The 54,066-nt window shown below is 68.6% G+C and carries 53 protein-coding genes (2 of these 53 running past the window's edge); 29 read left to right on the top strand and 24 right to left on the bottom strand.

All coding sequences use genetic code 11. From position 1 onward, the window contains the following. The 5 genes from AC1DQJ_RS08165 to AC1DQJ_RS08145 all read left to right on the top strand — a co-directional run. On the top strand, positions 1 to 920 hold the 3' portion of the coding sequence (locus AC1DQJ_RS08165; RefSeq protein WP_477602063.1) for a CobD/CbiB family cobalamin biosynthesis protein. 103 nt of this gene lie to the left of the window's left edge; the window shows 920 of its 1,023 coding nt (coding positions 104-1,023); its start codon lies off the left edge, out of view; its stop codon occupies positions 918 to 920. Further along, on the top strand, positions 908 to 2,374 hold the full coding sequence (locus AC1DQJ_RS08160) for a cobyric acid synthase (RefSeq protein ID WP_477602061.1): 1,467 nt from the start codon (positions 908 to 910) through the stop codon (positions 2,372 to 2,374). The genes AC1DQJ_RS08165 and AC1DQJ_RS08160 overlap by 13 nt, the downstream gene beginning before the upstream one ends. Then, positions 2,371 to 3,399: a nicotinate-nucleotide--dimethylbenzimidazole phosphoribosyltransferase gene (cobT, locus tag AC1DQJ_RS08155; protein ID WP_477602059.1), complete on the top strand. Its 1,029-nt coding sequence runs from the start codon at positions 2,371 to 2,373 to the stop codon at positions 3,397 to 3,399. Before AC1DQJ_RS08160 ends, cobT begins: the two co-directional genes overlap by 4 nt. Beyond that, entirely contained in the window at positions 3,396 to 4,184 is a 789-nt protein-coding gene (cobS, locus tag AC1DQJ_RS08150; protein ID WP_477602057.1) for an adenosylcobinamide-GDP ribazoletransferase, read from the top strand. The genes cobT and cobS overlap by 4 nt, the downstream gene beginning before the upstream one ends. 155 nt (positions 4,185 to 4,339) lie before the next feature. Further along, positions 4,340 to 4,936, top strand: coding sequence for a sensor histidine kinase (locus tag AC1DQJ_RS08145; protein ID WP_477602055.1), 597 nt, complete (start codon positions 4,340 to 4,342; stop codon positions 4,934 to 4,936). Here AC1DQJ_RS08145 and AC1DQJ_RS08140 read toward each other — a convergent pair. Together AC1DQJ_RS08140 and AC1DQJ_RS08135 are read right to left on the bottom strand one after the other, a co-directional pair. Then, positions 4,933 to 5,652 (bottom strand): Crp/Fnr family transcriptional regulator, encoded by a 720-nt coding sequence (locus AC1DQJ_RS08140; protein WP_477602053.1) that lies wholly within the window; start codon positions 5,650 to 5,652, stop codon positions 4,933 to 4,935. The genes AC1DQJ_RS08145 and AC1DQJ_RS08140 overlap by 4 nt on opposite strands. Before the next feature lie 198 nt (positions 5,653 to 5,850). After that, positions 5,851 to 6,348: a pyridoxamine 5'-phosphate oxidase family protein gene (locus tag AC1DQJ_RS08135; RefSeq protein WP_477602051.1), complete on the bottom strand. Its 498-nt coding sequence runs from the start codon at positions 6,346 to 6,348 to the stop codon at positions 5,851 to 5,853. A 163-nt stretch (positions 6,349 to 6,511) separates the two neighbouring features. Here AC1DQJ_RS08135 and AC1DQJ_RS08130 point away from each other — a divergent pair, with 163 nt between their 5' ends. The 3 genes from AC1DQJ_RS08130 (at position 6,512) to AC1DQJ_RS08120 (ending at position 8,973) form a co-directional block, all read left to right on the top strand. After that, positions 6,512 to 7,276: a hypothetical protein gene (locus tag AC1DQJ_RS08130; RefSeq protein WP_477602049.1), complete on the top strand. Its 765-nt coding sequence runs from the start codon at positions 6,512 to 6,514 to the stop codon at positions 7,274 to 7,276. Positions 7,277 to 7,551: 275 nt separating this feature from the next. Further along, positions 7,552 to 7,743 carry a hypothetical protein gene (locus AC1DQJ_RS08125; protein ID WP_477602047.1) on the top strand — a complete coding sequence of 64 codons (192 nt, stop codon included), beginning with the start codon at positions 7,552 to 7,554 and terminating at the stop codon, positions 7,741 to 7,743. A gap of 114 nt (positions 7,744 to 7,857) precedes the next feature. After that, the gene (locus AC1DQJ_RS08120) at positions 7,858 to 8,973 is read left to right on the top strand and encodes a hypothetical protein (RefSeq protein WP_477602045.1); all 1,116 of its coding nucleotides are present in this window, start codon (positions 7,858 to 7,860) and stop codon (positions 8,971 to 8,973) included. A gap of 64 nt (positions 8,974 to 9,037) precedes the next feature. Here the strand turns inward: AC1DQJ_RS08120 and AC1DQJ_RS08115 are convergent, their stop codons facing one another. Beyond that, complete coding sequence (locus AC1DQJ_RS08115) at positions 9,038 to 9,841, bottom strand: porin (RefSeq protein ID WP_477602043.1); 804 nt, start codon at positions 9,839 to 9,841, stop codon at positions 9,038 to 9,040. 296 nt (positions 9,842 to 10,137) lie between these two features. Further along, entirely contained in the window at positions 10,138 to 10,806 is a 669-nt protein-coding gene (locus AC1DQJ_RS08110; protein WP_477602041.1) for a response regulator transcription factor, read from the bottom strand. A gap of 308 nt (positions 10,807 to 11,114) precedes the next feature. Between AC1DQJ_RS08110 and AC1DQJ_RS08105 the strand changes: the two genes are divergently transcribed. The 3 genes from AC1DQJ_RS08105 to AC1DQJ_RS08095 are packed head-to-tail and all read left to right on the top strand — an operon-like array spanning position 11,115 to position 15,039. Then, entirely contained in the window at positions 11,115 to 12,650 is a 1,536-nt protein-coding gene (locus AC1DQJ_RS08105) for a globin-coupled sensor protein (protein ID WP_477602039.1), read from the top strand. Continuing rightward, a complete protein-coding gene (locus AC1DQJ_RS08100; protein ID WP_477602037.1) occupies positions 12,647 to 14,602 on the top strand; it encodes a hybrid sensor histidine kinase/response regulator in 1,956 nt (651 codons plus the stop codon). The genes AC1DQJ_RS08105 and AC1DQJ_RS08100 overlap by 4 nt, the downstream gene beginning before the upstream one ends. Before the next feature lie 53 nt (positions 14,603 to 14,655). After that, the gene (locus AC1DQJ_RS08095) at positions 14,656 to 15,039 is read left to right on the top strand and encodes a group III truncated hemoglobin (RefSeq protein ID WP_477602035.1); all 384 of its coding nucleotides are present in this window, start codon (positions 14,656 to 14,658) and stop codon (positions 15,037 to 15,039) included. Here the strand turns inward: AC1DQJ_RS08095 and AC1DQJ_RS08090 are convergent. Further along, a complete protein-coding gene (locus AC1DQJ_RS08090; RefSeq protein ID WP_477602033.1) occupies positions 15,018 to 15,815 on the bottom strand; it encodes an SDR family oxidoreductase in 798 nt (265 codons plus the stop codon). The genes AC1DQJ_RS08095 and AC1DQJ_RS08090 overlap by 22 nt on opposite strands. A 187-nt stretch (positions 15,816 to 16,002) precedes the next feature. Between AC1DQJ_RS08090 and AC1DQJ_RS08085 the strand changes: the two genes are divergently transcribed. Next, positions 16,003 to 17,505, top strand: coding sequence for a flavin-containing monooxygenase (locus AC1DQJ_RS08085; RefSeq protein WP_477602031.1), 1,503 nt, complete (start codon positions 16,003 to 16,005; stop codon positions 17,503 to 17,505). Positions 17,506 to 17,618: 113 nt separating this feature from the next. On the opposite strand, the gene AC1DQJ_RS08080 is transcribed toward AC1DQJ_RS08085, so the two are convergent. Together AC1DQJ_RS08080 and AC1DQJ_RS08075 are read right to left on the bottom strand one after the other, a co-directional pair. Further along, positions 17,619 to 18,095 (bottom strand): nuclear transport factor 2 family protein, encoded by a 477-nt coding sequence (locus AC1DQJ_RS08080; RefSeq protein ID WP_477602029.1) that lies wholly within the window; start codon positions 18,093 to 18,095, stop codon positions 17,619 to 17,621. Continuing rightward, the gene (locus AC1DQJ_RS08075) at positions 18,092 to 19,045 is read right to left on the bottom strand and encodes an amidohydrolase family protein (protein WP_477602027.1); all 954 of its coding nucleotides are present in this window, start codon (positions 19,043 to 19,045) and stop codon (positions 18,092 to 18,094) included. The genes AC1DQJ_RS08080 and AC1DQJ_RS08075 overlap by 4 nt, the downstream gene beginning before the upstream one ends. Positions 19,046 to 19,163: 118 nt before the next feature. On the opposite strand from AC1DQJ_RS08075, the gene AC1DQJ_RS08070 reads away from it, so the two are divergent. The 5 genes from AC1DQJ_RS08070 (at position 19,164) to AC1DQJ_RS08050 (ending at position 22,487) form a co-directional block, all read left to right on the top strand. Beyond that, positions 19,164 to 19,820 carry a Type 1 glutamine amidotransferase-like domain-containing protein gene (locus AC1DQJ_RS08070; RefSeq protein WP_477602025.1) on the top strand — a complete coding sequence of 219 codons (657 nt, stop codon included), beginning with the start codon at positions 19,164 to 19,166 and terminating at the stop codon, positions 19,818 to 19,820. Positions 19,821 to 19,840: 20 nt separating this feature from the next. Next, complete coding sequence (locus AC1DQJ_RS08065; protein ID WP_477602023.1) at positions 19,841 to 20,098, top strand: hypothetical protein; 258 nt, start codon at positions 19,841 to 19,843, stop codon at positions 20,096 to 20,098. A 49-nt stretch (positions 20,099 to 20,147) separates the two neighbouring features. Next, positions 20,148 to 20,807, top strand: a complete 660-nt coding sequence (locus AC1DQJ_RS08060) for a lysoplasmalogenase (RefSeq protein ID WP_477602021.1) — start codon at positions 20,148 to 20,150, stop codon at positions 20,805 to 20,807. A gap of 227 nt (positions 20,808 to 21,034) precedes the next feature. Further along, a complete protein-coding gene (locus tag AC1DQJ_RS08055; protein ID WP_477602019.1) occupies positions 21,035 to 21,604 on the top strand; it encodes an OmpA family protein in 570 nt (189 codons plus the stop codon). Positions 21,605 to 21,632: 28 nt separating this feature from the next. Continuing rightward, a complete protein-coding gene (locus tag AC1DQJ_RS08050) occupies positions 21,633 to 22,487 on the top strand; it encodes a hypothetical protein (protein ID WP_477602017.1) in 855 nt (284 codons plus the stop codon). Here the strand turns inward: AC1DQJ_RS08050 and AC1DQJ_RS08045 are convergent. Continuing rightward, the gene (locus AC1DQJ_RS08045) at positions 22,484 to 22,954 is read right to left on the bottom strand and encodes a VOC family protein (protein WP_477602015.1); all 471 of its coding nucleotides are present in this window, start codon (positions 22,952 to 22,954) and stop codon (positions 22,484 to 22,486) included. The genes AC1DQJ_RS08050 and AC1DQJ_RS08045 overlap by 4 nt on opposite strands. Before the next feature lie 384 nt (positions 22,955 to 23,338). On the opposite strand from AC1DQJ_RS08045, the gene AC1DQJ_RS08040 reads away from it, so the two are divergent. After that, positions 23,339 to 24,103 (top strand): outer membrane protein, encoded by a 765-nt coding sequence (locus AC1DQJ_RS08040; RefSeq protein WP_477602013.1) that lies wholly within the window; start codon positions 23,339 to 23,341, stop codon positions 24,101 to 24,103. Between the two features lie 24 nt (positions 24,104 to 24,127). Here AC1DQJ_RS08040 and AC1DQJ_RS08035 read toward each other — a convergent pair whose 3' ends face one another. Beyond that, on the bottom strand, positions 24,128 to 24,523 hold the full coding sequence (locus tag AC1DQJ_RS08035) for a DUF1801 domain-containing protein (protein ID WP_477602011.1): 396 nt from the start codon (positions 24,521 to 24,523) through the stop codon (positions 24,128 to 24,130). Positions 24,524 to 24,654: 131 nt separating this feature from the next. Between AC1DQJ_RS08035 and AC1DQJ_RS08030 the strand changes: the two genes are divergently transcribed. Both AC1DQJ_RS08030 and AC1DQJ_RS08025 read left to right on the top strand, forming a co-directional pair. Further along, the gene (locus tag AC1DQJ_RS08030; RefSeq protein WP_477602009.1) at positions 24,655 to 25,407 is read left to right on the top strand and encodes a siderophore-interacting protein; all 753 of its coding nucleotides are present in this window, start codon (positions 24,655 to 24,657) and stop codon (positions 25,405 to 25,407) included. Between the two features lie 127 nt (positions 25,408 to 25,534). Further along, positions 25,535 to 26,455, top strand: coding sequence for an alpha/beta hydrolase (locus AC1DQJ_RS08025; protein ID WP_477602007.1), 921 nt, complete (start codon positions 25,535 to 25,537; stop codon positions 26,453 to 26,455). Positions 26,456 to 26,457: 2 nt separating this feature from the next. Here AC1DQJ_RS08025 and AC1DQJ_RS08020 read toward each other — a convergent pair whose 3' ends face one another. Next, a complete protein-coding gene (locus AC1DQJ_RS08020) occupies positions 26,458 to 27,234 on the bottom strand; it encodes a terminase small subunit-like protein (protein WP_477602005.1) in 777 nt (258 codons plus the stop codon). Between the two features lie 117 nt (positions 27,235 to 27,351). Between AC1DQJ_RS08020 and AC1DQJ_RS08015 the strand changes: the two genes are divergently transcribed. Next, complete coding sequence (locus AC1DQJ_RS08015; protein WP_477602003.1) at positions 27,352 to 28,137, top strand: SDR family oxidoreductase; 786 nt, start codon at positions 27,352 to 27,354, stop codon at positions 28,135 to 28,137. Positions 28,138 to 28,390: 253 nt separating this feature from the next. Here AC1DQJ_RS08015 and AC1DQJ_RS08010 read toward each other — a convergent pair whose 3' ends face one another. Then, positions 28,391 to 28,648, bottom strand: coding sequence for a terminase small subunit-like protein (locus AC1DQJ_RS08010; RefSeq protein WP_477602001.1), 258 nt, complete (start codon positions 28,646 to 28,648; stop codon positions 28,391 to 28,393). Between the two features lie 628 nt (positions 28,649 to 29,276). Between AC1DQJ_RS08010 and AC1DQJ_RS08005 the strand changes: the two genes are divergently transcribed. Continuing rightward, complete coding sequence (locus AC1DQJ_RS08005) at positions 29,277 to 30,077, top strand: TIR domain-containing protein (protein WP_477601999.1); 801 nt, start codon at positions 29,277 to 29,279, stop codon at positions 30,075 to 30,077. A 254-nt stretch (positions 30,078 to 30,331) separates the two neighbouring features. Here AC1DQJ_RS08005 and AC1DQJ_RS08000 read toward each other — a convergent pair whose 3' ends face one another. From AC1DQJ_RS08000 to AC1DQJ_RS07980, 5 genes are all read right to left on the bottom strand, one after another. Beyond that, complete coding sequence (locus AC1DQJ_RS08000; RefSeq protein WP_477601997.1) at positions 30,332 to 31,468, bottom strand: acyl-CoA dehydrogenase family protein; 1,137 nt, start codon at positions 31,466 to 31,468, stop codon at positions 30,332 to 30,334. A gap of 42 nt (positions 31,469 to 31,510) precedes the next feature. After that, on the bottom strand, positions 31,511 to 32,716 hold the full coding sequence (locus tag AC1DQJ_RS07995) for an acyl-CoA dehydrogenase family protein (RefSeq protein ID WP_477601995.1): 1,206 nt from the start codon (positions 32,714 to 32,716) through the stop codon (positions 31,511 to 31,513). A gap of 96 nt (positions 32,717 to 32,812) precedes the next feature. Continuing rightward, positions 32,813 to 34,024 carry an acyl-CoA dehydrogenase family protein gene (locus tag AC1DQJ_RS07990; RefSeq protein ID WP_477601993.1) on the bottom strand — a complete coding sequence of 404 codons (1,212 nt, stop codon included), beginning with the start codon at positions 34,022 to 34,024 and terminating at the stop codon, positions 32,813 to 32,815. Between the two features lie 77 nt (positions 34,025 to 34,101). After that, positions 34,102 to 35,313: an acyl-CoA dehydrogenase family protein gene (locus tag AC1DQJ_RS07985; RefSeq protein WP_477601991.1), complete on the bottom strand. Its 1,212-nt coding sequence runs from the start codon at positions 35,311 to 35,313 to the stop codon at positions 34,102 to 34,104. Positions 35,314 to 35,388: 75 nt separating this feature from the next. Further along, positions 35,389 to 36,612 (bottom strand): acyl-CoA dehydrogenase family protein, encoded by a 1,224-nt coding sequence (locus AC1DQJ_RS07980; protein ID WP_477601989.1) that lies wholly within the window; start codon positions 36,610 to 36,612, stop codon positions 35,389 to 35,391. A 163-nt stretch (positions 36,613 to 36,775) separates the two neighbouring features. Between AC1DQJ_RS07980 and AC1DQJ_RS07975 the strand changes: the two genes are divergently transcribed. Next, the gene (locus AC1DQJ_RS07975; protein WP_477601987.1) at positions 36,776 to 38,449 is read left to right on the top strand and encodes a phosphatidylglycerol lysyltransferase domain-containing protein; all 1,674 of its coding nucleotides are present in this window, start codon (positions 36,776 to 36,778) and stop codon (positions 38,447 to 38,449) included. 12 nt (positions 38,450 to 38,461) lie between these two features. Here AC1DQJ_RS07975 and AC1DQJ_RS07970 read toward each other — a convergent pair whose 3' ends face one another. Continuing rightward, positions 38,462 to 38,665 (bottom strand): hypothetical protein, encoded by a 204-nt coding sequence (locus tag AC1DQJ_RS07970; protein ID WP_477601985.1) that lies wholly within the window; start codon positions 38,663 to 38,665, stop codon positions 38,462 to 38,464. A gap of 213 nt (positions 38,666 to 38,878) precedes the next feature. On the opposite strand from AC1DQJ_RS07970, the gene AC1DQJ_RS07965 reads away from it, so the two are divergent. From AC1DQJ_RS07965 to AC1DQJ_RS07950, 4 genes are read left to right on the top strand one after another with little or no spacing between them, the layout of a single operon-like run. Next, a complete protein-coding gene (locus AC1DQJ_RS07965) occupies positions 38,879 to 42,001 on the top strand; it encodes an SEL1-like repeat protein (RefSeq protein WP_477601983.1) in 3,123 nt (1,040 codons plus the stop codon). A 49-nt stretch (positions 42,002 to 42,050) separates the two neighbouring features. Continuing rightward, entirely contained in the window at positions 42,051 to 42,971 is a 921-nt protein-coding gene (locus AC1DQJ_RS07960; RefSeq protein ID WP_477601981.1) for a sulfite exporter TauE/SafE family protein, read from the top strand. Beyond that, entirely contained in the window at positions 42,971 to 43,741 is a 771-nt protein-coding gene (locus tag AC1DQJ_RS07955) for a TIGR02186 family protein (protein WP_477601979.1), read from the top strand. Before AC1DQJ_RS07960 ends, AC1DQJ_RS07955 begins: the two co-directional genes overlap by 1 nt. Before the next feature lie 4 nt (positions 43,742 to 43,745). Further along, positions 43,746 to 44,219, top strand: coding sequence for a DUF3429 domain-containing protein (locus tag AC1DQJ_RS07950; RefSeq protein ID WP_477601977.1), 474 nt, complete (start codon positions 43,746 to 43,748; stop codon positions 44,217 to 44,219). 10 nt (positions 44,220 to 44,229) lie between these two features. On the opposite strand, the gene pdeM is transcribed toward AC1DQJ_RS07950, so the two are convergent. The 3 genes from pdeM to AC1DQJ_RS07935 are packed head-to-tail and all read right to left on the bottom strand — an operon-like array spanning position 44,230 to position 48,074. Continuing rightward, positions 44,230 to 44,958 (bottom strand): ligase-associated DNA damage response endonuclease PdeM, encoded by a 729-nt coding sequence (gene pdeM, locus AC1DQJ_RS07945; RefSeq protein ID WP_477601975.1) that lies wholly within the window; start codon positions 44,956 to 44,958, stop codon positions 44,230 to 44,232. Continuing rightward, a complete protein-coding gene (locus AC1DQJ_RS07940) occupies positions 44,955 to 47,426 on the bottom strand; it encodes a ligase-associated DNA damage response DEXH box helicase (RefSeq protein WP_477601973.1) in 2,472 nt (823 codons plus the stop codon). Before AC1DQJ_RS07940 ends, pdeM begins: the two co-directional genes overlap by 4 nt. A gap of 42 nt (positions 47,427 to 47,468) precedes the next feature. Next, on the bottom strand, positions 47,469 to 48,074 hold the full coding sequence (locus tag AC1DQJ_RS07935) for a hypothetical protein (RefSeq protein ID WP_477601971.1): 606 nt from the start codon (positions 48,072 to 48,074) through the stop codon (positions 47,469 to 47,471). A 152-nt stretch (positions 48,075 to 48,226) separates the two neighbouring features. Between AC1DQJ_RS07935 and AC1DQJ_RS07930 the strand changes: the two genes are divergently transcribed. After that, complete coding sequence (locus AC1DQJ_RS07930) at positions 48,227 to 48,649, top strand: GFA family protein (protein ID WP_477601969.1); 423 nt, start codon at positions 48,227 to 48,229, stop codon at positions 48,647 to 48,649. 68 nt (positions 48,650 to 48,717) lie between these two features. After that, positions 48,718 to 51,519, top strand: coding sequence for an ATP-dependent DNA helicase (locus AC1DQJ_RS07925; RefSeq protein WP_477601967.1), 2,802 nt, complete (start codon positions 48,718 to 48,720; stop codon positions 51,517 to 51,519). Here the strand turns inward: AC1DQJ_RS07925 and AC1DQJ_RS07920 are convergent. The 4 genes from AC1DQJ_RS07920 to AC1DQJ_RS07905 form a co-directional block, all read right to left on the bottom strand. Continuing rightward, positions 51,516 to 52,499: a calcium-binding protein gene (locus tag AC1DQJ_RS07920; RefSeq protein ID WP_477601965.1), complete on the bottom strand. Its 984-nt coding sequence runs from the start codon at positions 52,497 to 52,499 to the stop codon at positions 51,516 to 51,518. The genes AC1DQJ_RS07925 and AC1DQJ_RS07920 overlap by 4 nt on opposite strands. A gap of 54 nt (positions 52,500 to 52,553) precedes the next feature. Beyond that, on the bottom strand, positions 52,554 to 53,033 hold the full coding sequence (locus AC1DQJ_RS07915) for a threonine/serine exporter family protein (RefSeq protein WP_477601963.1): 480 nt from the start codon (positions 53,031 to 53,033) through the stop codon (positions 52,554 to 52,556). Between the two features lie 13 nt (positions 53,034 to 53,046). Next, positions 53,047 to 53,787 carry a threonine/serine exporter family protein gene (locus tag AC1DQJ_RS07910; protein WP_477601961.1) on the bottom strand — a complete coding sequence of 247 codons (741 nt, stop codon included), beginning with the start codon at positions 53,785 to 53,787 and terminating at the stop codon, positions 53,047 to 53,049. Positions 53,788 to 53,899: 112 nt separating this feature from the next. Continuing rightward, positions 53,900 to 54,066, bottom strand: the 3' portion of a protein-coding gene (locus AC1DQJ_RS07905) for a DMT family transporter (RefSeq protein WP_477601959.1). 166 nt of this gene lie beyond the right edge of the window; 167 of the gene's 333 nt are visible here — the last part of the coding sequence; the start codon falls outside the window, past its right edge; its stop codon occupies positions 53,900 to 53,902.

Below are 54,066 nucleotides of genomic sequence, written 5' to 3'. Positions count from 1 at the left end.
TCGGCAGGGCGCTGCGCGGGCTGGAGGCCCTCAACCGCGGCGGCGATCTGCGCCGTCGCTTGGCCGGGATCGCGGCCCTGCTGCTGGTCGCCGGGGCGGCCGGCGGCGCCGGCTGGGCGCTCGACAGGTTGCTGCAAGGCTGGGCGGAAATCCTGATGATAGGACTGGGCTCCCTCGGCCTCGCCGCTCGCAGTCTCTACGACCACGTCGCCGCCGTGAGTGCGGCGCTTGATCCCCCTCCGTCTCGCCTTCGGCGAGCCACCTCCCCCAGCGGGGGAGGATCTGGGTTTCTAGGTGCTCCCCCGCTGGGGGAGCTGTCGGCGACTGAGGGGGAACGCCTCCCCGCGGCCCGCACCGCGGTGGCCATGATCGTCGGCCGCGACACCGCCCAGCTCGACCGCGACGGCGTCGCCGCTGCCGCCCTGGAGAGCCTGGCCGAGAGCTTCAACGACGGCGTTGTCGCCCCGCTGTTCTGGTTTCTGGTCGGGGGCCTCGCGGGCCTGTTCGCCTACAAGGCGGTCAACACCGCCGACAGCGTCATCGGCCACAAGGAAGAGCCTTACCGCTGCTTCGGCTGGGCCGCGGCGCGCGCCGATGATCTGATGAACCTGATCCCCGCCCGCCTGGCCGGTGCGCTGATCGCCCTGGTCGCCGGACGTGGCTGGCGGATCATGTGGCATGACGCCGGCAAGCACGCCTCGCCCAACTCCGGCTGGCCCGAGGCAGCGATGGCCGGCGCGCTCGGCGTCGAGCTCGGCGGCCCGGCCAGTTACGACGGCGTCCCGCACGAACGGCCCGCGTTTGGCGAGGGCCCGCGGCCGTCGCCCCTGGACCTTCGTCGTGGGCTTGGGCTCTATCTGCGCGCCTGCGCGGTACTCGCCGCCGCCCTGGCGCTTGGAGGGTTCGTTTGGCCGCGTTGATGATCCAGGGATGCGGCTCGGACGTCGGCAAGTCGGTGCTGGTCGCCGGGCTCTGCCGGGTGTTCGCCAACCAGGGCCTGACCGTGCGGCCGTTCAAGCCGCAGAACATGTCGAATAACGCCGCGGTCACTATCGACGGCGGCGAGATCGGCCGCGCCCAGGCCCTCCAGGCCATCGCCTGCCGCACCCCGCCGACCGTCGACATGAACCCGGTGCTACTCAAGCCGCAGAGCGATGTCGGCGCGCAACTGATCGTGCGCGGCCAGATGGCCGGGACCTGGCAGGCCCGCGCCTATCAGGACCGCAAGGCCGGCCTGCTCGACGTGGTGCTGAAGAGCTTCCGCAAGCTGCAGGACGAGAGCGACCTGGTCATCGTGGAAGGCGCCGGCAGTCCGGCTGAGACCAACCTGCGGGCCGGCGACATCGCCAATATGGGCTTCGCCCGCTCCGCCGGCGTGCCGGTGGTCCTGGTCGGCGACATCGACCGCGGCCACGTGATCGCCGCCCTGGTCGGCGCCTATGCGGTGCTGGATCCGGAAGATCGCGCGATGATCGCCGGCTTCCTGATCAACAAGTTCCGCGGCGACCCGGCCCTGTTCGACGACGGACGCGCCGAAATCGTGGCCCGCACCGGCTGGGCCGATCTCGGCATGGCGCCCTGGCTGGCCGCAGCGCGCAGGCTGCCGGCCGAGGACGCGGTGGTGCTCGACAAGGTCGCGTCCAGCGCCGCGCGGCGGGTGAAGATCGTCGCGCCGATGTTCTCGCGTATCGCCAACTTCGACGACTTCGACCCGCTGCGTCAGGAACCGGAGATCGACTTCGGCTTCGTCCCGCCTGGCTCGCCGCTGCCGGGGGACGCCGACCTGGTGATCCTGCCGGGGACCAAGGCCACCCTCGCCGACCTCGCCTTCCTACGCGCCCAGGGCTGGGACATCGACCTGACCGCTCATGTCCGCCGCGGCGGCCGGGTGTTGGGGATTTGCGGCGGCTTCCAGATGCTGGGCCGGGCCGTCGCTGACCCCGACGGTGTCGAAGGCCCGCCGGGCCGCGCCGAGGGCCTGGGGCTGCTCGACGTCGAGACGGTGCTGACCGGCGACAAGGTGCTGCGCCCGACGCACGGACGCCTGACCTCCGGCGAAGCGTTCGAAGGCTATGAGATCCATGTCGGTCGCACTGACGGCCCGGCCCTGCAGCGTCCATTCCTGAACCGCGCGGATGGTTCGGGGGAAGGCGCAGTCTCCCCCGACGGCCGCATCGCCGGGGCCTATGTGCATGGCCTGTTCGACAAGGCCCCGGCCCGGGCCGCCCTGCTGGACGGTCTCGGCGCGGCGTCCGACGGCCTCGACCAGCACGACCGGGTCGACGCCGCCCTGGACGAGATCGCCGCCGTGCTCCAGCAGTCCTTCGACATTCCCCGCCTGGCCGCCATCGCCGGCCTGGAGTTTCGCCCATGACGCCCATCGTTCCCCTCGACCGCAGCCAGGAAGCCGCCTACCGCGCCCTGGTCGACGGCAAGGCCAAGCCGCTCGGCGCGCTGGGCCGCATCGAGGACCTGGCCGTGCGCCTGGCCCTGATCGCCGGCCGCCCGAACCCCAGCTTCGACCGTGCGCTGCTGCTGGTCTTCGCAGGCGATCACGGGCTCAACGAGGCCGGCGTCTCGGCCTATCCGTCGGCGGTGACCACGGCGATGGTCGCGACCCTGCTGGCCGGCCGCGCCAGCGCCAACGCCTTCGCCCGCGCCGTCGGCGCCGAGGTTCGGGTGGTCGACGCCGGTGTGGACGCCGACTTCGCCCCGCATCCGGCGTTGATCGCCGCCAAGGTCCGCAAGGGTACGCGCAACGCCGCAGTGGGCCCCGCTCTCACCGCGGCGGAGGTCGATCTGGCCCTCGAGCGCGGCGCCGCCATCGCCCGTCAAGCGATCGAAGAGGACGGCTTCGACGTCCTGGCGGTCGGCGAGATGGGCATCGGCAACAGCGCCAGCGCCGCCCTGATCCTGCACCGCCTGGCGCCGGCGTCGTTGGCCGACTGCATCGGCCCTGGCGCCGGCCACGATGCGGAGGGTCTGACCCGCAAGCGCGCGGTGCTTGAAACCGCCGCCGCCCGGAGCCCGGCGACCGACCCTCGCGAGGTGCTGGCCCAGTTCGGCGGTCTGGAGATCGTGGCCATGGCCGGCGCCATCCTCGGCGCGGCCGCCGCGCAAACGCCGGTGCTGGTGGACGGCTTCATCGCCTCCACCGCCGCCCTGGCGGCGATCCGACTCGAGCCGGCCTGCGCCGACTACTGCATCTTCGCCCATCGCTCGGCCGAGCGCGGTCACGCCATCGCGCTGCAGGCGGCTGGCGCGGCGCCGCTGCTCGACCTCTCGATGCGGCTGGGGGAGGGGACGGGCGCGCTGCTGGCCGTACCGATCGTGCGCGCCGCCGCCGCGCTGCTGAGCGAAGTCGCCAGCCTGGACGACGTGCTGGCCGGCCGCCTGTGAGCTTCGTTCTCCGCCAGGTCCAGCTCTTCCTCTGCGCGGTGCAGTTCCTGACCCGTGTACCGACGCCGGCCCTGCGCGGCTTCGAGACCGACTGGATCTCCCGCAGCGCACGCTACTTCCCGCTGGTCGGTATGCTGGTCGGCGGCGTCTGCGCGGCGGTGTTCTGGGGCGCCTCGCAGCTTTGGAGCGGCTGGCTTCCAGCCCTGCTGGCCATCGGCGCAGGCGTGCTGGTGACCGGCGCCCTCCATGAGGACGGCCTGGCCGACACCGCCGACGGCCTGGGCGGCGGCCCCACGATCGCCAAGCGCCTGACCATCATGAAGGACAGCCGCATCGGGACCTATGGCGCTCTGGCGCTCGGCCTGAGCTTGGCGCTGAAGGGCGCGGCGCTCGCGACCCTGCCCGCTGCGCTCGGCGCCTGGACCCTGGTGGCCGCCCATGCCGGGGGGCGCGGGGCGGCAGTGCTGGTGATGCGCGCCTTTTCCTATGTCGGGGATGCGAAGACCGGAAAGTGGAAGCCGGCCCCCTCCGACCTCAGCCTGCCGGAGATGCTCACTGCACTGATCCTCGCCGGCCTGCCCATGGCGCTGTCGCCGGGCGGGGTGGTCCTGCTGGCCTTGCTGCTGGGCGGCGTGATGGCCGCGGCGCTGGCGCTGGCAGCCAGGCGCCTGCTCGGCGGCTACACCGGCGACGTGCTCGGCGCGGTCGAGCAGGTCTTCGAATTGGGCTTCGTGCTCGGGGTCTCGGCCAGCCTCGCCGCGGCGATCGGCTCGGTTGACGGATAGGCCGAACTACTCGACCTAAGCGAGTAGTATTGTGCTTTCACGGCAAGCATTAGCCGCATACGGTTGGTTTTACTGAGGTATCCGTCGCCTGAACGACGGACGGCGGGGCAGGCGCCGATCTATTTCAACTCAGTGCTCGGGCGTTGGGGCTGGACATGACGGACGAGAGGCGGGACGACGCGACGGCGGCGGAGCTGCGTCATCGCACGGCCAATACCTTCCAGCTGATCTCTGCCCTGGCCCGCATGCGCGGTCAGCGCGCGGTCGAGCCCGAGACCCGTCGCCAGCTCACCTGGATGGCCGAGGCGATCAACTCACTGGGCGCTTTGGAGCGCCACCGCCTCGACGGCGGGGTCGATTTCCAAAGCTACCTTGAAGAGATGGCGCCGGTCTGGCGCCGCCGACAGGGTGCGCGTCCGGCTGAGATCCTGGTGAACTCCGCGCCGCTGATCGCGCCCGATCAGGCGGCCTCGACCCTGGCGTTGATCATCCACGAGCTGGTCTCCAACGCCCTGACCCACGCCTACGGGCCTGACGTCGCCGGCAAGGTGCAGGTCAGCCTCGCGCCCTGCGCCCCCGACCGTTTCGAGATAGTGGTCAGCGACGATGGCTCGGGCTTCGATCCGGCCGGGCCCGACGCCCGCGAGCGCTTCGGTCTGTGGTTCGTGCGCAGCCTCGCGGCCCAGGTGCGCGGCGAGTTCAAGCTTGAGACCCAGCCCAGCGTCACCGCCCGCCTGATCTTCTCGATCTAGAGCGAGGGCGGCTGCGGCAACAGCCGTTCATAGTGGCGGCGGACCACGTCGTAGCACTCGCAGGCATTGGCCTGCAGGCCCTCGCGGTCGACGATGTCCAGGACGCCGCGGCGGTAGCGGATATAGCCCTTCTGCTGCAGAGAGCGGGCGACGGCGGTCACCGTCGTGCGCTGCACGCCCAGCATGTCGGCCAGGAACTCCTGGGTCAGCGCCACCGTGTCGCCCGAAATCCGGTCGCGGCACGACAGCAGCCAGCGGCAGAAACGCGCCTCCACCGAATGCAGGGCGTTGCAGGCGGCCGACTGCGAGGCGTGGCCGAGCAGCGCCTCGGTATGGCGGTCGATCATCTCGCGGATCCGCGGACTCCGGACCCAGGCGTCGTGCAGTTGGTTCGACCCGATCCGCGCGCAGCGACAAGGCGTCTGCACCATCACCCGCGACAGCGACTGGCGCGAGGCGACGGCCGAGGTCAGCCCGACGGCGCCTTCCCGGCCGATGGTGGCGTTCTCGATGGCCGCGCCGTTCTCCATCAAGGTCATCGTCGAGATGACGCCGTCGTGCGGGAAGTAGACGACGTCAATTCGGTCGCCGGGCTCGTACAACAGCCGTCCGCGTTCAAGGTCGGTGTGAGTCAGGTGCGGCGCCACCAGCGCGTAGTCCTCAGGCGGCAGCGCGGCGAGTAAGCGATTTTGCACCGAGAACCAGGACCCCTTCATCGGGCGAATCGATCTCCGCCTTTCAGTTGCGGGGTCAACCTATCGAGACGGTTCGGGAATGACTGTCGTGAACACGACACTCCTTGGCGGACGCCGTGCGCAAACCGCCCGGCGTCTGCGAGGACCTCGGAAAGCTCGCGCGAATTGCTCGCGGTTTCTCAGCCTAATCCCGTGGAGGGCAGTAAAGCTGCGGCCTGCTCAGTGGAAATGCAGGTTGGCGCGTCCACCCAGGTGCGGCTCGTGCTTGCGGGCGTTGGCCACGGCGATCTCCCAGGCGACCGTGACCGGTCCGGCCTCGGAGAACCACAGTTCGGCGTCGCGGCAGCTGAAGCGCATCATGGTCAGCCGCGGATCGTCCTTGCCCTCTGGATGCCAGGCGGCGGCCACGGCGTTCCAGTACTTGGCGATCCTCACCTCGTCGTGGTCCAGGGTCAGCTCGCCGGTGATGCAGGCGCACAGGTCCTTGTGCTGAAACACGTACGCGGCCTCTCGGGCATCGACGATCTGACGCGCCAGTTCGGTGTCTGTGCGGGTGAAGAACCAGATCTGTTCGCGCTCGCGTTCGACGAAGGCGGTCATGGGCTGCATCCGACGCGAGGCGCCGCTTGTCAGGCCCAGCATGCCGACCTGATGGCGTTCGATCTCGTCCCACAGCTTCCGCTCGACGGCGACGCGGTCCTTCATGTCGATGTTCATGACGACTCCTCCGATAGCCTGTTGGAGTCGAAACCCTGAAGCTGCGCTGCGGTTCCGGCGACGCTCATTAGGGATTTACCTCGGGTCACACTTCCAGCGCGGGCTCGACTGGGTCATGATGGGCCATTCTTTCGACTGCAGATTCAAAATTGAGATCATTTCGATGAGCGAGATCATCGTCCCCCGCCAGTTCCGGGGACCTCCCTACACGGCCAATGGCGGTTACATTTGCGGCGTGCTCGCCGGCGCGGTCGGTGGCCGTGGCGTGGCGATGCTGCGTTCGGGCGTGCCGCTCGACACCGCCGTCAGCTTGCAGCCTGGCGAAGACGGCGCCGTGATCCTGGTGAACGCCGAGGGCGCGGTGTTGGGCTCTGCCAAGCGCGCCGAGGACAGCCAAATCCCCAACCCGCCGCCGGCCCCGCCGAGCGTCGAAGAGGCCCGCGCCTTCGCGGCCGCCTCGCAGTTCGCCGAGAAGTCGCTGCACCGTGGCTGCTTCTCCTGCTGCGTCGAGCGCGAGGCCGGCGAGGGCCTGGGCGTTCACGTCGGGCAGATCGACGGTGCGCCGGCCGGCCAGTGCGCCGGCGTCTGGACGCCGCACGCCAATTTCGCCGACGCCGACGGCACGGTCCCGGACGAGATCACCTGGGGCGCGCTCGACTGCTCGGGCTCCATGGCCTGGTGGATCAAGACCGGCTCGCCGGTCGGCCTGCTCGGCACCATGGCCGGCGAGGTCCTGAAGAAGCCGAAGGCCGGCGAGACCTACGTGGTCGTCGCTTGGGCGCGTGAGGTCGAAGGCCGCAAGTACTTTGCCGGCGTCGCCCTGTTCGACAAGGACGGCGAGGTCATGGCCCGCTCCGGCCAGATCTGGATCGGCCGTCCGCCGGGCGGCTTCGCGCCGCCTCCAGGCGTCGTGGCCGCCGCCAGCTGATCGCCCGCGGCTCACCGTCGCAATGAGCGCGCGCGCGTCGTCCCCCAGGGCGACGCGCGCTTCGCAGCGCCCACGTGGGCGAACATTGATCCTCGAGTTTTCGGCTCTCGCTTAGCGGGAGTTGCGCGGAATTGCGCGAGCAGTGCGTATTTTGTGTGCCTTTCCGGCAATGTCGGGCACGCTCACCGAACATAGTTCGCAGAACATGTTTGATATTTACCGATAGGTAACTATCCGGACAGAGGCTCCCCCCACGCGAAATCGGAGGAAGTCCGATGTTCAAGGTGGAGTATCATTTACTTGGCGAAGGTCTCTGGAGTAAGGGCGGCCTTCCTATGACGCGACTGGGTGCGGCCTATATGGCCGAGACCCTTCGAGAGCTTGGATTCGCTCATGAGGTCAGGGTGGTGCCCGCGGAGCCCCCTGCAAGCAGCAGCGACGAGCACCTGCTCGACATCCGGGTCTAGTACGCAGGCAGGCCGCACCCCGAGACGGCCTGCCAGCGACCTTGCAATTGTTGATTGCGCCAACGGTCGCGTCCTATGGACGTCGGCGACTGGCGTGTGTCGGGGAGTTTCTGTGTGGCGCGAGATCGGTCGTACCGTAGCCTTGAGTATCTCAGGAAAAGCGCCGCCACCTCGCGCGTCCTCAACCTCTGGCGCATCTCCCAGACCGAGGCGGGCAAGCTCGACTACGAGCAGAACCCGTTTTTCCGCAACTCGCTGCTGAACCGCAGCATCATCCTGAAGCACCGGGTGCGCGGCGGCGAGGGCGACCTCTTCGACTATCCGGTGCAGACGGCGACCAAGATCCTGCTGCCGATCGCCGAGCGTGAGCTGCGCTTTGGCGCGCGGTTCCTGTTCGTCGGTCAGCGCAATTTCGAGGAGGTGGCCGCGGTCTCCTTTGGCGACGACCTGCAAGTCGGCGCCCGCGACCGCCAGGTGCTCGACATCATCGCCGGGCTGCCGTCGCTCGACCCGTTCTTGATGCGCGAGATCTTGAGGACCAACGGCTTCGTGCCGGCAGCCTGCTATTTCAACGTCTCCGACGGCGACCTGGAGCGGATGTTCAGTTCCGCCCGCGCCGAGCTGGAGCCGCTGGTCAAGATGTCGTTCGGCGATGGCCACGGCTTCTCCAGCAAGGCCGCCACCCTGCTCGCCAAGATCCTCTCGGACGCCAACAGCGCCGAGCTCGAGCCCCTGCGCGCGGTCATGAACATGGACCCGCAGACCTTCCGCGAAGGCATCTTCTGCTGGAAGGCCTTCCTCTATTACAAATGGCAGCTCAAGGATCTGCTGCCGCGCATCCGCGTGGTGCTGGACGAGATCGCCGGCGTGCGGCCGCTCGGCCCGCTCGACGCTGACGACAAGATCTATATCGCCCGCATCAAGACCGAGCTGCGCGGCTGGATCTTTGGAGCGGTCGGCAGCGTCACGGAATCGCTGGCGGTCTACGACAAGGCCTACGCCGCCCTGACCCAGCAGAGCGACCCGGCCTTCTTCCGCGACTTCCTGTTGCGCGCGCCGGCCATGTTTTACAGCATGGGCGAGCGGCTCAGCGGCATTGAGCACGTGGCCAGCTTCTGGCGCTTCCGCTTCCCGTCCAACCAGATGCTGCGGGTCGCCGTCGACGAACTGGTCGATATGCTGATGGACTTCGAGGTCAGCCTCAACGCCGGCCAAGCCGAAGCCGCCTGACCGCAAATGAAAAGCGCCCCCGGCGGTGGCCGGAGGCGCTTCCATCAACTCAGTTCAGAGCTGCTTACGGGTTGAACGCGCCCAGGGCGCCGAACACGCTCTGACCGAGCGAGCCGCCGAACAGATTGGCGGACGAGCCCAGCGAGGCCCCGGCCTGGTCACGGTCGCGCAGCGAGCCGCCGAAGGTGTAGCGCACGCCCACCTTGAGGGTGTCCGACTTCAGGTCGAGGTCGTCCATCTCGCCATGCTCGTAGCCGCCGACCACGCTCCAGGGGGTGCCGGCGAACTGGTATTCGGCGTCGGCGCCGAGATTCCAGATGTCCAGGTCGCCGCCGTCGGCGTCAGCCTTGGTGTAGCCGGCCGAGCCTTGGAGCTTGAAGTTGTCGCTGACGAAGTAACGGACTTCGGCGCGGCCGGCCCAGAAGTCGACGTCGTCGATGTCGTCCGATCGGCCGTAGCCGACCTGGCCGTACAGGGTCGCCTGCGGGGCGACGTTGTACTGGGCCTCGGCGCCGACCGACCACAGGGTCACGTCGTCGCTCTTGTTGACGCCGACGAAGCCGCCGGCCAGGCCGCCGGTGAACGCCGTGTTGACGTGGCCGGTGACGGCCCAGGTGGTGGCGTCGTCGCCGTCGGCGTCGAAGTTGGTCACCGCGCCATCGACTTGGCCGCGCAGCGAGCCGAGGTCGAACGCGACCGCGCCTTCGCCTTGCAGCACGTCGGCGTCGGTATCGCCCAGGCCGCCGACGTCAAGCTCGGTGCGGCCGTAGTTGGCGCCCACATGGCCCACGGTCTGGGCTTGGGCGGCGGCGCCGGTCAGCGCGAAAAAGGCGGCCACGGCGGCCGTCGCGAACAGTTGGTTTCTCACTTTTTGGATCCCTTTTGGGTTTGAAATACTGAGGCCCAGCTATGCCCGTCATCCCTCCGTCACAATGGCTGAACCCTTTGGATTTCACGGGTCGGCGAAGAGTGTGACCGGTCAGTCACAGTCCATTTTTCCGCTCTTGAAATGCCAATTGCGCCTGCCCATGGCCTGGCTCTGGATTGGCAAGAAATTGCCCCGCCAACCTGGAAGCCGACGGCAATTCGGGCCGCGCAAGGCCCGGTTGCCGCGATGCGCCGTCAGCGACCGGCGATTGCTACGCGGAAAATCGTCCGCCGTGCTCAGGCGTCGGGTTTGGGCGCCAGGAAGCGGCCGGCCAGCAACGCCGCCTCGGTGCGGTTGCGCGCCCCGGTCAGGCGGAGAATCGCATGGATGTGGAGCTTGACGGTCCCCGGCGAGATGCCGAGCAGGTCGGCGATCTCGCGGTTGCGGCGACCCACCGCCATCTGCTTCAGCACGTCGATCTGTCGGGGCGACAGCCCGCTGCCGGTACGGCTCGCCCGCCGCGGCGCGCGGACCGGAAAATAGCCGCCGCCGCCGTACACAGCGGCCAGCGCGTGCCTGAACTGGCTGAGCTCGAAGTCCTTGGAGACGTAGCCGTGCGCCCCGGCGTCCTGGGCGAGCTGGGAGAAGGCGGGATTCACGCGATCGTCGATGACGACGGCCGGCGTCTGCGGCGCGGCGGCAAGCAGCCGCCTCAGGCCCTTGAAGTCGTAGTTGACGCTGAAGAGGTCGACCAGCAGCAGGGCTGGCGCCCGCTCGGCCAGGACTGCGGCGGCTGCGTCCAGTTCGCCCGTGGCGTGGACGCGGCCAAGGCCGACGGCCTCCGCCACCACCTGGGTGATGGCCAGGCGGCAGATAGGCTTTTCTTCGACCAGCAGGACGAGCCCGGCCTCGCTACCTGACTCCGTCACGCCGTTGCAGGAAAAGGTGTCGGGGGGCGGGCACATGGTCCCCGGAAAACATAAAGCCCCTGGTAGCGCAATGGGTATTTAGGAAATACCCGGTAATGGAGCGGTATTTGCGACCGATAACCACAGGTGTATCGGATTCATGCTTGAGTGTGTGTAATTGATTCGCCTAGCGACCGTGTATCATCCTCCCGGGATCGTTTTACTGGAAGCCAGTATATCCAAATATATATGCCTAATATCTCCATTGTTATACGTAAGTAGCGTTTTAGGCGCATTTGTACTTATTGTTATTGATATGGATCAAATTTAGGAGACGCTCGGGCTGCGGACATTGGGAGGTGTTTATGCAGTCAGACGAGATCGGCGAACGCTTGGCGTTCATGCGGCTGGATGAGGCGGGACGAGCGGCGCTACGGGCTGTGGGCCCGCATGTGACCAAGGCGCTGCCGACGGCGCTGGACGACTTCTATGAGGTCATCTGGAAGTACCCGCAAACCCGGGCGATGTTCACCGGCGCCGACCAGATGCGCGGGGCGCGCCAGCGCCAGATCCAGCACTGGGCCAAGATCGCCGCCGCCGAGTTCGACCAGGACTATGTGGCTGCGGTCACGGCGGTGGGGCACGTCCACGCGCGCATCGGCCTGGCGCCCCGCTGGTACATCGGCGGCTATGCGCTGCTGCTGGAGTCGCTGATCGGCGCGGTGCTGACCGCGCGCTGGCCGAAGGCCGGCTTCGGGTCGCGTGCAGCCCCGGCCTCGGAGGTCGCCGCCGAACTCGGCGCCTTGGCCAAGGCCACTCTGCTCGACATGGACTACGCCATCACCGTCTACCTCGAGGCGGCCGAGGCCGCGCGGCTGGCCGCCGAGGCGCGGGTGCTGGCGGAGGAGCGCAGCACGGTGTCGCTCCACCTCGGCGGCGCGCTGGCGGCGCTGGCCGGCGGCGATCTCGGCTACCGGCTGGGCGACGACCTGCCGCCCGAGTACGCGGCGCTGCGCGAAGACTTCAACCGCGCCGCGGCCCAGGTCGAGACGGCGATGCGCCAGGTGGCCGATGCGACCGCTTCGATCTCCGCCAGCGCCTCTGAGTTGGCCAGCGCCTCGAACGACCTGTCGCGGCGGACCGAGCAGCAGGCGGCGGGCCTGGAAGAGACCGCCGCGGCCCTCGACCAGGTGACCGCCACGGTCCGGCAGACAGCGGAGGGCGCGCGGACGGCCGGGGCCACCATGCTGGAGGCCAGGGGCCACGCCGAGCGCTCTGGGCGGATCGTCGCCGACGCGGTCAATGCCATGGGTGAGATCGAGTCCTCCTCCAAACAGATCGGCCAGATCATTGGGGTGATCGACGAGATCGCCTTCCAGACCAACCTGCTGGCGCTCAACGCCGGGGTCGAGGCGGCGCGGGCCGGCGAGGCGGGCCGGGGCTTCGCCGTGGTCGCTTCCGAGGTTCGCGCCCTGGCCCAACGCTCGGCCGAGGCGGCCCGCGAGATCAAGACCCTGATCTCGGAATCCAGCGCCCAGGTCGGCCACGGCGTACAGCTGGTCGGGGAGACCGGCGAGGCCCTGCGCGCCATCGTCGGCCGGGTGACCGAGATCGACACAGTGATCGGGACCATCGCCGCCTCGGCGCGGGAGCAGGCTGTCAGCCTCGCCGAGGTCAACGCCGCCGTGAACCAGATGGACCAGACGGTTCAGCAGAACGCCGCCATGGTCGAGCAGTCCTCCGCGGCCACCCACAGCCTGCGCGACGAGGCCGCCGAGTTGGTCGCGCTGGTGGGAGGTTTCCGGCTGTCGGACCAGGGGCAGCCGGCTTCCCCGGTTCATCGCCTTGCCGAGCGGGTGACCGATGCGTTCGCGCCCGTGCTCCGCGAGGTCCGCTCATGAGCGAGCCGGAGGCGCTGGCGCGCCGCCTGCGCCGTCTGCACCGCCTGTCCCAGACCGGCGGCTGGGAGTGGGATCTGGTTTCCGGGGCCCTGGCCTGGTCGCCCGAGACCTGCGCCATCCTGGGCCTGCCGCAGGACCAAGCGCCGACCTACGAGCTGTTCCTCGCCCTCGTGCATCCAGGCGACCGCAGCGAGGTGGAGCGCCAGGTCGCCGAAGTCCGGGCCGGGCGGTCGCCCTACGACATTGCCCACCGCATCCAGCGCCCGAACGGCTCGGTGCGGCACGTCCGCCATCAGGGAGAGGTCGAGCGCGACCGCGGCGGCCGTCCGGCGCTGATGTCTGGCGTCGTGCGCGACGTCACCGAGATCCAGCTCGCCCGCGCCGTGTCCCGCAGCACTCAGGAGATGCTGGCCGGCATGCTGCGCATATCGCCCGAGGCCATCTTGCTGTGCGACGCCAGGGGGCGGATCCTGGCCTTCAGCACCGGGGCCGAGACACTGTTCGGCTATGCTGCGGCCGAGGTCGTCGGCCAGACGGTCGAGGCGCTGATGCCTGAACGCCTGCGGGCAAATCACGCCGGCTACGTCACCGAGTTCAGCGCCGGCTCGGGGCTCAATCTACGCATGCACGAGCGCGCCGAGATCGTCGGCCGCCGCCGCAACGGCGAGGAGTTCCCGGCCGAGGCCTCGCTCGCCAAGTTGCAGACCCCTGAAGGCTTCGTCCTGATGACCATCGTCCGTGACCTGACCGAGCGGCGGGCTGTCGAGACGACCCTGATCGAGGCGCGCGAGCAGTCGGAGCGCGCCAGTCAGGCCAAGTCCACCTTCCTGGCCAATATGAGCCACGAGATCCGCACGCCGTTGAACGGCGTGCTGGGCGTCGCCGGCGCCCTGGGCATGACCGACCTCAATCCGCGGCAACGCGAGATGGTGGCGCTGATCGAGACCTCGGGCCGGGCGCTGCAAGGGTTGCTCGGCGACATCCTCGATCTCTCGAAGGTCGACGCCGGCCGGCTGCAGTTGCGGGTCGCGCCCTTCTCCCTGAACAGGCTGCTGGACGAGACCGTCGCCCTGTTCGGGGCCAGCGCCGCCGAGCGCGGCGTGGCGTTGGTGCTCTCCGTCGAGGACACGCCGCCCGGCGCCTACCTCGGCGACGACCTGCGAATCCGTCAGGTGCTGTCCAACCTGGTCAGCAACGCCGTGAAGTTCACCGCGCACGGGCGCATTGAGGTGGCGGCGTGGCTGGCTCCGGGGGATACGCCCGGAACCTCGCTGGCGACCTTCAGCGTGCGCGACACCGGGGTCGGCTTCGCGCCCGAGGTGGCCGAGCGGCTGTTCGAGCGCTTCGAGCAGGCCGACGGCTCGATCACCCGCAGCTTCGGCGGCACCGGCCTGGGCCTGGCGATCTCCAAAGCGCTGGTCGAGCTGATGGGCGGCCGGATCTTCGCCGAAGGTCGGCCCGGCCAGGGGGCCGTCTTCACCTTCATCGTCCCGCTGGAGCACAATGTGGCGGAACTGCCGGACACCGTCGCCGACAGCCCCGAGCCGCGGCCGTCCGCCGAAACCCTGAACGTGCTGCTGGCCGAGGACCACCCGATCAACCGCATGGCCGTTGAGTACATTCTGGAGGGCCTGCCGGTCGACCTGGTCAGCGTCGGCGACGGCGCCCAGGCCGTGACCGCCGCCGCGCAGCGCCCGTACGACCTGGTGCTGATGGACATGCAAATGCCGGTGATGGACGGGCTGACCGCCATCCGCCACATCCGCGAGGAGGAGAGGGCGGCCGGCCGCTCTCGGGCCCACATCTGCGTGCTGACCGCCAACGCCTTCGAGGAGCACCGCGAACGTGCGGCGGCGGCCGGCGCGGACAGCTTCCTGACCAAGCCGGTGCAGGTCGATCGGCTGGTCGATCTGGTCTGCGGGATCGCCGGCCTGGCCGCCGAGCCCGGCTAGGCGCGGATCATCCCGGAGTTTGCAGGTACGTCCGCGCGCCCTATCTAGGCGCCATGCTCGCCGACGCCGTGACGCCCGAAAACCTCCGCGACCTGGTCGGGCGCTTCTATGGCCGTGCGCGCGAGGACGAATTGATCGGCCCGGTGTTCAACGCCGCCATCGGCGACTGGGACCACCACCTCGACCATATCGCCCAGTTCTGGGCCGCCGGCCTGCTGGGCGTCGGCCGCTTCACCGGCCGGCCGATGGCCGCCCACATGCGCCAGCCGATCACCCCGCCGATGTTCGACCGATGGTTGGCGCTTTGGGCGGAGGCGACCAGCGAGGTCTACACCCCGCCGATCGCCCAGGCCCTGCAGGCCAGAGCCGCCCGCATCGCCGAGAGCTTCAAGCTCGGCCTGTTTTATCGGCCGGCTCAGGACGCCGCGGGCGCATAGTTCCCCAGGGCGTTGCCGCTGGCGTCGCCGGCCCCGCTGCCGCCGTCGACCGGGATGATGGCGCCGTTCACATAGGCGGCCTTGTCGGTGGACAGGAAGATGGCCATGTCGGCGATCTCGTCCTTCTTGCCGTAGCGGCGCAGCGGGTTGCGGCTCTTGACCCGCTCCTCGGCCTCGGGCGTCGGGGCCAGCCGCGCCATGCCCTCGGTCTCGGCGATCGGGCCGGGAGAGATGGCGTTGACCCGCACCCCGGCCGGACCCCACTCCAGCGCCAGGCACTTGGTCAGCATGTTGATCCCGGCCTTGGCGGCGCAGACATGGGCCTGGAACAGCGAGGCGCGCTCGGCCTGGCCGGCGGTGATCGAGATCAGCGAGGCGCCCGGCCGGCGCAGGAACTCGAACGAGGCGCGCAGCACGTTGAAGGTGCCGATCAGGTCGATGTCGACCACGGTCTTGAAGCCGTTGGCGCTCATGCCCAGGGCCGGGGCCACGAAGTTGCCGGCCGCGCCCGACAGCACGATGTCGATCGGGCCGAACTCGTCATGGGTCCGCTTCAGCGCGGCCTCGACGGCGGCGTAGTCGCGCACGTCGGCGGCGATGCCGATGCAGGGTCCGAAGGCCGAGACCTCCTTGGCGGCCGCCTCGATCTTCTCGGGGCTGCGGCTGATGATGACGACGTTCGCGCCGGCCTGGGCGAAGCGCTTGGCGATGCCCAGATTGATGCCGCTCGATCCCCCCGCGACGAACGCCGTCTTGCCGGCCAGTTCCTGGGTCATGGTCTTCCTCCGTTGTGGTTGCGACGAGTTAGCCCGCAAACGGGCCTTTGAGGAAGCTTGACGCAACGTCGTCCGATCTGTTTGTTATCAACGATAACCTATCTTGATCCAAATCAAGGAGGGGCGCCGCCCGGGCAGCGACACTGTCGGCCAGGGACGAATGCGTCCGACGAGGAGAGGAAACCTGATGACTGCGACCGACATGATCGCCGCGCGTCCGTCCGGCGCGAAGCTGGAGCACTTCGACGTCCTGGTGGCGGGCGCGGGCATCTCCGGCGTCGGCGCGGCCTATCACCTGCAGACCCAGCGCCCCGGGACCAGCTTCGCGGTCCTGGAATCCAAGGACACCTTCGGCGGCACCTGGGTGACGCACAAGTATCCGGGCATCCGCTCCGACAGCGACCTCTACACCTTCGGCTACCGCTTCAAGCCCTGGACCGGCGCGCCGATCGCCACCGCTGCCGAGATCCTCAGCTACATGAACGAGGTGATCGAGGAGAACGACCTCGGCCGCCACATCCGCTTCGGCCACAAGATCGTGGGCGCCAGCTGGTCCAGCGCCGACAACCTCTGGACCGTCGACGTCGTGCGCAGCGACGGGACCAAGGCGCAGTTCACCACCAACTTCCTCTTCATGTGCCAGGGCTACTACAACCACGACCGCGGCTACACGCCCGAGTGGGCCGGCATGGCCGACTTCGGCGGCCAGGTCGTGCACCCGCAGCACTGGCCCGACGACATCGACCTGAAGGGCAAGAACGTCATCGTCATCGGCTCGGGCGCCACCGCCGCGACCCTGGTGCCCAACATCGCCGACCAGACCGCGCACGTGACCCTGCTGCAGCGCTCGCCGACATACTTCGTGCCGGGCCGCAACGTCGACGAGCTGGCCGACACCCTGCGCCAGCTTCAGATCGACGAGACCTGGGTCCATGAGATCGTCCGCCGCAAGCGCCTGTTCGACGGCGCGGCCTTCACCAAGCGGGCCGTGGAAGAGAGCGAGGCGGTCAAGGCCGAGCTGCTGGCCGGGGTGCGCATGTTCCTCGGCGAGGACTTCGACGTCGACAAGCACTTCACGCCCCGCTACCGCCCCTGGCGCCAGCGCATCGCCTTTATCCCCGATGGCGACCTGTTCCGCGGCATCGCCTCGGGCAAGGCCTCGGTGGTCACCGACGAGATCGAGCGCTTCACCGAGAACGGCATCCTGCTGAAATCGGGCGAGGAGCTGAAGGCCGACATCATCATCACCGCCACCGGCTTCGACCTCAGCGTGATGGGCGACATCCCGTTCCAGGTGGACGGCAAGGCGGTCGACTGGGCCGACACCGTCACCTATCGCGGCATGATGTTCACCGGCGTGCCGAACCTGGCCTGGGTTTTCGGCTACTTCCGCGCCTCCTGGACCCTGCGCGCCGACCTGATGGGCGACTTCGTGGCCCGCCTGCTCGAGCACATGCAGGACAAGGGCTACAAAAAGGTGGTCCCGGTCCTGCGCCCCGAGGACCAGGACATGGCCATCAAGCCGTGGATCGATCCGGAGAACTTCAACCCGGGCTACCTGATGCGCGGCATGCACCTGATGCCCAAGAGCGGCGACAAAGCCGACTGGCAGCACACCCAGGACTACTGGTCCGAGAAGGACGAGATCCCCAACCTCGACCTCACCGACAAGGCCTTCAAGTACAGCTGATATTTTCCTCCCCTGCATAGCGGGGGAGGGGGACCGCCCGAAGGGTGGTGGAGGGGGCGAGCCTCAAGCTCGGCGCCGATCACTGAACTGGCCGCGGCGGCCGAGCCGCATCTCTACCGGCAGCGCGTCACGGTGTCGGTCTGGCCCTTCGAGCGCAGCGCCCCGCCGACCAGCACCAGGGTCTGCTCGGTGTCGGCGCAGACCCGGCGGGCGCGGCCGCCCGTGGTGATGGTGGTGATCTCGCGGCCGCTTAGCAGCGCGCTCCGGCCGTCGGCGGCGATCTCCACCTTATCGACCACGCCGCGCTCGACCGAGCTCGACTTGGCCAGGAAGGCCGCCGACCGCTGGCGCGCCTTGGCCAGGCCGCTGCTGCCATAGGGGATCAGCCCGCGCTTGGGATCGCGGGTCTGGTCGGTGAACACCGCGTCCTTGGTGAACAGCGCGAAGAAGGCGTCCAGGTCGCGGGCGTTCCAGGCGGCCTCCTGCCGCGCCGCGAACGCCCGCGCTTGGGCTTCCGTCAGTCGTGCAGCTTGGGCCTCGCCGCCCGCGACCAGCAGTGCGGCCGCCAGGGCGAGGCCCGCGCGCCTCACTTGTCCAGGCCCAGGGCCCGCGCGGCGTTGCCGCCCATCCACTTCTCACGGACGCTCTGCTTCAGCGGCAGTTCGTCGGTCTCGGCCACCAGTTGGTGCAGCGGCACCATCTGGGTGCCCCAGCCGGTCGCGAAGATGATCTTGTCCTGCAGGTTGCGGGCTCCGTAATAGACCAGCGCCTCATAGCCCGCGCCCGGCGCCAGCATGTGCTTCACCCGCTTGCAGGCGAAGTCGATGAAGATGTTCTTGTGGCGCGAGGCGATGGCGCAGGTCTCGGCCACCCAGGGCCAGCCGGTCAGGCCCGCGACGATCCGCAGCTCGGGGAAGCGCACCGCCACCTCGTCCAGGTACTTCGGGTGCGCATAGTCGTAGGGACGGTCCGACAGCAGGTGCAGGCCCGCGGTGATCCGCACCGGGATGTCCAGCTCCACGCACTTGGCCAGGAAGGGCCAGTAGGCCGGGTCGTTGATGTAGCGCTCCTCGCGGTAGGACGAGATCTCGAAGCCCTTGCAGCCCCACTCGCGCACGCCGCGCTCCAGCGCTGCGACGCCGTCCTCGCCCTCGTCGCCCCAGATGCGGAACCACGGGATCAGCCGGTCAGGATATTCGGCCGCGAACTTGGCCACGTCCTCGTTGCTGGCCCGGCGGCCGGCGTTGCCGATGCAGGCGTACTGCACCGCGGCGGTGTCCAGCATGGCGATGACGTCGGCGTGGCTCATCGCCCGGCTCATATCGACGTCGCACAGCTTCAGCGCCAGCGAGGTCAGGCCGTCACGCACCTTGGCTTCGTTGAATTCGTCCAGGCTCATGCCGATCTGGGCGGCCCAGCCGGGCGCCATCTGCTGAGCGTAGCCTTCCTTGTCGAACCCGCGACCCGACTTGATAAGCCGAACGGTGTCCTCGACCGCTTCCTTGGTGGGCGTGTCGCATTCGAAATCGATGATCATCATTGATCGGGGCGTCCCTAATGAATCAGTGGGCTCGTTGGCCCTAATGCCGGCAACCTAACTCGCACGGCCGGCGATGGAAGCGCTGGCGTGCGGCGATGCTCTCACCCAGTGTAACGCCATGCGCCTCTACCTCTCCTCCTATCGTTTCGGTTCGGCGGTCGACCGGCTGCTGGATCTGACGGGTCCCGGCGTGCGCGCGGCGGTGGTGTCCAACGCCCTCGACCTGATCCCGGAGGAGTCCCGCCGCGCCTACGCCCGCAGCGTCCACGACCCGCTCGCTGATCTGCGCGGCTGGGGACTGGACGTTTTCGACCTCGACCTGCGCCGCTGGTTCGGCGATCCGGCCGGGCTGGAACGGGCCCTGCAGGGCGTGGGTCTGGTCTGGGCGGTCGGCGGCAACGCCTTCCTGCTTCGCCGGGCCATGCGCCAGAGCGGCCTCGACGCGATCCTCGCCCGCCGCCTGGCCGCCGACAGCCTGGTCTATGGCGGCTGGAGCGCCGGGGCTTGCGTGGCCGGCGCCTCCTTGCAGGGGATCGACCTGATGGACGAGCCCGACGAGATCGCCCCCGGCTATGACGCGCCGCGCATCTACGAGGGGCTGTCGCTGGTCGACTTCGTCATCGTCCCGCACTTCGCCTCGGAACATCCGGAAGCCGAAGCCGCGCAGGTCAGCGCCCGCTGGCTGGCCCAGCAGGGGATCGCTCATCGCACCCTGCGCGATGGTCAGGCGTTGCTACGCCGCGGCGACCAGCTCGAGTTGGTCGGCGACGCCTGACGGTTTCGTCGACTGGCTTCATGGGCCAGGCCGGCGAGCTCAACGTCCGGCTCAACTACATCCGTGTCGGCGATGCGAAGGTCCGTCTGCGCGCCTCCAAGGGCGGCGAGGGCAAGGGGGCGATGGGCGCCACCGTGGCGCTCACCGTGCTGTTCGGCCCGCTCGGCCTGCTCAAGCGCGGCCACGACATCGAGATCAAGCCCGGCCAGACCATCACCGCCTATGTCGACCAGGACGCCGAAGTGACCACCCCGGTCGAGCCGCCGCCCGCCGGCTAGCCGGCCGCGCCCCCCGTCGGTAGTGTCCTCGCAAAATTGGGGGGACGACATGGAACGCAAGAACCCGCTGGCGCTCGTGGCGCTGATCGCATCGATCGTGGCGGGGGTCAGCTTCATCGCCTCCTGGCAGTTGCAGCTCCCTGAACTGGCCGCCACCGCCTGGAAGGGCGCGGGCGTCGCCCTGCTGGCGGTCTACGCCGCCCTGCGGGCCCGCAGTCTCGACGGTTGGCTGATCTGCGCGGTCATGGCCTTTGGCGCGCTTGGCGACGTGCTGCTGGAGACCAACGGCCTGACGGTCGGCGCGGTGGCCTTCCTGGTCGGCCACCTGGTCGCCATCGGCCTCTATCTGCGCAATCGCCGCCGCAACCTGACCAACGCCGACAAGCTGCTGGCCGCCCTGATCGTCCCGGCGACGGTGGTCATCGCCTTCCTGCTGCCCAGCGACCGCGCCATGGCGCCCGGCATGGCGCTCTATTCCACCGGCTTGGCGCTGATGGCCGCCTGCGCATGGATCAGCCGATTCCCGCGCCTGCTGGTCGGTCTCGGCGCGCTGATGTTCGTGGTCTCCGATCTGCTGATCTTCGCCCGCTCCGGCCCGCTCGCCGGCCAGGCCTGGGTCGGCTACGGCGTCTGGGGCCTCTATTATTTCGGCCAGCTGATGATCTGCGTCGGCGTGGTTCGCACCCTGACCTCGGGCCGGCGGTTTTGAACCATTGCAGCGATTTAACTGGCGATTTTGGGTGCAGCTCGGCAGTTTCAAGGTCCAGTTTCAGTCAAGCTCACAGCTAGAGCACGCCGCCCTTTAGCCAGTCAGGTAAAGGGATGTGGCAGCTTGACCATAAGCTAGGCCAATATCCGGCCCACAATCCGCCTACTTCACACTCGATTGAAGTCGGGTTGAGAACGGTTCGAACGACCGGATTGGAGAGAATTCTGATGATGCATCGCGCGTCGAAGCTGATGACCGCGGGGGCGGTCCTGTTGGGTGTTGTGAGCCTGGGAGGCTGCGCCACCAAGAAGTACGTCAACGAACAAGTCGGGGTCGTTTCGACCCAGTTGAGCGAGCATGGCACGCGCCTTGACGGCGTCGACCAGACCGCCAAGGACGCCCTGTCGCGCGCCGAAGCGGCGGGCAAGCTGGCGGAAGGCAAGTTTGTCTTCTCGATGGTGCTGTCCGACGACAGCATGAAGTTCCCGATCAACAAGGCCAACCTGTCGCCGGAAGCCACCGCGCGGCTGGACGCCTTCGTTGAGAAGCTGAAGAGCGAAAACAAGAACGTCTATGTCGAGGTGCAAGGTCACACCGACATTACAGGCTCCAAGGAAGGCAACTATCGCCTGGGCCAAGAGCGGGCTGAAGCCGTCCGTCGCTACCTGAACCAGCAGGGCGTGGCCCTGAACCGCATCGGCACCATCTCCTACGGCCCCGATGCGCCTGTGGCCCCCAACGACGACCGCGCCGGCCGCTCGGCCAACCGCCGCGTCGTGCTGATCGTCCTGGCCTAACCGCTGGCTCGATAGCAAAACCTGCGTGATGGCCGGCGAACCCGAAACCGACGTCGGCCATTACGGCAGGGCGGCCTCCGCGCCGCTCGGCCAGCGGCTCCGCAGGCCGCTCACCGCCGCAGCCAGTCTCGTCCTGCACGGGCTGCTGCTGGCGGGACTGTTTTCCATGCAGCCCGACCCGCCCACCGTCTTCGAGCCTGAGCCGATGACCGTGACCCTGGTCGCGCCGCCGCCGCCGGTGGAGATCGCCGACGAGCCGACACCGGAGACCGGCGAGAGCCCTAGTCCGGCCCCCGCGCCGACGCCTCCGGCCAAGTCCGCCCCGGCCCCGCCCAAGCCGGAAAAGGAAAAGCCCACTCCAGCCAAGCCGCCGCCGCGCCGCCTGGCCAAGCTGCCCCCGCCGGCGGACATCGAACCTGCCCCGACCGGCGAGGCGGCCGTCACCCAGGAGATGGTTGAAGTCAGCGACGGAGCCCTGGTCGGCGCTGTCACCGCTGGTTCGCCCGGCGGCTCGGGAGCAGGGGCTGGCGCGGGCTCCGGCGCGGGCGCCGGCGGCGACTGCAACATGCCCCGCCGACTGCAGAACGCCCTGCGCAAGGACCGCATGGTCCAGGCCGCCGTGGCCCGCGCGCATCGCGGTCGCGCGCTGCTGGTCTGGAACGGCGGCTGGGTGCGCCATCCCGGCCAGGAGGGCGAAGGCCTGGCCTCGGTGCGCGAGGCGATCATGTGGGAAATCGGCTTCGCGCCGGAAGCCTGCCGCAAGCTGCCGGTCCGCGGGCTCGTGGTGATCTCGCTCGGCGACGGCCCCGGCGGCGGCCGCCTGGTGCTCGGCAACAGCTACTGGCGCTGGACCGACCTGCTGCACGCCCGCCGCGGCGGCTAGCCTTTGGCCGCGGCCTCAAGCGGGGCGATGTCCAGCTTGACCATCTGCATCATCGCCTCGGTCACCCGCCGCACCTTGGCCGGATCCGGGTCGTTCATCAGTTCGCCAAGCCGCGTGGGCGCGATCTGCCAGGACAGCCCCCAGCGGTCCTTCAGCCAGCCGCACTGCTCGATCGAGCCGCCCGCGGACAGCGCCTCCCACAGCCGGTCGAGCTCGGCCTGGGTGTCGCACTCGACCATGATCGAGAAGCTGTGGTTGAACGGATCCAGCGGCCCGGCCTCGATGGCCATGTAGTTCTGATCGCCCAGGGTGAAGCTCGCGATCCGCACGCTTCCGGCCGGCCCGGATGGATTGTCGGCCATCACCGCCGCAAGCGGCTCGAGCCGCGAGCCGGGGATCAGCGAGGTGTAGAAGCGGACTGCCGCCTCCATGTCCTTCTCGAACCAGAGATGCTGGGTGACTTTCATCGTCGTCCTCCTGGAGACCAGAGCGGCTGGACCGCTTGACCGTTCCAAGGACGTTCGGCGCCCGATGCAACCGACATGGGCGCCTGGAAGGGGCGATTCCCCGCGGCCGGTCCCGAGCGAACCCAAGGGGTTTCGCCTGAGGCGCAGGGCGGCGTAGTGGCGCCCGACCCCGCTGTGCTCGGCAAGCGTGTGGTCCAGCTCGTATCAGGCTCCGACCCGATATGGGCCGCGGGCTGCTGGAATGCGAGATTCAACAGGTGGTGGTTTGACCCGCGACGCCCGGCGACGGCGCCTCGCACCGTGCCCTGAGACCACCGCCGCGACAGTCGAAGACTGCGTGATTCACAACCGCGGCCCATCCGCCGCAAATCAATGGGGATATTGATGTCTCGCAAAGTTCTGCTGACGGCAGCTGGCTGCGCCGTCCTCTTCGCGCCGGCCTCGGCTCTGGCCCAGGACGTCTATGACTGGACCGGCTTCTATGTCGGCGGCAACATCGGCGCCTCCTGGGGCGACACCAACCTCGGGACCCGGGTCGAGCGCGGCAACGGCGCCGTGTTCATCCCGCCGACCGACATCTCGATCATCAACGCCCCGTTCAGCGAGGACGACAACGACACCGGCTTCACCGGCGGCGTCCAGGCCGGCTACAACTTCCAGTCCGGCAACATCGTCTTCGGTCTCGAGACCGACGGCGGCTGGATGGACATCGGTCAGAGCCGCTCCAACACCTATTCGCTGACTCCGATCCTCACTACGCCGGTCAACGCCACCGTCTCCCAGGAGGTGAAGACCGACTGGGTGTGGACCCTTCGTCCGCGGATCGGCTACGCCAGCGGCCCGTGGATGGTCTACGGCACCGCCGGTCTGGCGGTGTCGCGCGTCAAGGTCGACGCCAGCTTCGTCGACACCCGCAGCACGCCCAACAGCGCCACCTTCAGCGAATCCGACACCAAGACCGGCTGGACTGGCGGCGTCGGCGGCGCCTACGCATTCTCCGACAACATGTCGGCTCGCGCGGAGTGGCTCTATGTCGACCTTGGCGACGTGCGCGCCTCCTGGGTGACTCCGAACGGTTATGCGGCCTTCACCACGGAGGCCGACACCCGCGCCAACCTTCTGCGCATCGGCGTCGACTACAAGTTCTGACCTGAGTGGGCGATCCCTCCGGCCTCAGCCGCCGGAGGGCGCGTCCTTGGTCGGATCGCCCAGCTCGGCGTTCAGCCGATAGGCCTGCGCCGCCAGCTGCGCCACGACCGCCGCGTCGATCGTCTCGCCTTCGCGCAGCACGATGCGGCCCATCTCGTACTTGCCGGCGGTTTCCAGCCGCGGCTCCAGCGCCTTCAGCCGCTTGCCGCGCCAGAACCCGAGGATCACCCGATCCGGTTCGGCGCGGATCAGCAGCGCCGGTCCGCCGGCCAGATAGACCAGGTGCCCCCACTTGATGGTCTCCTCGAAGGCCGCCGCCGACCGCACCGCCGCGCGCAGTTGCTCGACCAGCGATCGCCGCCAGCCGTCCTGGGCCGCCACATAGGCGTCCGGGTTCGCCGCGGGCTGTTCCTTGCGCATCGGTCCTCCTGCGACCTTAGGCTCGGCGGCGACGTTATCGCCGCGCCGCCCACGTTTCACGCCTGACATTGTTTCGACACTGGCTAGATATATCGTGAGCTATCGACGATGAGATGGCAGGAGCGCACGAGATGGATCGACCGAGCCCCGAGATGCTGGAGGCGATGCGCCGGCGCGGCATGACCGAGCGCCGCTTGACTGTGACGGGCGCCGCCCAGCTGACGCCGCAAATGCGCCGCGTCACCCTGCGCGTGGCGGGCGACGAGCCGTTCGAGCCGCGCGCCGGCCAGGACCTGGTCATGCTGCTGCCCGACGGCGCCGGGGGCCTCGGCCGCCGCCACTACACGATCCGCAGCTATCGGCCCGAGGGGCGCGAGATCGACATCGACTTCGTGATCCACAGTCAGGTGACGCCCGGCGCGCGCTTTGCGCTGGAAGCTGCGCCGGGCGACGAGGCCATCGCCTTCGGGCCGCGCGGCCGCAACGTCGTCCAGCCCGGCGCCGACTGGCGGCTGTATGTCGGCGACGAGACCTGCATTCCGGCGATCTTCGCCATGCTCGAGGAACTGCCGCCCGGCGCGCGCGCCCACGCCATCATCGAGGTCGCAGGTCCCGAGGAGCGCCAGGCGCTGGACGTAGCGAACCCCTCCATCGACTGGATCTTCCGCGGCGGCCCGGCCCAGCCCTCCAGCCCGGCGCTGATCGAGGCCCTGGCCGCGCGCCAGCTGCCGGCCGGCCTTGGCCACGTCTATGTGCTGGGCGAGACCAGCACCATTCGCCGCCAGCGCCACGACCTGCTGGTCCGGGGCCTGGCCAAGGAGCAGATCTTCGGCGAAGGCTACTGGCGACCGGGCCGGGTCGGCGGCCACGACCATCTGGCCTAGAACTGACGGTTCGGTCAGTCGGGCCGGCGAAAGCTCGAAACTCGCTCCAGGTAACGCTGTTGTTGGCGGCCTGAAGCTGAGCTACCAATTTTGACCATCTGGTCAAATGCAGGTCGCGAGGCGCGGTATGGCTGAACTTCCGGACGTCTTCGTTCCCCACGCCTACGAGGAGCGCCAGGTCGACCTCGGCGAGGTTTCGATGAACCACGTCGTGGTCGGCTCGCCCGACCGGCCGGCCCTGCTGCTGATCCCCGGCCAGACCGAATCCTGGTGGGGCTTCGAGGCGGCCATCGCCTTGCTTGAGCCGCACTTCCAGGTGTTTGCCGTCGATCTGCGCGGCCAGGGGCGCAGCACCCGCACGCCGGGCCGCTATTCGCTGAACACCCTGGGCAACGACCTGGTCCGCTTCATCGCCCTGGCCATCGGCCGGCCGGTCGTCGTCAGCGGCAACTCCTCCGGCGGCGTGCTGGCGGCCTGGCTCTCGGCCTACGCCATGCCCGGCCAGATCCGCGGCGTCCACGCCGAGGACGCTCCGTTCTTCAGCTCCGAGACCAACCCTGCCTACGGCCATTCGATCCGCCAGTCGGCCGGGCCGATCTTCGAGCTGATGAGCCGCTACCTCGGCGACCAGTGGTCGATCGGCGACTTCGTCGGCTTGCAGAAGGCCCGCGCCCAGGACGCCCATCCGGCCAACCGCATGATGTCGATGGCGCCGCAGCCGGCCCAGACCATCAAGGAGTACGACCCCGAATGGGGCCGCGCCTTCGTCCAGGGCAAGATCGCGCTCAACTGTCCGCACGACCGCATGCTGGCCGCCGCGCGCACCCCGATGCTGTTCACCCACCACATGCGCCTGATCGACCCGGCCTCCGGCGCGCTGTTCGGCGCGATCAGCGACGTCCAGGTCGAGAAGGCCCGCGAGATCGTCACCGCCGCCGGCCAGCGCTTCGACCTGGTCCAGGCGCCCGACGCCGCCCACAGCATGCACGCCGCCGATCCGCCGCGCTTCGCCGAGATCCTGACCCGCTGGGCCGCGACCCTCGACTAGGCTCAGTCGTCCTCCAGCACCCCGCACATGAAGTGGCCGGGCGGCCAGCGCCAGGACTGGTCGCCGAACACCAGGCCAGGGATCGCCTCCACCCAGTCGACCTTCGGCCGCCGGCGTCCCTCGGGGCGATACTTCTTCGGCGTCAGCCGCCCGCGCTTGCCGTCCAGCACCTCGACCCAGCCGCCGCCCTCGCGCCAGTGGGTGCTCGCCGCCCGATGGTGCAGCTCCGCCTCGAACCAGTAGGCCTGCTCCTCGCGCGCGATCAGGTACAGCGCCTCGAACTCCGGCTGGCGCTTCAGCCAGGTGTAGATCGCCTTCAGCGACGGCATCCCCCGCGCCTTGGCCACCGCGCTCAGCGCCTGGCCGCTGGCCACCCGGCGGCAGACCTCGAAGGCGATCGCCCGCTCATAGGTGCTCTTCTGCCCGGCCCCCGCCGGCTGCCGCCGCCGCGTCCCCGCCGCGATCTGCGCCTCGCGCTCGGCCAGCTTCGCCGCCCGCCGCGCCGCGTCCCGGTTCTGCGCGGCCTGGGCCAGCGCGGCGCGGACCTGGTCATAGGCCTCGGCGAAGTCGGGATGCATCCGCCGCCAGCGGAAGATGGTCGGATAGGACGGCATCTGCGGATCGGCGGCGATCTGGCGGATGGTCTGGCCCCGGCCCATCCGCCGCAGGATCTCCACCCCCAGCAGCGGATGGAACTGGCTCTCCTTGTGGCCGCCGGTGTGATCCATCTCGGGCAGGTCGGGCAGGGCAGGGGCGGCCGTCGGCGTCTCGTCGCTCATGCCCGCCAGCATCGCGCGGCCTTACGTCGAAAGCGGACGTTTCGGCCGTTCAAACGGCTGTTCGAAGCCTCCCGCGCCCGCTAGCCTGCAGCTAAGTTCAGGGAAGGAACGCTTGCGATGGACGTGAAGAACAAGGTCGTCGTGGTCACCGGCGCAGCCGAGGGCATCGGGGCCGCCCTGGCCCGCCGCTTCGCCCGCGACGGCGCCAAGGCCGTGATCGTCGCCGACCGCAATGGCGAGGGCGCCGCCGCGGTCGCCGCGGAGATCGGCGGCCAGGCCGTCACCCTCGACGTCAGCGATGGCGACGCCATGGCCAAGATGGTCAAGGAGATCGAGGCCCAGCACGGCGGCATCGACCTCTTCTGCTCCAACGCCGGGGTCGGCGACGGCGACCCGGACAAGCAGAACGCCGCCTCCTCGCCCGACGCGGTCTGGCAGCGCGCCTGGAACGTCAACGTCATGGCCCACGTCCACGCTGCCCGCGCAGCAGTCCCGGGCATGCAGGCCCGCGGCGGCGGCTACCTGCTCAACACCATCTCGGCTGCGGGCCTGCTCTCGCAGATCGGCGGCGCGGTCTATTCGACCACCAAGCACGCCGCCGTCGGCTTCGCTGAATCCCTGGCCATCACCCACGGCGACCAGGGCATCAAGGTCTCGATCCTCTGCCCCCAGGGCGTCGACACCGCCATGCTCCGCCAGGGCGACAGCGCCTCCCAGCCGCAGAACCTCGACGGCGTGCTCAGCCCCGACGAGGTCGCCGAGGCCGTGGTCCAAGGCCTGGCCGCCGAGAGCTTCCTGATCCTGCCGCACCCGGTGGTGCTGACCTACCTGCAGCGCAAGGCCGGCGACTACGACCGCTGGCTCGGCGGCATGCGGCGGCTGCGCGGCAAGATGTTCGGCTGACGCCCCAAATGATCGTCATCCCGGTTTCGGCCGCAGGCCGAAGACCGGGATCCATGAACGCCAGATGGCGCAGGATGCGGCTGGCCCTCGCCCCATCTTCCAACCATGGCGCGAATGCGTCCCGGTCTTGCTGCGCAAACCGGGATGACAGCCGTGGGCGGGTCGCCCGCACCGCTAGCTATCCCTACACCCCTAGCCCGCCGCGCCGCATCGGCCGACTGCGCTCGCCGCGCCAGAGCGCACCTTGTCGTACTCAGCGGCGAACTCCGGCACGACGCTGCCGCCAGCGGAACACGGTGGCGTGGGACGGCATCTGCGGATCGGCCGCGATCTCCGGGATCGTCTGCCCCGCCCACATCCGCCGGCAGATCTCGGCCCCCAGGGCCGGATGGTGCTGCGAGACCTTGTAGCCGCCGGTGTGGTCCATGGCGGGGAGGGGCGGGGCTCGCTCATGGAGCGCAGTATGGCGCGCCGGTGCGTCGGAAACGGACGGAGGGGCATCTTGCTGCATCGGAAGGGCGATGCGCGGGAATTCAAGCTGGCGCATCGGAAGCGTCCGTTTTCGAGCCATGCAAAGCGCTGAGATTTTGCTCAGTGCAATTCGACCTACGCGCCGATCAGATGGCCAAAGTTTCGTGGGGAAGGACACCCATGAAACTCACGGGAGAGTCGCCCGGCAAGCAATGCGGGCCGCCCCCTGCTTTGATGCCGGAACACGAACAGGAGCTTGCCCCTCGATGATCGTCCTGACGCCCCCGCTGGTTGCCGCCTTTGCTGCACTGCTGCCCGGCCTTGCTGCCCTGGTCTGGGCAATCAGGAGAAAACTTTGATCCCTTCTGTGGATACGGCGGGGGGCCTATGGGGGAGCCCGCTCCGGCAAGGTCGCCAAGCAGGTAAGCGTAGAGGCGCCGAATCGAGGGCGAAGGTAGCTGACGCAACCCCTTGAACTTCCGCAACCTATAGGACTAGTTTCCCGCCAGCTTAACTATAAGGACCTACTTTCTAACATGGCGCGCCGTGCTGCACCTCCTCCTCCCCCGCCTCCCGCGAAACTCCTGGTTCCGGTCAATGAGGCGAGAGAGCGACTTGTCTCCCGACGCGAACTAGGCTCGAGCCTCCTGCAATCGCAACAGGCGAGCGTGAATAGTCGGCAAGCGCTTGATGAAGCCGAGGCGGCCTACAAGAAGTGGGACGATTTCAATCGCGAACTTCTGCGGCGTATATTTGACGGCGGGGAGTACTCTGACGCTTATAGTTCTTCTGGTCAGGCATCATTCTTTATCGTTGGTGGACCAGATCTCGGCAGGGATGTACGAGAACATTACGAGTTGTTTTCGGATAAGATAAATTATTTGGATAGCCTCGCCGAGCGCTTGGACCTTATCGACGTCTCCCCCTATGCAATGTCGCAACCTCGCCCTTCCTCGGAGGCGCCCGTTGCGGCGACTGCGGCTCAGCCTGCGGTCGTGAAGTCCAACAAGAAGGTCTTCATCGTCCACGGGCAAGACAATGAGACTAAGACGATTGTTGCCCGCTTCGTTGAGCGCTGCGGCCTTGAGCCTGTTATCTTGCATGAACAAGACGACCGGGGCCGCACCATCATCGAGAAGTTCGAGCAAAGTTCGGATGTGGCCTTTGCGGTCATTCTTCTGACGCCAGACGATTTGGGCGGACTACGTCCTGCCTCCGGTGGGACTACGCTCGAAAACGCGAAGCCCCGCGCCCGCCAGAATGTCATCTTGGAATTGGGCTATTTCATCGGGAAGCTGGGTCGCACTGGCGTCTGCGCGCTGAAAAGGGGCGAGGTGGAGTTGCCCTCCGACATCAGTGGCGTTGTTTACACCCCGTATGACGGGGCGGACGAAGGCTGGAAGATCAAGCTCGCCCGAGAGATGCGAGCCGCTGGGTTGGACGTGGACCTGAACAAGGCGCTGGGCTAGTCCGCGTTCCTGCCCAACCCGATAGAAACTACTACACAGCAGCACCACAGGGGCCGTCCTGGCCAGTTGGTGATCAGCAAGAATTCGAGCGGCTTCACTGGCCGCCACACGAGTCGATATACTCCTCTCCCCGGTCCTTACCGGCGAGGCGACGGCCAGGTCCCGTCGCAAACAAAAACCCCGCCAGCTCGCGCTGGCGGGGTTCTGCATGCTCTCCATGACCTAGCCCGGCGGCGAACCGCCGGGCGAGTGTCTTAGTAGCCTTGGATCTTGGCGTAGCGGTCGCGGTGATACGACTGGCTGCCATAGGCCGCCTCGGCCGCACGGGCGCGCTTCATGTAGAAGCCCGCGTCGTGCGCGTCGGTCATGCCGATGCCGCCATGCATCTGGACCATTTCGTTGGACACCAGGTGGAACACGTCGCCCATCTTGGCCTTGGCCAGGGAGACCAGTTCCGGCACGTCCGGGCTGCCGGCGTCGATCGCCGCCAGGGCGGCTTCGACAGCCGAGCGGGCCAGTTCGAGGTCGGTGAACATCTTGGCCGCGCGGTGCTGCAGGGCCTGGAACGAACCGATGACCTGGCCGAACTGAACGCGGACCTTCAGGTAGTCCAAGGTGGTTTCGAAGGCTTGGACGGCGGCGCCGAGCATTTCGGCGGCCAGGCCCGCGCGGGCGCGGTCCAGGGTCGCTTCCAGCACGTCCCAGCCCTTGCCTTCGGCGCCCAGCAGAGCGTCGGCCGAGACTTCCACGTTGTCGAACGAGACGTTCGACGCGCCGCGGCTGTCGGCCAGCTTCAGGTTCTGCTTGGTCACGCCCTTGGCGTCGGCGGGGACCAGGAACAGGCTGATGCCGTCCTTGTCGCCCGGCTTGCCGCTGGTGCGGGCCGAGACCACGAACAGACCGGCGCCCGGACCTTCGAGCACGAAGGTCTTCTTGCCGTTCAGGGTGTAGCCGGCGCCCGACTTCTTGGCTTCCAGCGCGACCTTTTCCGGAGCGTGGTGCGCGCCTTCGTCGACCGCCAGGGTGGCGACCAGCGAACCGTCGGCGATCTTGGGCAGGTACTCGCCCTTCTGGGCGTCATTGCCGCCCAGGATCAGGGCGCTGGCGGCGGCCAGGCCGGAGGCCAGCAGCGGCGAGGCGGTGAGCGTGCGGCCCATCTCCTCGAGGATCAGGCCAATCGACAGGTAACCGAAGTTCGACCCGCCGAAGTCTTCCGGGATGATGACCCCGGCCCAGCCCATTTCAGCCTGTTCGTTCCAGGCGGCGGCGTCGTAGCCCAGCTCGACGCCCGAGTCGCGCATCTTGCGGAAGGCGGTGACCGGGCTCTTTTCCTGGACCCAGCTCTTCGCCGCGTCGCGGAGCATGCTCTGTTCTTCGTTCAGAACGGCCATGTCTAATATCCTATTCTCGAAATTCTGTGGTTGTTCTGATGGTTAGTTGTTCTGCGTCAGATCCGGCAGGCCGAGGATGCGCTTGGAGATGATGTTGTTCTGCACCTCCTGCGAGCCGCCATAGATCGTGGTGGCCTTGCCGCCCAGCCACGAGCGCACGGCGCCCAGCTCTTCGCCGGTGAAGGTCTCGCCTTCCCAGCCCAGGCCCTGGTGACCCATGATTTCCAGGGTCAGTTCGGCCTTGTCCTGCATCCAGCGGGTGCCGGCGTTCTTCATGATCGAGGTCGCCGCCGACGGGCCGGAATTGCCCTTGGCTTCCATCATCGCGCGCACGGCGGTCTGCTGGAAAGCGCGGCCGTCGATCTCGTTCAGGATGATGCGGGTGCGCAGGTCGGTGTCGGCCAGGCGGCCGGCTTCGTCCACGCCCACATAGTCCTTGGCCAGCTTCGGCAGGGTGCGGCCGCCGGCGTAACCGCCGCCGCCGGCGCCCGACAGGCCCGAACGTTCGTGTTGCAGCAGGCGCTTGGCGATGGTCCAGCCGCCGTTCAGCGGGCCGACCAGGTCCTTCTTCTCGGCGCGGGCGTCGGTCAGGAAGGTTTCGCAGAAGGGCGAGTTGCCGGCGATCAGCGGGATCGGGCGAACTTCGACGCCCGGCTGATGCATGGTGAACAGCACGAAGGAGATGCCTTCATGCTTCTTGCTGGTGTCGGTACGAACCAGGCAGAAGCACCAGTCAGCGTATTGAGCGCCGCTAGTCCAGATCTTTTGGCCGTTGACCAGGTAATGGTCGCCCTTGTCTTCAGCCTTGCACTGAAGAGAGGCAAGGTCAGAACCGGCGCCGGGCTCGCTGAAACCTTGGCACCACTGAAGATCGCCGCGGCAGATCGACGGAATGTGCTCTTTCTTCTGAGCGTCGGTGCCGTACTCAAGCAGAGTCGGGCCGAACATCATCACGCCCATGCCGCCGATCGGGTTGTAGGCGCCGGCGCGCTGGATTTCTTGCTGCACGATCCGGCCTTCGGCCGGCGAGAGACCGCCGCCGCCGTATTCGGCCGGCCAGGTCGGGGTGCCCCAGCCCTTGGAGCCGACGGCCTTGCGCCAGGCTTCCTGATCGGGGCTCGGGTTGGACCGCTCTTCCCGCATCATCGGGTTGGGCTTGCCCTTGAGCGAAGCGGGGAAGTTGGCTTCGACCCAGTTCCGCACTTCCGTACGGAAGGCGTCGAGATCGCCGCCGCCAAAATCTGCCATTGAAATAGTCTCCTTGAAAATCAGGTCGTTTGAAACTCGGCGGCTGCCCGCGCCATGCGAAATGGCAAAACGCAGGCAGCCTGGTTCGCCATCACCCTAGTGGTTCTGGGTCAGATCGGGGAGTCCCAGGATCCGCTTGGAAATGATGTTGTTCTGCACTTCGTTCGAGCCGCCGTAGATCGAGCCGGCCTTGCCCGAGAGCCAGGTGCGGACCGCGGTGCGCTCTTCGTCGTTGAACGCCGCGCCGTCCCAGCCCAGGCCCTGGTGGCCCATGAACTCCAGGGTCAGCTCGGCGCGGTCCTGGGCGACCTTCATGTAGGCGTTCTTCATGATCGAGGTCGCGGCCGAGGGGCCCGAGTTGCTCTTCGACTCCAGCGCTGCGCGGACCACGGTCAGTTGCACGGCGCGGGCGTCGATCTCGTTCAGGATGATGCGGGTGCGCAGGTCGCTGTCGGCCAGGCGGCCCTGCTCGTCGGCGCCGACATACTCCTTGGCGGTGACGCCGAGGGGCTCGGAGCGGCCGGCGCTGCCGCCGCGGCCGCCGTTCATGCCGCTGCGTTCGTGCTGCAGCAGGCGCTTGGCCACCGTCCAGCCGCCGTTCAGCGGCCCGACCAGGTTCTCCTTGGGCACCTTCACGTCGGTGAAGAAGGTCTCGCAGAAGGGCGAGTTGCCGGCGATCAGGCGGATCGGCCGCACCTCGACGCTCGGCTGGTGCATGTCGAACACCACAAACGAGATGCCTTCATGCTTGCGGGTCTGGTCCGTACGAACCAAACAGAAGATCATGTCGGCGTATTGACCGCCGCTCGTCCAAATCTTCGAGCCGTTCACGACCCAATGATCGCCCTTGTCTTCTGCTTTCGTTTGCAGAGCGGCCAGGTCGGAACCTGCGCCGGGTTCACTGAAACCTTGGCACCAGCGAACCTTACCGGTGACGATGTCGGGGATATACTTCTGCTTCTGTTCTTCGGTGCCGTATTCCAGCAGGGTCGGGCCGAACATGCCCACGCCCATGCCGCCGATTGGGTTGATCGCGCCGATGCGGCCCATCTCCTGGCCTAGAACGCGCGCCTCGGCCGCCGACAGTCCGCCGCCGCCGTAGGCCTTCGGCCAGGTCGGGACGCCCCAGCCCTTTTCACCCATGCGCTGCTTCCAGACGGCCTGGTCGCCGGTCGGCGCCTCGGGGCTCATCATTGCGGCAGTTTGTCCCGCCACATCCTTGGCCAGGGACTTGGGGAAATTCGCCTCCAGCCACTCACGGGCCTCGGCGCGGAAGCCTTCCAAATCGGCGCCGCCAAAATCAGCCATGAAAATTCTCCCTAATATTCATTATGTTAGTATCATTATAGCGCGGTCGCCCCTCTCCGGGGAGAGGGGCGATAAAATCACTTCGGATCGGGCAGGCCTAGCACCCGCTTGGAGACCACGTTCAGGTTGATCTCCGAGGTGCCGCCCTCGATCGAATTACCCTTCGAGCGCAGCCAGGTGCGGACTGCGGCCAACTCGGGGCCACCGAACCCTTCGCCGTCCCAGCCGACGCCGGCCGTGCCCAGGGCTTCGACGATCAGTTCGTTGCGGTCCATGGCGATCTTGGCGCCGACATACTTCATGATCGAAGTCGCGGCCGACGGGCCGTTGCCGGCCTTGGCCTCGTCGGCGGCCCGGCGAACGGTCAGCTGGAAGGACTGAGCCTCCATCAGGTGCTCGGTGATCCGCTGGCGCAGGTCGCTGTCGGCCAGCCGCCCGGTCTCGTCCACGCCGACATAGTCCTTGGCCGCGCTCTTGACGGTCAGGGCGTTGACCGGCGCGCCGATCGAGCCGCCGCCGAGGCCGGCCGAGATGTTGTCGCGCTCGAACTGCAGCAGCCGCTTGGCCACCGTCCAGCCGCCGTTCAGCGGGCCGAACAGCTGGTCCTTGGGGACCTTCACCTCGGTGAAGAAGGTCTCGCAGAAGGGCGAGGTGCCGTTGATCAGCAGGATCGGCCGGACCTCGACGCCCGGGCTCTTCATGTCGATCAGCAGGAAGCTGATGCCTTCGTGCTTCTTGGAGGTGTCGGTGCGCACCAGGCAGAAGCACCAGTCGGCGAGGTTGGCGCCGCTCGTCCAAATTTTCGAGCCCGTCACCACATAGTGGTCGCCCATGTCGACGGCGCGGGTCTGCAGGCTGGCGAGGTCGGAGCCGGAGCCCGGCTCGGAGTAGCCCTGGCACCAGCGCACGTCGCCGTTGATGATGCCCGGCAGGTGCTGGCGCTTCAGCGCCTCGGTGCCGTACTCGATCAGGGTCGGGCCGAACATCATCACGCCCATGCCGCCGATCGGGTTGCGGGCGCCGATCTTGGCCATTTCTTCCTGCAGCACGCGGGCCTGCGGACGGCTGAGGCCGCCGCCGCCGTATTCCGCTGTCCAGGTCGGAACGCCCCAGCCCTTGGCGCCCATGGCCTTGCGCCAGGCGCGCGCGTCGTCGCTCTCTTTGCCGCCGCCGGCCGCGGCCAGCTGTTGCGCCGGATCTTTGGCCAGGGCCTTGGGGAAGTTGGCTTCCAGCCACTCCGCCGCCTCTGCGCGGAAGCCCTGCAGGTCGTCGCCGCCGAAGTCAGCCATGGAAATCTCGCCTCTCGAAAAACGGTCGATCAAAACAAGGACGCGGCCCGAAAAATAGGGGCGCGCCGGTCACATTTACTTGGGGTCGGGCAGGCCGAGCACGCGCTTGGACACGACGTTGAGGTTCACCTCGGAGGTGCCGCCCTCGATCGAGTTGCCCTTGGAGCGCAGCCAGCCGTGGGTGGCGGTCAATTCGAGCGGGCTGAACGCCTCGCCGTCCCAGCCGAGCCCCAGGGCGCCCATCGCTTCGATCATCAGCTCGGAGCGCTCCTGGGCGAAGGTGGCTGCGGCGTATTTGATGATGGAGGTTGCGGCGCTGGGGCCGTTGGAGGCCTTCGACTCCGCGGCGACGCGGGCGATGGTCTTGTAGAAGCAGTCGAATTCCATCTTGTTCTTGGTGATCCGGGTGCGCAGGTCGGCGTCGTCCAGCGCGCCGCCGGCGTCGACCCCGACATACTGCTTGGCGATCTGGGCCAGATCGCCGGCCGCGCCGCCCGCGCCGCCGCCGCCGCCGAAGCCGCCGGAGATGTTCTGGCGCTCGTATTGCAGCAGCCGCTTGGCGATCTCCCAACCGCCGTTGACCTTCCCGACCAGGGCGTTCTTGGGGATCTTCACGTCCGTGAAGAAGGTCTCGCAGAACGGGCTCTCGCCGGAGATCAGCTGGATCGGGCGGGTTTCGACGCCCGGGGTTTTCATATCAATAAGGACGAAGGAGATTCCTTCGTGCTTTTTCGAAGAATCGGTACGGACCAGGCAGAAGCACCAATCGGCTTTGTTGGCGTAGGACGTCCAAATTTTTTGGCCGTTGATCAGCCAGTGGTCGCCCTTGTCCTCGCACTTGGTCTGCAGGGCGGCGAGGTCGGAGCCGGCGCCCGGCTCGGAGTAGCCCTGGCACCAGCGGATTTCGCCGCGCACGATCTTGGGCAGATACTCCTGCTTCTGCTCCTCGGTGCCGTATTCGAGCAGCACAGGGCCCAGCATCCACACCCCGAACGAGGCCAGCGGCGCGCGGTAGCGCCCGGCGTTCAGCTCCTGCTCTAGAATGCGGCCCTCGGCCGGCGACAGGCCGCCGCCGCCATAGGCCTTGGGCCAGGTCGGCGCGGTCCAGCCCTGGGCGGCCATCTTGCCGAGCCAGGCGATCTGCGGATCGGAGGAGCCGGCGAAGGCGCGGCCGCCCCAGACCGCCTCGGGGTCGGTCTTGGCCTTCGGATCGCGCAGCTCCGCAGGGTAGTTGGCTTCCAGCCAGGCCTTGAGCTCGCCGCGGAACGCGTCGAGATCGCCGCCGCCAAAGTCGGCCATGGAATCCTCCCTGGATCGGAAAAGCCTTATGCGGCGGCCACATTAGCGCCGGGCGCCCCAAGAGCAAGGGGAACGAAACGCTTGTTTGACACGCAGCGCGTCGCTGCCCCGTCGCCAAATCAGGCTATATAACGAAGCGTCGATGGCGGCTCTTGGAGGGCGAATGAGGTTTTGGCGCGAACTGAAGCCGACGGCATTCGCCGCGGCGCCGCCGACCGCTGCGGTGTTGGCGCTGCTGGCGGGCGTGATGCTGCTCGCGTCCGGCGCCACACCGACCATCCCTGACCGCTTCCTGCGTCTCTACGAGGTGACCCCGGTCGTCCTGATCGAGGTCAGCCACTTCCTGTCCAGCATCCTGGGCCTGGTCTTGGTGTTGTTGGCGTTCGGCCTGAAGGCCAGGCTCGACGGCGCCTGGGGCGCGACGGTCGCCACCCTGCTGATCGCCTGTCCCCTGGCGCTGCTCAAGGCCTATGCCTGGGAGGAGGCCGCGGCCCTGGCGGTGTTCGCGGTCATGCTGCTGCCGTTCCACGGGGCGTTCCCGCGTCAGTCGCGGCTGCTGCGGATGGAGGTCACTCCGGGCTGGCTGCTCTCGGCCCTGGCCGCGGTAGTTGGCGCGGGGCTGCTCGGCTTCTGGTCGTTCCAGCACGCCGACTACGGCAACAAGCCGTTCTGGGTGGTGATGGCCGACGCCGACGCCGCGCGCGCCATGCGCGGCTGGGCCGGCGCGGCGGTGCTGCTGCTCGGTTTTGGCGTCTGGCGGCTGCTGTCGTCGGCGGCGACCCCCAAGGTGGTCGGTGAGGACGATCCGGAACTGGGCCGCGTGCGCGCCGCCTTGGCCACGGCGGAGGAGGCCGAGCCGGGCTCGAACCTCGCCCTGCTGGGTGACAAGCGCTTCCTGTTCTCGCCGTCGGGCGAGAGCTTCCTGATGTTCGGAGTCCGTGGCCGGTCCTGGATTTCGCTCGGCGCGCCGGTCGGCCGCCGCGACGAACAGATGGACCTGCTCTGGCGGTTCCGCGAACTGGCCGACGCCCACGCCGCGCGGCCCGGCTTCTACGGCCTGGACGCCGAGCAGCTGCCCGACGTGGTGGAGTTGGGCTTCGCCATCGCCAAGGTCGGCGAAAGCGCGGCGGTGTCGCTGGAGACCTTCACCATCGAGGGCACCAAGCGCGGCAATCTGCGCCGCGCCTGGCGGCAGGCCGGCGAGCAGGGCGCGACCTTCGAGGTGGTGCCGCCTGAGCGGGTCGGCGAGATCATGCCGCAGCTGCAGGCGATTTCCGACGCCTGGCTGGTGCACCATGCCGGCGGCGACAAGAGCTTCTCGATGGGCGGCTTCTATCCGGCCTATGTGGCAGAGTTCCCGGTGGGGGTCGTCCGCTTCGAGGGCAAGATCATCGCCTTCGCGACGCTCTGGACCACCGCCAACAAGTCCGCGTTCTCTATGGACCTGATGCGCTACGTCGACGAAGGCCCGCGCCGGATCATGGACTATCTGTTCGTCGAGCTGATCGAATGGGGTCGGCGCGAAGGCTACGAGGCCATCGAGTTCGGCATGGCGCCGCTGTCAGGGCTGGACGATCGGCCCCTGGCTCCGGTGCTGTCGCGCGTCGGCGCGCTGATCTTCGAGCGAGGCGAGGAGATCTACAATTTCCAGGGCGTGCGGGCCTACAAGGGCAAGTACGACCCGATCTGGCGTCCCCGCTACATCGCCGCGCCGAACAAGTGGGCGATCCCGCTGCTGCTGGCGGACATGGGGCTGCTGACATCGGGCGGGGTGTCGGGCCTGGCCAAGCGGCCGAAGAAGGCTGACGAGGCGCCCGGGCTGTCGAACGCCGCCTAGTCCGCCCCCGGGCTAGCGCCCGGTGGTCACGCCCAACAGGTTCACGAGGTGGACGATCAGGAACAGGGCAAGTGCGCTGGCGGTGACCATGATGAAGCGCCAGGGCGCCAAGCGCGGCCCCTTGATCGGATTCGAGGGTTTGGAGCCCCGCCAACCTGCAAAGGCGGCGATGGCGAGCAGGGTGGCGGACAGCGCCAAGGTGACGTTAAGCGGCATCGGATGACCGCCTATCGCAGCGGCGGCCCGAGCGCAAAGCCCAAGGTGAGGGCAAGCGCCGGCAAGATGTCCGGGAAGCTAAGGCTTGGCTTGTAAGGGGTCGCACCACAATCCACAGGCAATCTCGCCACACCCAATATCTAGTATTAACGACGCATTTACACACCACGGATCGATGTTAGCCTCAACTATGGGCTGGGAGAGCGATTCGAAATGACGTCGGGGGCGCCCTGGAGCGTCAAGGGGATCGACCCTAAGGCGAGGGAGGTCGCAAAGGACCTGGCCCGTCGCTCCGGCATGACGCTCGGAGAGTGGCTCAATCGCATGATCCTCGAGGACGACGCGCCCGAGGAGATCACGTCACAGACCTATTTCGAAGATCGACCGCGCGCCGAGCGGGGCTATGCCGAGGCGCCGCGCGCGGCCGCACCCGTTCTCGACTATTCTTCAGCGCGCTTCGAGGCTCCGCAGCATCCTGGCGACGAGATGGGCCGGGTGGCGATGGCCCTGGATCGCCTGAGCGGCAAGTTCGACCGCGGCGAACCCCGCAGGACGCCGGAAGCCCAAGCCGCCGATAGTGTGATGCGCGAGGCCATGGCCCGCATCGAGGCCGCCGAGCGCGACGCCGTCGCGGTGGCTGCCCGGTTCGAGGGCGCCGTCCAGGAAGCGCGTGAGGAGAATACCCGACTGGCCGAGCGGCTGCGCCGCGTCGAGGCCGAAGCCGCGGGTCCGCGGTCGGCTGAAGCCCTGCGCTCGCTGGAAGCGGCGCTCGGCAAGGTCGCCAACCATCTCTACGAGGGCGAGGGCCGGACCCGCGAAACCATCAGCGTGATGGAACAGCGGATCGACCAGATCCTGTCCTCCGGGATCGGCGACCCCGCCACCCTGATCGAGGAAGTGGTCAACCGCGTCGACGAGCGCCTGACCGACGCCGAAACCCGGACTTCGGAGGCCTTGGTCAACCTTGGCCAGGCGTTCGCCGACCTGGACGTCCGCGTGGCCACTGCAGAGAAAGTGTCTCCGGAGGTCGAGCGCCGGATCGAAGCGCTGGCCGCGACCGTGTCGCAACGCGTCGACCAGGTGCGCAACGAGATCGCCGGCGAACTGCAAGCCGCGACCAGCGGTCGGTTCGACAGCATGGAGCGCAAGCTCGGCGAAATGGCCGAGGCGGTGCGCAAGTCCGAGCAAGGTTCGGCCGTCGCCATCGAGCGCATGGGCCGTGAGGTGCTCGGCATCGCCGACACCCTGAACCGCCAGGTCCAGGCCGCCGAGCATCGCAGCGCCGACGCCATCGAGCAGGTCGGCGGCGAAGTGGCGCGCATCGCTCAGGCGCTGGAAGCGCGGCTGGGCCGCAGCGAAGGCGCCCATGCCGAGGCGCTGGAGAAACTGGGCGCCGAGATCGGCCGCATCACCGACCGCCTGACGGAGCGGATTGGCAGTTCGGAGCGACGCGCGGCGCAGGCGATCGACGACGTGGGCGAGCAGGTCGCGCGGGTCAGCGAGCGTATCAATCAGCGCCAGGAACGTTCGGCGGAAGACTTGGCCGATCGCATCCGGCAGAGCGAAGAGCGCACGGCCAGACTGCTGGACGAGGCGCGCGAGAAGATCGACCGCAGCCTGGCCGATTCCCATCGCCGCATGGGCGAACAGGCGCTGGCCGCAGCGCCGGCGCCGCGGGTGACGCAGGAAGAGCCGGCTGGTCCGCACGACCCGTTCCGCGACCTGGCTCCGATCGAGCCTTCCCTCGAGCCGCTGGCCCTCCAGGCCTTTGCCGCGACCGAGACCGAAACGGCGAGCCCGTTCGATCTCCACGCGCCGACCCACGATCCTTTCGCCGACAGCGATGACGTGATCGATCGCAGCGAGGCGCAGTTCGCGCCTGTCTCCAAGCCGCCCGAGTTCGACGCCGAGGACTTCGAGGCCGCCGACGGCTTCGCTCCCGCTCCTCCCACCGCCGCGCCGGTCGAGGCCGTGGCGGAAGCTGTGGCCGAGGCCCCGGCAGAGCCTACAGCCGCCGAGGACCTGACGGTCATCGAGGACCTCGACCGCACGATCATCGAAGAGATCCCCGAGCCGCAAGTCGCTGGGCCGGAGTCCGAGCCGGAAGCGGCGGAAGCCGTGGCTGCGGTCGCCGAGGAGCCGGCCCGCCCGCTCTCGACCCGTGAAGTGATCGAGCAGGCTCGGATCGCGGCCCGCGCCGCCACCGGTCCCGGCGGCGAGGCCAAGCGCGCCAAGGGCGGCGCCAAGATCGAGAAGCTGCCGCGAGCCACCGGAAAGTCGCTGTTCTCAAGCCTGAGCCTGCGCAAGCGCGCGGGCGGATCGACACTGCAGACCGCGTTGCTGGTGGCCGGCGGCGCGGCGTTCCTGAGCCTCGGCGCGGCCAGCTACTTCGTCGCCGAAGGCGAGCCCGGCGGCGCCGCGCCCCAGCGGGTCGCCGACGCCCTGGCGGTGTTCGAGAGCGACAAGGCCGGTGAGATCACCGGTGGCGAAGCCGACACCACCCCCGTCATCGGCGCAGCCCGCGCTGCGGTGGCGCTGACTCCGGCGCCGATGACCGCGGCCATGCCGTCGGGCGCGGACACGGCGGCCTTGGCCGCCACCTACGCCAGCGCCGTGCAAGCGCTCGAAGCCTCTCAGCCCGGCGGGCTGGACCAGCTTCGCAAGGCGGCCAATCTCGGCCACTCGCCCGCTCAGTTCTATCTGGCCAAGCTCTACACTGAGGGCGCGGCCGGCCTGAAGAAGGACCCGGCCGAGGCGCGCCGTTGGACCGAGCGCGCCGCCGAGGGCGGCAATCGCGCGGCCATGCACAACCTCGGGATCGCCATGGCCGAAGGTCAGGGCGGGCCGAAGAACGCGGCGATGTCCGCCCAATGGTTCCGCCGCGCGGCGGACCTTGGCCTGGTCGACAGCCAGTACAATCTCGGTGTCCTCTACGAGCAGGGCCGCGGTGTCGATCAGAACGCCGCCGAGGCCTACAAGTGGTACCTGATCGCGGCCCGCAACCGTGACGAGGAAGCCCTGAAGAACGCCGCGCGCGTGCGCGCCGCCCTGTCGACCGAGGCGCGCAGCGTCGCCGAGCGATCGGCCCAGGCCTTCCGACCGGCCACGCCCAACCCCTCGGCCACGGTCGCCGACGCGACCCTCGCCTCCGGCGGCGATCTGGCGCGGGCGCAGCGGGCGCTGTCTCGACTCGGCTACTATCAAGGTCCGACCGACGGCTCGGCCTCGCCGGCCCTGAAGATGGCCATCGCCGCCTATCAGCGGCAGGCCGGCTTTGCGGCCACCGGCGAACTCGACCCGACCACCCTTTCGCGTCTGCAGGTCTTTACGCAGTAGCGCGCCGGAACCCGCCTCCACTTCCGGCTATTACGCTCTAGGGGCGCCCTTGGACCTCTATTTGCCCATCGCGGAAGTCTCGGTGAACGCCCCGTTGCTGGTGGCGCTCGGCGCTGCGGTGGGTTTCATCTCAGGCCTGTTCGGGATCGGCGGCGGCTTCCTGATGACGCCGGTGCTGGTGTTCCTGGGCATCCCGCCGGCCGTGGCGGTGGCCAGCGAAGCCAACCACGTCGCCGCCTCGTCCACCTCCAGTGTGATCTCCTACACCCGGCGCAAGGCGGTCGACTTCCGCATGGGCGGGGTGCTGGCCGCTGGCGGGGCGGTCGGTTCGCTGATCGGCGTCGAGGTGTTCCGCTGGCTGCGGCTGATGGGCCAGGCCGACCTGGTGGTTTCGCTGTCCTACCTGGTGTTCCTGGGGGTGATCGGCGGGTTGATGCTGTGGGAGTCGCTGGGCTCGATCCTGCGCCGCCGGCGCGGCGATGCGCCCAAGCCGCGCCGGGACCGCCGGCCGCCCTGGCTGTACGGCCTGCCGTTCAAGCTGCGTTTTCCGCGCTCGCGGCTCTATATCAGCGTCATCCCGCCGATTCTGCTGGGGGTGTTCGTCGGCGTCCTGTCGGCGGTGATGGGTGTGGGCGGCGGCTTCGTGCTGGTCCCGGCCATGGTCTACATCCTGCGCATGCCGGCCGGGGTGGTGGTCGGCACCAGCCTGTTCCAGATCATCATCACCACCTCGCTGACCAGCGTGCTGCAGGCGGGCCGCAACCAGACGGTCGACGTCATGCTGGCCACCCTGCTGCTGATCGGCGGGGTGCTGGGCGCGCAGGTGGGGGCCAGGGCCTCCTACCGGTTCCGGGCCGAGGAACTGCGGGCGCTGCTGGCGCTGATCGTGCTGGCGGTCGGGCTGCGGATGGGGCTTGGCCTGTTCTTCACGCCCGACGAGCCGTTCGTGCTGATGGCTGGGAACGGCTGATGCTCGACGTCCCGCCCCCTTTCGCCTCGCCGCCGCCGGCCGCCGTCTCCGCCGCCCTGACCACCACCAATGTGCGGGTCACCTCCAGCTTCAGCGGCGCGCGCATCGTGCTCTATGGCGCGGTGTTCGATCCGAGCGCTCGCCCCAGCGATGTGGTGGTCATCGTCCGCGGCCCCGACGGGCCGGTGCGCATGGCGCGCAAGACCCGGGTCGCCGGGGTGTGGGTCAATTCCCGCCCGGTGGTGTTCCAGGGCGCGCCGGGCTTCTACATGGCCGCCTCGACCCGGCCGCTCGACCAGATCGCCAGCTTCGGGACCTTGCGGCGGCTCGGCGCCGGCATCGACCACCTGCGGATCAATGCGCCGATGGAGCAGCGGATCGAGACGCGCTACGGCGTGCGGGACGTCGTGGTCAGCGGCCTGGGCGCCGACTATCTGGACTGGCGGCGCGCTGTGATCCGGCTGAAGGAGCAGGGCGGGCTCTACGCCGCCGACGAACGGGGCGTGACCTTTGTCGACAGAGGCCTATTCAAGGCCGAGATCGACCTGCCGACCGGGGCGCCGATCGGGGTCTATTCCACCGAGATCCTGTTGTTTCAGGACGGCCAGCCTGTCTCGCGCCGCATGCGCGGACTGACCGTCGAGAAGGCCGGGGTGGAGCGAGCCCTTTACCTCTTCGCCCATCGCAGGCCATGGTTCTACGGTCTAGCTTCAGTCGCGATCGCCCTTGGCGCCGGCTGGGCCGCATCGGTCGCCTTCCGGAGGAACTGACGGTTTGGAAATCCACACCGACGCCGAGGTCCATTCGGAGGCCGCGGCCCCGCGCCCGCTGTGGGCCATCGCCCTGCTGGGCCTGGTCCCGTTTCCCGCCTCGGCCCTGACCTATCTCTATGGCCCCGCCGATCTCAGCGGACCGGCCTTGACCATGCTGCTGACCTGGTCGGCGATCGTGCTGGGCTTCCTGGGCGGCATTCGCTGGGGGCTGGAAAGCGGCCGCGCCGCGCCGCGCTGGGCGCGCCTGGCGGTGTCGGTGATCTCGCCGCTGGCCGCCTGGGCGTTGATCTTCGGCCGCGGGCGGATCGAGACCGCCTGGCTGCTGAGCGGATTTCTCGCCGCCTTCATCCTGCAGTGGCTCTACGACCACGCCGCGCATGACGTGCCGGTCCGCTATCCGCGGCTGATGACCACCCTGACCCTCGGCGCCTGCCTGTCGCTGGCCCTGGCGCTTGAACAGGCGATGCGGATGTAGCGCTTCGGCGCTAGTCGGCGACGACCGAGCGCCAGCCGACCGCGTGCACACGGCCGACCCCCAGGGCGCCGCAGAGCGGGTCGCGGTCGAACAGGCCCGCGAAGGCGGCATCGCGGACATTCAGCCCGCCGGCATAGGCCCCGAAGGCCGGCGCCACCATCCGGGTTCCATCGGTGACGAAGCAGCGGCGGCGGACCCGGCCGCTGGCGGCGGCGACCTTGGCGCAGGGGTGCAGGTGACCGGCGACCTCGCCGGGCTGGGCGCCGGCGGTCGGCTCGTGGCGCAGGATCAGGCTATCCACCGCAATCTCGTCGGTGGTCTCGCCGGGCAGGGCGCGGGGCCCGTCGGCGTCATGGTTGCCGACCACCCAGATCAGCCGCGTGGTGGCGGCCAGGGTGCGCAGGGCCTGGGCGTCGTCGCGGGCCAGCCGCTCTTCCGAGCGGCCGTCGTGGAAGGTGTCGCCGAGCAGCACGACCGCCTCGGGCGCGGTGGCGATCACCTCGGCCTGCAACCGGCGCAGGGTGTCGCGGGTGTCGTAGGGCGGCAGCATCTGGCCGCGCATGGCGTAGGCCGAGCCCTTCTCCAGGTGGAGGTCGGCGACCACCAGCATCCGCTCGGCCTCGATCCAGAGGGCGCCGCTGGCGCGCAGGGTCACCGCCGCGCCGTTCAGGCGCAGACGCAGGCCGCCGCAGGGACTGGCCGCGAAGGCGTAGGGCGAAGGGGCGGACAGCGCGCTCACGCCATGGCCTCGGCGATCAGGTCTTCCGCGGCCTCGGCCAGGATCATCTCGCCGGCCTGGCCAGGGGAGCGCTCCTTGCCGATTTCCAGCAGGATCGGGACCGAGAACGGCGACAGGTGATCCAGCGGCGAGTGGCGGATGCGGCCGGCGATGCGCTCGAGCATCTGGCCGAGGCGCGCGACATCGATCAGGCCGGTGGCGGCGTCCTCGCGCGCGCAGCGCAGCAGCAGGTGGTCGGGTTGGTGTCGGCGCAGCACGTCGTAGATCAGGTCCGTGGAAAAGGTCACTTGGCGCCCGGACTTCTCGTGGCCGGGGAACCGCCGCTCGATCAGCCCCGAGATGATCGCACAGCCCTTGAAGGCGCGCTTCATCATGAAGCTCTCGGCGAGCCAGGCCTCGAGGTCGTCGCCGAGCATGTCCTGGGCGAAGAGCTCGTCGAAATCGAGGCCGTCCATCGGCTTCAGCGCCCAGATCGCCATGGCGTAGTCGTTGCAGACGAAGCCCAGCGGCCCGGCGCCCAGCCGCTCCAGCCGCCGGGTCAGCAGCATGGCCAGGGTGGTGTGGGCCAGCCGGCCCTCGAACGGATAGACCACCAGGAAGTGGCGCTTGCCGCGCGGGAAGGTCTCCAGCAGCATGTCGTCGGCTTCGGGGATCAGCGAATGGTCGCGCTGAATCTCCAGCCATTCGCGGACGTCGGCGGGCAGCACCTGCCAGTGCTCCTGGTCGTACATCAGCTCGCGCACGCGTTTCGCCAGGAAGGTCGACAGGGCGAACTTCGAGCCGCCCCAGGACGGCATCTTCGGGTCGCGGTTCGTGGCCGGGCTGACCAGCACGTCGGTCCCGGTGACCGCGACCAGCGCCCAGACCTGGCCGGCGAAGACGAAGGTGTCGCCGGGATCGAGCATCTCCAGCATGCCCTCCTCGACCTCGCCGATCTTGCGGCCGGCGCGGCCTTTGCCCATCGAGATCCGCACCGCGAGCATGGCCGGCGAAACGATGGCCCCGACATTGAGCCGGTGGCGCTGGGCGGTCTCGGCGTTGCGCACCATCCAGCGACCGTCGAGCCCCTTCACGATCCGCCGGAAACGGTCGTAGGTCTTCAGCGCGTAGCCGCCGGTGGAGACGAAGTCGACGACCTGCTCGAAGTCCTCCCAGGCCAGGTCGCGATAGGGCCCGCTGCTGGTCACCTCGTCATAGAGCGCCAGCAGGTCGAAGGGCTCGGAGCAGGCGCAGCCCATGACGTGCTGGGCCAGCACGTCGAGCGCGCCGACGCGCGAGGCCTCGCCGTCGAAGCGGTTCTCGGCGATCGCCTCGCGGGCGGCCTGGCACTCGAGCATCTCGAAGCGGTTGGCCGGGACGAAGAGGGCGCGCGACGGCTCGTCCAGGCGGTGGTTGGCGCGGCCGATGCGCTGGACCATGCGGCTGGCGCCCTTGGGCGAGGCCAGCTGGATGACCAGGTCGACGTCGCCCCAGTCGATGCCGAGGTCCAGGGTCGAGGTGCAGACCACGGCGCGCAGCTCGCCGCGGGCCATCGCCGCCTCGACCTTGCGGCGCTGCTCGGCGGCCAGGCTGCCGTGGTGCAGGGCGATGGGCAGGCTGTCCTCGTTCAGCCGCCACAGCTCCTGGAACGCGAACTCGGCCTGGAAGCGGGTGTTGACGAACACCAGGGCGGTGCGCGCGCCCTTGATGGCCTCGTAGACCTCGTCCATGGCGTGCTTAGCGGTGTGACCGTGCCAGGGCACGCGGCCCTCGGCCAGCAGCATGTCGACGATCGGCGGCGCGCCGGCCGGGCCGCGGACCAGGGCGACCTGCTCGTGCGTAGTCTCGTCCCTGCCAAAGCCCATCCAGCGGCGGATGACGTCGGGATCGTCCACCGTCGCCGACAGCCCGACCCGGCGCAGCTTCGGCGCGAACTGCTGCAGGCGTGCGAGGTCCAGCGCCAGCAGGTCGCCGCGCTTGGAGGCGTGCAGCGTGTGGATCTCGTCGAGGATCACGCAGGACAGCTCCTCGAAATAGAGCCGCGCCCCTTCCCAGGCGCAGAACAGCGCCAGCTGTTCTGGCGTGGTCAGCAGGATGTCCGGCGGCTTGACCCGCTGGCGCTGGCGGCGCGAGAGGCCGGTGTCGCCGGTTCGGCTCTCAGCGACGATCGGCAGACCCATCTGGAGGATCGGCGCCATCAGGTTACGCTCGACGTCCACCGCCAGCGCCTTCAGCGGCGAGATGTAGAGCGTGTGGAGGCCGCGCGGAGCGTTCGCCGGCGGGCGCTGGGCCAGTTCGATCAGGCTCGGCAGGAAGCCGGCCAGGGTCTTGCCGCCGCCGGTCGGCGCGATCAGCAGGGTGTCGCGGCCCTCGCGGGCCTTCGCGACCATCTCCAGCTGATGGGCGCGCGGGCTCCAGCCCCGGCCTTCGAACCAGGCGGCGAATCTGTCGGGCAGGAGGTCGGGCGGAAGGGCCGCTGCGTCAGCCATCGCCCCATATGATGTTCGCGTTACGTTTCGCGCAAGCGCCGCTTACCGCGAGCGACCGAAGCCCTTGAATAGCCGACCGAAGAATCCGGGGCCGCGCTCCTCGACCGGACCGTCCCAGGCCGCAGCGAAGAACTGCAGATCCTCACTGTTTTCACCCTCCGGCGTCCAGCCGCCAAGGGTTTCGACGAGTTCCTCGGGCAGGTCGTACAGATCTTCATCGGGCTCTTCGTCTGTGTCGGCTTCGGCCCGACGTTCGGCCAACAGGCGGTCCCGGATTACAGCGAATTCCGCGGGCGGGACGCCATCGACCGTCAGGCCATACTCGTCGCCGTAGTGGCTTTCTTCGTTGTTGCACTGGACCGACCAGATGCGGGCGCCGTCGCGGTAACCCCAGGCGTTGCTGTCGCCGACGTGAGTCTCGAACCGCCCGGCCACAAGCGAGGCTCCTCTGGACAGCTCAGTAAGGCGAGCAGGCTCTAACCAACCATAGTCGGCGACAAGGACCACTCGGCCGTTTGACGTGGTGGCCCACGACACGTCGCCGCCAATGCCATCAGTCTCACTACCGGCAGCGACATACCCCAGGCGCCGCAGAGCCTCGTCCTTGTCGAGCCCTTCGATCGAAGCCACGTCCAGCGCGAAACCCATTTGCCCACCCGCATGAATTGCTGCCCAAGCGATAAGTTCTGGCTTTGTTCGAGTCAAGTCTAGGTTGCGCAGAGCTGCGCCAGGTAGGTAGTCGGCGCTCGCAGGAGGCGTAGGGTGGCGGCGATCTCGCACAAGCTGAGAGGGAGCGCCAAATGACCTATGCGGGTGAGTGCTTTTGCGGTGCAGTGAAAATCGAAGTGAGCGGCGATCCGGCGGGGATGGGCTATTGCCATTGCCAGTCCTGCCGATCGTGGTCTGGCGGGCCGGTGAACGCCTTCAGTCTCTGGCCGCCGACGGCGGTGAAGGTGGTGGCGGGCCAGGACAAGCTGGCGACCTACGCCAAGACGGCGGTCAGCGAGCGCCAGTACTGCAGCCAGTGCGGCGGTCACCTGATGACCAATCACCCGACCTTCGGTTTGGTGGACGTCTTCGCCGCGACGATCCCGACCCTGAAGTTCGAGCCGGGCGTCCACGTGAACTACGCTGAGACCGTGCTGCCAATCCGCGATGGCCTGCCGAAGATGAAGGATTTTCCGGCCGACCTGGGCGGCAGCGGCGAGCTGATCGCCGAGTAGCCGCGACCGATCAGCAGGATTTGTACGTTCCCTTTTAGTTTCCTGCCGAAAACGGGTAGCAAGGCGGGGTGAACGCCCCGATCACGAGTCTGGATTTAGCGCCTGCCCTGGTTGTCCTGCCAGGGCCGCGGGCGGCGGTCGCCGACGCCGGCGACGCCCAGCCGATCCGCGCGCCTGACGCCCGCGACCTGCTGCAGCGCGGACCAGTGCTGGTGGCCCACGCCTCGATGACCGCGCGCCGGCTTGGTCTCAATGCGCCGCCGCGGATGCCGGGCCTGTTCGACGCCCTGGAGCTGTTCGCGTTCGCGCGGCCTGCGAAGTTCTGCGCCCCCTCGGCGGCGGGCCTGGCCCTGGCGCTGGGACAGCCGGAACCGAAGGGAGCCCAGGCCCAGGCTGAGGCGCTGCGGGCCGGCTGCGCGATCCTGCTGGAGGAGCTGGCGGCGAGCCCGGAGCCGAGCCGCGAAGAGGCGCTGGCCATCGCCGAGACCCTGATGCGCGGCGGCTGGGCGTGGGGACCTGCGGTCACCACGGCGCTGCGCTCGGGTCCGGTCGGTAACCAGTTCCGCACCTCCGGTCTCGACGTGTGGACGCGGATCATGGAGTGGGAGGATCAGGCGCCGGCCGGCGAGGCCACCTCCAAGCCGGTCGTGCCCGAGGAAGCGGCCCAGCGACTGAATGAACTGTTGCAGCGATCGGGCTTGGACGAGAGCCGCCCGGCCCAGGTCGAGTACGCCACCGAGGCGGCCTACGCGTTCCAGCCGCGCGACCGCGAGGGCGAGCCACGGATGATGCTGGCCGAGGCGGGCACGGGCGTCGGCAAGACGCTCGGCTACCTGGCGCCGGCCTCGCTGTGGGCCGAGGCCAACGGCCCGTCGGTGTGGGTCTCGACCTACACCCGCGCCCTGCAGCGGCAGATCGAGCGCGAGAGCCAGTCGATCTATCCGGACCCCAAGGTGCGGGCCAAGAAGGCGGTCGTCCGCAAGGGCCGCGAGAACTATCTCTGCCTGCTGAACTTCCAGGACATGGCCAACACTGCCCAGCTCGGTCAGGCCGACCTGATCGGCATCGGCCTGACCGCGCGCTGGGCGCGGGCGACCCGCGACGGCGACATGACCGGCGGCGACTTCCCCGCCTGGCTGCCGACCCTGTTCGCCGTGCCCGCGGCCGGCCAGGCCAGCGCCGGCAATCTGGTCGACCGGCGCGGGGAGTGCATCCACACCGGCTGCCAGCACTATCGGGCCTGCTTCGTCGAAAAAGCGATCCGTGGTTCGCGCAAGGCGGACCTGGTGATCGCCAACCACGCCCTGGTGCTGACCCAGGCCGCCTTCGACGGCGCGCGGGCGGCGCGGGGTTCGAAGGCCGACGGCGAGACCACCCAACTCAAGCGCATCGTCTTCGACGAGGGCCACCACCTGTTCGACGCCGCCGACGCGGCCTTCGCCGCGGCGCTGTCGGGCCAGGAGACCGCCGAGCTGCGCCGCTGGATCCGCGGGCCGGAAGGTCGCGGCCGTCGTGGCCGGGGCTTGGAAGCGCGGCTGATGGACATGCTCGGCGACCGCGACGACGCGCGTCAGTCGCTGGTCGACGCCATCTCCGCGGCCGCCGCCCTGCCGGGCGAGGGTTGGTCAGGCCGGATCGCGCCCCCCAACGGCGAGGTCAATCCGATCGGCCCGATCGAAGCCTTCCTGGTGGCGGTGATCGAGCAACTGCGGGCCCGCGCCGCGCCCTCGGACGTCGGCATGGAGTGCGCCGCTCGACCGGCCCTGGAACTGGTGCGCGCCACCGCCCGCGACGCCGCCGCGGCGCTGGCCAAGATCGAGGCCCCGCTGCTGGCTTTGGCGCGGCATCTGGAGGACCTGCTGGACGAGGAGGCGGCCCAGATCGTCACCAGCGACCGCGGCCGGATCGAGGGAGCGCTGCGCGGCCTGGATCGACGGTGCCGGATGCTGCTGCCGGCCTGGCGCTCGATGCTGCGGGCGATCGACGAGGACGCCGAGGACGACCCCGACTTCGTCGACTGGTTCGAAGCGACCTTCCTCTATGGCCGGGTGGTGGACGCCGCCTGTCGCCGCCACTGGGTCGATCCGACCGAGCCATTGACCAACGCGGTGATCGCCCCGGCGCACGGGGTTCTGGTGACCAGCGCCACCCTGTCGGACGCGACCTTGGACGATCCCTTCGCCCTGGCCGAGATGCGGACCGGGGCGGCGCGGCTGCCCGACCGGCCCAAGACCTTGAAGCTGGCCTCGCCCTTCGACTACGCGGCCAATGCGCGGGCCTATGTGGTCACCGACATCGGCCGGGACGATCCGCGCCAGGTGGCGGCCGCGATGCGCGAACTGTTCCTGGCGGCAGGCGGCGGCGGGCTTGGCCTGTTCACCGCCATCCGTCGGCTGCGGGCCGTGCACGAGAAGATTGCCGCGCCGCTGGCCGACAAGGGGCTGGCGCTCTACGCCCAGCATGTCGACCCGCTGGAGGTCGGCGCCCTGGTGGACATTTTCCGAGCCGAGGAGGACGCCTGCCTGCTGGGCACCGACGCGGTGCGCGACGGGGTGGACGTGCCGGGCCGCTCGCTGCGGCTGCTGGCCTTCGACCGCGTGCCGTGGCCACGGCCGGACATCCTGCACAAGGCTCGGCGGGTCCGGTTCGGCGGCAAGACGTATGACGACAACGTCGCCCGAGCCCGCATCTCGCAGGCCTTCGGGCGCCTGATCCGCCGCGCCGACGATAAGGGCGTGTTCGTGATGCTGGACGCCGCCGCCCCGACCCGGCTGTTCAGCGGCCTGCCCGAGGGCGTGCGGGTCGACCGGCTGGGCCTGGTCGAGGTGATCGAGGCTGTGACCGAGTTCCTCGGTCCCAAGCTGGACTAGACCCGGACGATCCAGCCGCTTTCCAGGTCGTTGAGTTGGACGCCCGCCAGGATCACACGGTCCTCGGCGTTGAACTCGATGACCAGGTCCAAGCCGACCGTGCGCACCAGGTAGGTCGTGGTCGCCGGGATCAGCAGGCGGTCGCCCTCGGCGGGATTGAAGTCGACAATGAGGTCGATCCCGCCGCCGACGAAGCTGAAGAAGGCGTCTGCGCCCAAGCCGCCGGCGATGGTGTCGGCGCCGCGATCACCGGCCAGCCAGTCGTCCCCGTCGCCGCCGCTGAGCTGGTCGTTGTCCTGGCCGCCGCGCAGGATGTCCGCCCCCGAGCCGCCGTCGAGCGCGTCGGCTCCTATGTTGCCGTAGACGATGTCGTCGCCGTCGTCGCCCCAGAGGACGTCCGCGCCCTGGCCCCCGACCACCCAGTCGTTCCCGCCGTCGCCGTGGGCGAAGTCGTCGCCGAGATTGCCGTTGATGTCGTCAGAGTCTGCGCCGCCTGAGATCAGGTCATTGCCCTCCTGACCGCGCAGATAATCGGCGCCGGCGTCACCCAACAGAGTGTCCCCGCCGGCCGCGCCATAGATGCTGTCGGCGCCCCCAGATCCGTCCAGGCGGTTGGAGCCGAAGTCGCCGACGATGTAGTCGCGGTACGGCGTGCCGATGACGTTCTCTATGCTGAAGAAATAGTCGACCCCGTTGACCCAGCCGTCGTCGCTGACGCCCCTGCCGTCCTGCGGCGGAAAGAGCGGGAGCCCGTTCGGGTCGGGACCGAGCAGGATGCTGAAGCCCCACTCGGCCCCCGGAAACACCAGGGTGTCGGTCCCGAGGCCGCCGTCGATGGTGTCGTTGTCCGGGCCGCCGCTGATCGTGTCGTCGCCGTCGAAGCCGTTGATGCGGTCACGCCCCGCCAATCCGGCGATCGAGTCGTCGCCCCGCGTCCCGCTTAGCAAATCGTCGCCGCTGCTTCCGATGATCGTGGCCATGGCCGCCTCCTTGCGCCGCTGGATGACAGCTCAACGTCTCCCAGCGAGAATTGCTCAGTCGTCCTCCGCGATCTTGCGCTGCAGGACCCGTTGGACGGCGATGCCGGCGGCGAGACCCAGGGCGATCGCCAGCGATGTGGCGAAGACCTTGCCGGCGTTAGTGCTGACCGCCAGGGACGCCTGGTCGACGGCCGCCGCGCCCTTCGCCGACGACACCTTCATCAGGGCGAAGATCAGATCGAACATGGGGACCGCAGCGCCCAGAGGGAGCACTCCGCAGATCAGCACCACGGGCGAGACCGTGCGCCCGCGGGTGAACACGAGGGCCACCAGGACTACGAATGTCGACGAGATGACCGTGGCCCAGTTCACGTTCATGTCCACGGTGATGCAGAGGTCGCGCACGCCGCGGCCGAGGAAGCCGCAGACGAAGGCGGCAGGCAGGTAGCGCGGCGGCGCGGTGAAAAGCACGCCCAGTCCGGTGGCGAAAAACGCCGCCCAGAGGCTGTTCTCGAGGATGGCGAAGGTGTCCACGTCTCCTCCCGCGCTAGAGCCCCACCACCGCTTTGGCGAGTGCGATGGTGATCGCCAGGACCAGGAACAGGTAGGCGGCGTTCAGAATTCTCTCGAAGCCGACCATCAGGCGCCGGTGGGACACCAGATCGACGAAGCCGTTGATCAGCGGCAGACCCGGAACCAGGTAGATGACCGAGCCGATCAGGGTGGCGGCCTCCACCTGACTGAAGCCCAGGCGCAAGGCGATTGCAGCGATCAGGGTCGACAGAAAGCCGCTGATGAAGGTGACGGGCGCGGGGGGAACCTGGCGCGCCTGCAGCGCAGATCGAAGGGTCTGGCCGGCGGCGGCCGCGACGAGGGTGACGCCGAAGCTGCCCCAGTCGCCGCCGGGAAGCTGGGAAAAGCACGCGGCGCAGGCGCCGGCGATCGCCACGGTCAGCCAACGGCCATAGGGCGAGGGCAGGCGGCCGATGCGCTCGAGCTCGGCTGGAAGCTGGGCGAGGGGAAGAGTTCCGTCGGCAACCCGCTGGCTGGCCATCACTGTTTCGGAGACCCGGGCGAGATTGATGCCAATAGGGCCCACGGCGCGGACATGCGTGCGGTCGTCGACGCCGTGATAGGCGGCGATGAAGTCCAGCCGCCAGATGGCCGCCACGCCGGCGAAGCCGGCTCCCTTGAGGATGTTTGAGAAGCTTCGCTGCGCGGCGTTCGACGAGCCGCCATTGCGCATGATCACCAACGCGGCTTCCAACGCGATATCGAGCGGTGACATGGCCTTCCCGTGTCGAGGGCGCCGGGCAAGCGTCTCGTTCCTTGCCGAGCTAACCTATGCCCTGGGGCGAACGGCGGCCAATCGGGTCAAACCCGCCCCGCGCTCCGGCTGATCAGTGGCCGGCGCTCTTGGAGAACAGGTTGATGACCAGCACGCCGGCCAGGATCAGGCCCATGCCGGCCAAGGCTGGAGCGTCCAGCTTCTGCTTGAACAATACCCAGGCGATGGCGGTGATCAGCACGATGCCGACCCCCGACCAGATCGCGTAGCCGACGCCGA

The organism is Phenylobacterium sp. P4_E10 (assembly GCF_056401675.1).
Note: the sequence above shows the minus strand (reverse complement) of the source record. Positions and strands in the feature narration are given on the sequence as shown.

What these genes read in the sequence shown, in the direction of transcription:
- cobT (WP_477602059.1), top strand. Translation starts at nt 2,371, where the DNA reads ATGACGCCCATCGTTCCCCTCGACCGCAGCCAGGAAGCCGCCTACCGC.
- AC1DQJ_RS08145 (WP_477602055.1), top strand. Translation starts at nt 4,340, where the DNA reads ATGACGGACGAGAGGCGGGACGACGCGACGGCGGCGGAGCTGCGTCAT.
- AC1DQJ_RS08140 (WP_477602053.1), bottom strand. Translation starts at nt 5,652, where the DNA reads ATGAAGGGGTCCTGGTTCTCGGTGCAAAATCGCTTACTCGCCGCGCTG.
- AC1DQJ_RS08135 (WP_477602051.1), bottom strand. Translation starts at nt 6,348, where the DNA reads ATGAACATCGACATGAAGGACCGCGTCGCCGTCGAGCGGAAGCTGTGG.
- AC1DQJ_RS08130 (WP_477602049.1), top strand. Translation starts at nt 6,512, where the DNA reads ATGAGCGAGATCATCGTCCCCCGCCAGTTCCGGGGACCTCCCTACACG.
- AC1DQJ_RS08125 (WP_477602047.1), top strand. Translation starts at nt 7,552, where the DNA reads ATGTTCAAGGTGGAGTATCATTTACTTGGCGAAGGTCTCTGGAGTAAG.
- AC1DQJ_RS08110 (WP_477602041.1), bottom strand. Translation starts at nt 10,806, where the DNA reads ATGTGCCCGCCCCCCGACACCTTTTCCTGCAACGGCGTGACGGAGTCA.
- AC1DQJ_RS08105 (WP_477602039.1), top strand. Translation starts at nt 11,115, where the DNA reads ATGCAGTCAGACGAGATCGGCGAACGCTTGGCGTTCATGCGGCTGGAT.
- AC1DQJ_RS08100 (WP_477602037.1), top strand. Translation starts at nt 12,647, where the DNA reads ATGAGCGAGCCGGAGGCGCTGGCGCGCCGCCTGCGCCGTCTGCACCGC.
- AC1DQJ_RS08095 (WP_477602035.1), top strand. Translation starts at nt 14,656, where the DNA reads ATGCTCGCCGACGCCGTGACGCCCGAAAACCTCCGCGACCTGGTCGGG.
- AC1DQJ_RS08090 (WP_477602033.1), bottom strand. Translation starts at nt 15,815, where the DNA reads ATGACCCAGGAACTGGCCGGCAAGACGGCGTTCGTCGCGGGGGGATCG.
- AC1DQJ_RS08085 (WP_477602031.1), top strand. Translation starts at nt 16,003, where the DNA reads ATGACTGCGACCGACATGATCGCCGCGCGTCCGTCCGGCGCGAAGCTG.
- AC1DQJ_RS08075 (WP_477602027.1), bottom strand. Translation starts at nt 19,045, where the DNA reads ATGATGATCATCGATTTCGAATGCGACACGCCCACCAAGGAAGCGGTC.
- AC1DQJ_RS08070 (WP_477602025.1), top strand. Translation starts at nt 19,164, where the DNA reads ATGCGCCTCTACCTCTCCTCCTATCGTTTCGGTTCGGCGGTCGACCGG.
- AC1DQJ_RS08065 (WP_477602023.1), top strand. Translation starts at nt 19,841, where the DNA reads ATGGGCCAGGCCGGCGAGCTCAACGTCCGGCTCAACTACATCCGTGTC.
- AC1DQJ_RS08060 (WP_477602021.1), top strand. Translation starts at nt 20,148, where the DNA reads ATGGAACGCAAGAACCCGCTGGCGCTCGTGGCGCTGATCGCATCGATC.
- AC1DQJ_RS08055 (WP_477602019.1), top strand. Translation starts at nt 21,035, where the DNA reads ATGATGCATCGCGCGTCGAAGCTGATGACCGCGGGGGCGGTCCTGTTG.
- AC1DQJ_RS08050 (WP_477602017.1), top strand. Translation starts at nt 21,633, where the DNA reads ATGGCCGGCGAACCCGAAACCGACGTCGGCCATTACGGCAGGGCGGCC.
- AC1DQJ_RS08045 (WP_477602015.1), bottom strand. Translation starts at nt 22,954, where the DNA reads ATGAAAGTCACCCAGCATCTCTGGTTCGAGAAGGACATGGAGGCGGCA.
- AC1DQJ_RS08040 (WP_477602013.1), top strand. Translation starts at nt 23,339, where the DNA reads ATGTCTCGCAAAGTTCTGCTGACGGCAGCTGGCTGCGCCGTCCTCTTC.
- AC1DQJ_RS08035 (WP_477602011.1), bottom strand. Translation starts at nt 24,523, where the DNA reads ATGCGCAAGGAACAGCCCGCGGCGAACCCGGACGCCTATGTGGCGGCC.
- AC1DQJ_RS08030 (WP_477602009.1), top strand. Translation starts at nt 24,655, where the DNA reads ATGGATCGACCGAGCCCCGAGATGCTGGAGGCGATGCGCCGGCGCGGC.
- AC1DQJ_RS08025 (WP_477602007.1), top strand. Translation starts at nt 25,535, where the DNA reads ATGGCTGAACTTCCGGACGTCTTCGTTCCCCACGCCTACGAGGAGCGC.
- AC1DQJ_RS08020 (WP_477602005.1), bottom strand. Translation starts at nt 27,234, where the DNA reads ATGAGCGACGAGACGCCGACGGCCGCCCCTGCCCTGCCCGACCTGCCC.
- AC1DQJ_RS08015 (WP_477602003.1), top strand. Translation starts at nt 27,352, where the DNA reads ATGGACGTGAAGAACAAGGTCGTCGTGGTCACCGGCGCAGCCGAGGGC.
- AC1DQJ_RS08010 (WP_477602001.1), bottom strand. Translation starts at nt 28,648, where the DNA reads ATGCAGCAAGATGCCCCTCCGTCCGTTTCCGACGCACCGGCGCGCCAT.
- AC1DQJ_RS08000 (WP_477601997.1), bottom strand. Translation starts at nt 31,468, where the DNA reads ATGGCCGTTCTGAACGAAGAACAGAGCATGCTCCGCGACGCGGCGAAG.
- AC1DQJ_RS07995 (WP_477601995.1), bottom strand. Translation starts at nt 32,716, where the DNA reads ATGGCAGATTTTGGCGGCGGCGATCTCGACGCCTTCCGTACGGAAGTG.
- AC1DQJ_RS07990 (WP_477601993.1), bottom strand. Translation starts at nt 34,024, where the DNA reads ATGGCTGATTTTGGCGGCGCCGATTTGGAAGGCTTCCGCGCCGAGGCC.
- AC1DQJ_RS07985 (WP_477601991.1), bottom strand. Translation starts at nt 35,313, where the DNA reads ATGGCTGACTTCGGCGGCGACGACCTGCAGGGCTTCCGCGCAGAGGCG.
- AC1DQJ_RS07980 (WP_477601989.1), bottom strand. Translation starts at nt 36,612, where the DNA reads ATGGCCGACTTTGGCGGCGGCGATCTCGACGCGTTCCGCGGCGAGCTC.
- AC1DQJ_RS07975 (WP_477601987.1), top strand. Translation starts at nt 36,776, where the DNA reads ATGAGGTTTTGGCGCGAACTGAAGCCGACGGCATTCGCCGCGGCGCCG.
- AC1DQJ_RS07970 (WP_477601985.1), bottom strand. Translation starts at nt 38,665, where the DNA reads ATGCCGCTTAACGTCACCTTGGCGCTGTCCGCCACCCTGCTCGCCATC.
- AC1DQJ_RS07965 (WP_477601983.1), top strand. Translation starts at nt 38,879, where the DNA reads ATGACGTCGGGGGCGCCCTGGAGCGTCAAGGGGATCGACCCTAAGGCG.
- AC1DQJ_RS07955 (WP_477601979.1), top strand. Translation starts at nt 42,971, where the DNA reads ATGCTCGACGTCCCGCCCCCTTTCGCCTCGCCGCCGCCGGCCGCCGTC.
- AC1DQJ_RS07940 (WP_477601973.1), bottom strand. Translation starts at nt 47,426, where the DNA reads ATGGCTGACGCAGCGGCCCTTCCGCCCGACCTCCTGCCCGACAGATTC.
- AC1DQJ_RS07935 (WP_477601971.1), bottom strand. Translation starts at nt 48,074, where the DNA reads ATGGGTTTCGCGCTGGACGTGGCTTCGATCGAAGGGCTCGACAAGGAC.
- AC1DQJ_RS07930 (WP_477601969.1), top strand. Translation starts at nt 48,227, where the DNA reads ATGACCTATGCGGGTGAGTGCTTTTGCGGTGCAGTGAAAATCGAAGTG.
- AC1DQJ_RS07920 (WP_477601965.1), bottom strand. Translation starts at nt 52,499, where the DNA reads ATGGCCACGATCATCGGAAGCAGCGGCGACGATTTGCTAAGCGGGACG.
- AC1DQJ_RS07910 (WP_477601961.1), bottom strand. Translation starts at nt 53,787, where the DNA reads ATGTCACCGCTCGATATCGCGTTGGAAGCCGCGTTGGTGATCATGCGC.